At 53.6% G+C, this 50,495-nt stretch carries 49 protein-coding genes (1 of these 49 only partly in view); 20 read left to right on the forward strand and 29 right to left on the reverse strand.

The window, feature by feature from the left end; all coding sequences use genetic code 11:
• The 11 genes from PHE17_RS08355 to PHE17_RS08405 all read right to left on the reverse strand — a co-directional run.
• Nucleotides 1–876, reverse strand: the 5' end (the start) of a protein-coding gene (locus tag PHE17_RS08355) for a heavy metal translocating P-type ATPase (protein WP_301015369.1). The gene continues 1,539 nt to the left of window position 1, outside the view; 876 of the gene's 2,415 nt are visible here — the first part of the coding sequence; its start codon is at nt 874–876; its stop codon lies off the left edge, out of view.
• A complete protein-coding gene (locus PHE17_RS08360; protein ID WP_301015370.1) occupies nt 873–1,694 on the reverse strand; it encodes a FixH family protein in 822 nt (273 codons plus the stop codon). Before PHE17_RS08360 ends, PHE17_RS08355 begins: the two co-directional genes overlap by 4 nt.
• 7 nt (nt 1,695–1,701) lie before the next feature.
• Nucleotides 1,702–3,108 (reverse strand): cytochrome c oxidase accessory protein CcoG, encoded by a 1,407-nt coding sequence (gene ccoG / locus PHE17_RS08365; protein ID WP_301015371.1) that lies wholly within the window; start codon nt 3,106–3,108, stop codon nt 1,702–1,704.
• Nucleotides 3,109–3,236: 128 nt separating this feature from the next.
• Nucleotides 3,237–4,175: a cytochrome-c oxidase, cbb3-type subunit III gene (ccoP, locus tag PHE17_RS08370; RefSeq protein WP_301015372.1), complete on the reverse strand. Its 939-nt coding sequence runs from the start codon at nt 4,173–4,175 to the stop codon at nt 3,237–3,239.
• 2 nt (nt 4,176–4,177) lie between these two features.
• On the reverse strand, nt 4,178–4,402 hold the full coding sequence (locus tag PHE17_RS08375; protein ID WP_301015373.1) for a cbb3-type cytochrome c oxidase subunit 3: 225 nt from the start codon (nt 4,400–4,402) through the stop codon (nt 4,178–4,180).
• Between the two features lie 38 nt (nt 4,403–4,440).
• Complete coding sequence (ccoO, locus tag PHE17_RS08380) at nt 4,441–5,199, reverse strand: cytochrome-c oxidase, cbb3-type subunit II (protein WP_301015374.1); 759 nt, start codon at nt 5,197–5,199, stop codon at nt 4,441–4,443.
• A gap of 16 nt (nt 5,200–5,215) precedes the next feature.
• The gene (gene ccoN / locus PHE17_RS08385; protein WP_301015375.1) at nt 5,216–6,661 is read right to left on the reverse strand and encodes a cytochrome-c oxidase, cbb3-type subunit I; all 1,446 of its coding nucleotides are present in this window, start codon (nt 6,659–6,661) and stop codon (nt 5,216–5,218) included.
• 154 nt (nt 6,662–6,815) lie between these two features.
• The gene (locus PHE17_RS08390; RefSeq protein ID WP_301015376.1) at nt 6,816–7,175 is read right to left on the reverse strand and encodes a diacylglycerol kinase; all 360 of its coding nucleotides are present in this window, start codon (nt 7,173–7,175) and stop codon (nt 6,816–6,818) included.
• 39 nt (nt 7,176–7,214) lie between these two features.
• A complete protein-coding gene (locus tag PHE17_RS08395) occupies nt 7,215–7,967 on the reverse strand; it encodes an ATP-dependent Clp protease proteolytic subunit (RefSeq protein ID WP_301015377.1) in 753 nt (250 codons plus the stop codon).
• 36 nt (nt 7,968–8,003) lie between these two features.
• Nucleotides 8,004–8,705: a pyroglutamyl-peptidase I gene (locus PHE17_RS08400; protein WP_301015378.1), complete on the reverse strand. Its 702-nt coding sequence runs from the start codon at nt 8,703–8,705 to the stop codon at nt 8,004–8,006.
• 11 nt (nt 8,706–8,716) lie between these two features.
• Nucleotides 8,717–9,028: a hypothetical protein gene (locus PHE17_RS08405; RefSeq protein WP_301015379.1), complete on the reverse strand. Its 312-nt coding sequence runs from the start codon at nt 9,026–9,028 to the stop codon at nt 8,717–8,719.
• A gap of 210 nt (nt 9,029–9,238) precedes the next feature.
• On the opposite strand from PHE17_RS08405, the gene PHE17_RS08410 reads away from it, so the two are divergent.
• Nucleotides 9,239–11,917 carry a COR domain-containing protein gene (locus PHE17_RS08410; protein ID WP_301015380.1) on the forward strand — a complete coding sequence of 893 codons (2,679 nt, stop codon included), beginning with the start codon at nt 9,239–9,241 and terminating at the stop codon, nt 11,915–11,917.
• A 48-nt stretch (nt 11,918–11,965) separates the two neighbouring features.
• Here PHE17_RS08410 and hisD read toward each other — a convergent pair whose 3' ends face one another.
• The 4 genes from hisD to murA form a co-directional block, all read right to left on the reverse strand.
• Nucleotides 11,966–13,267 (reverse strand): histidinol dehydrogenase, encoded by a 1,302-nt coding sequence (gene hisD, locus PHE17_RS08415; RefSeq protein WP_301015381.1) that lies wholly within the window; start codon nt 13,265–13,267, stop codon nt 11,966–11,968.
• A gap of 126 nt (nt 13,268–13,393) precedes the next feature.
• A complete protein-coding gene (gene aroG / locus PHE17_RS08420) occupies nt 13,394–14,452 on the reverse strand; it encodes a 3-deoxy-7-phosphoheptulonate synthase AroG (RefSeq protein ID WP_301015382.1) in 1,059 nt (352 codons plus the stop codon).
• Nucleotides 14,449–15,093: an ATP phosphoribosyltransferase gene (gene hisG / locus PHE17_RS08425; RefSeq protein ID WP_301015383.1), complete on the reverse strand. Its 645-nt coding sequence runs from the start codon at nt 15,091–15,093 to the stop codon at nt 14,449–14,451. Before hisG ends, aroG begins: the two co-directional genes overlap by 4 nt.
• A 19-nt stretch (nt 15,094–15,112) precedes the next feature.
• Nucleotides 15,113–16,372 carry a UDP-N-acetylglucosamine 1-carboxyvinyltransferase gene (murA, locus tag PHE17_RS08430; RefSeq protein WP_301015384.1) on the reverse strand — a complete coding sequence of 420 codons (1,260 nt, stop codon included), beginning with the start codon at nt 16,370–16,372 and terminating at the stop codon, nt 15,113–15,115.
• Between the two features lie 327 nt (nt 16,373–16,699).
• On the opposite strand from murA, the gene PHE17_RS08435 reads away from it, so the two are divergent.
• From PHE17_RS08435 to PHE17_RS08480, 10 genes are all read left to right on the forward strand, one after another.
• Nucleotides 16,700–19,150 (forward strand): sugar-binding protein, encoded by a 2,451-nt coding sequence (locus PHE17_RS08435; RefSeq protein WP_301015385.1) that lies wholly within the window; start codon nt 16,700–16,702, stop codon nt 19,148–19,150.
• Between the two features lie 115 nt (nt 19,151–19,265).
• The gene (locus PHE17_RS08440) at nt 19,266–19,550 is read left to right on the forward strand and encodes a hypothetical protein (RefSeq protein ID WP_301015386.1); all 285 of its coding nucleotides are present in this window, start codon (nt 19,266–19,268) and stop codon (nt 19,548–19,550) included.
• Nucleotides 19,547–19,954, forward strand: coding sequence for a type II toxin-antitoxin system VapC family toxin (locus PHE17_RS08445; RefSeq protein WP_301015387.1), 408 nt, complete (start codon nt 19,547–19,549; stop codon nt 19,952–19,954). The genes PHE17_RS08440 and PHE17_RS08445 overlap by 4 nt, the downstream gene beginning before the upstream one ends.
• 145 nt (nt 19,955–20,099) lie before the next feature.
• Complete coding sequence (locus tag PHE17_RS08450; protein WP_301015388.1) at nt 20,100–20,402, forward strand: hypothetical protein; 303 nt, start codon at nt 20,100–20,102, stop codon at nt 20,400–20,402.
• A gap of 3 nt (nt 20,403–20,405) precedes the next feature.
• Nucleotides 20,406–22,127: a tetratricopeptide repeat protein gene (locus PHE17_RS08455; protein ID WP_301015389.1), complete on the forward strand. Its 1,722-nt coding sequence runs from the start codon at nt 20,406–20,408 to the stop codon at nt 22,125–22,127.
• A gap of 189 nt (nt 22,128–22,316) precedes the next feature.
• Entirely contained in the window at nt 22,317–23,990 is a 1,674-nt protein-coding gene (locus tag PHE17_RS08460; RefSeq protein ID WP_301015390.1) for a glutamine--tRNA ligase/YqeY domain fusion protein, read from the forward strand.
• 15 nt (nt 23,991–24,005) lie between these two features.
• A complete protein-coding gene (locus PHE17_RS08465) occupies nt 24,006–24,770 on the forward strand; it encodes a hypothetical protein (protein WP_301015391.1) in 765 nt (254 codons plus the stop codon).
• Nucleotides 24,771–25,095: 325 nt separating this feature from the next.
• Nucleotides 25,096–25,458 carry a cupin domain-containing protein gene (locus tag PHE17_RS08470; protein ID WP_301015392.1) on the forward strand — a complete coding sequence of 121 codons (363 nt, stop codon included), beginning with the start codon at nt 25,096–25,098 and terminating at the stop codon, nt 25,456–25,458.
• A complete protein-coding gene (locus PHE17_RS08475) occupies nt 25,455–25,835 on the forward strand; it encodes a VOC family protein (RefSeq protein WP_301015393.1) in 381 nt (126 codons plus the stop codon). The genes PHE17_RS08470 and PHE17_RS08475 overlap by 4 nt, the downstream gene beginning before the upstream one ends.
• Complete coding sequence (locus PHE17_RS08480) at nt 25,832–26,188, forward strand: MGMT family protein (protein WP_301015394.1); 357 nt, start codon at nt 25,832–25,834, stop codon at nt 26,186–26,188. The genes PHE17_RS08475 and PHE17_RS08480 overlap by 4 nt, the downstream gene beginning before the upstream one ends.
• Here PHE17_RS08480 and PHE17_RS08485 read toward each other — a convergent pair.
• From PHE17_RS08485 to PHE17_RS08495, 3 genes are read right to left on the reverse strand one after another with little or no spacing between them, the layout of a single operon-like run.
• A complete protein-coding gene (locus PHE17_RS08485; protein WP_301015395.1) occupies nt 26,151–26,639 on the reverse strand; it encodes an NYN domain-containing protein in 489 nt (162 codons plus the stop codon). The genes PHE17_RS08480 and PHE17_RS08485 overlap by 38 nt on opposite strands.
• Complete coding sequence (locus PHE17_RS08490) at nt 26,636–27,826, reverse strand: iron-containing alcohol dehydrogenase (RefSeq protein ID WP_301015396.1); 1,191 nt, start codon at nt 27,824–27,826, stop codon at nt 26,636–26,638. The genes PHE17_RS08485 and PHE17_RS08490 overlap by 4 nt, the downstream gene beginning before the upstream one ends.
• The gene (locus PHE17_RS08495; protein ID WP_301015397.1) at nt 27,823–28,731 is read right to left on the reverse strand and encodes a PfkB family carbohydrate kinase; all 909 of its coding nucleotides are present in this window, start codon (nt 28,729–28,731) and stop codon (nt 27,823–27,825) included. Before PHE17_RS08495 ends, PHE17_RS08490 begins: the two co-directional genes overlap by 4 nt.
• 86 nt (nt 28,732–28,817) lie before the next feature.
• On the opposite strand from PHE17_RS08495, the gene PHE17_RS08500 reads away from it, so the two are divergent.
• The gene (locus tag PHE17_RS08500) at nt 28,818–29,840 is read left to right on the forward strand and encodes a serine protease (RefSeq protein WP_301015398.1); all 1,023 of its coding nucleotides are present in this window, start codon (nt 28,818–28,820) and stop codon (nt 29,838–29,840) included.
• On the opposite strand, the gene PHE17_RS08505 is transcribed toward PHE17_RS08500, so the two are convergent.
• Nucleotides 29,746–31,161 carry a hypothetical protein gene (locus PHE17_RS08505; protein WP_301015399.1) on the reverse strand — a complete coding sequence of 472 codons (1,416 nt, stop codon included), beginning with the start codon at nt 31,159–31,161 and terminating at the stop codon, nt 29,746–29,748. The two genes, PHE17_RS08500 and PHE17_RS08505, sit on opposite strands and share 95 nt — an antisense overlap.
• A gap of 219 nt (nt 31,162–31,380) precedes the next feature.
• Between PHE17_RS08505 and PHE17_RS08510 the strand changes: the two genes are divergently transcribed.
• Nucleotides 31,381–32,400 carry a cytochrome-c peroxidase gene (locus PHE17_RS08510; RefSeq protein ID WP_301015400.1) on the forward strand — a complete coding sequence of 340 codons (1,020 nt, stop codon included), beginning with the start codon at nt 31,381–31,383 and terminating at the stop codon, nt 32,398–32,400.
• A 59-nt stretch (nt 32,401–32,459) separates the two neighbouring features.
• Here PHE17_RS08510 and PHE17_RS08515 read toward each other — a convergent pair whose 3' ends face one another.
• The 7 genes from PHE17_RS08515 to PHE17_RS08545 all read right to left on the reverse strand — a co-directional run bounded on the left by PHE17_RS08515 (nt 32,460) and on the right by PHE17_RS08545 (nt 39,559).
• Nucleotides 32,460–35,153, reverse strand: a complete 2,694-nt coding sequence (locus tag PHE17_RS08515; protein WP_301015401.1) for an ABC transporter substrate-binding protein — start codon at nt 35,151–35,153, stop codon at nt 32,460–32,462.
• A 64-nt stretch (nt 35,154–35,217) separates the two neighbouring features.
• Nucleotides 35,218–36,177, reverse strand: a complete 960-nt coding sequence (locus tag PHE17_RS08520) for an acetylxylan esterase (protein ID WP_301015402.1) — start codon at nt 36,175–36,177, stop codon at nt 35,218–35,220.
• A 15-nt stretch (nt 36,178–36,192) separates the two neighbouring features.
• On the reverse strand, nt 36,193–36,498 hold the full coding sequence (locus tag PHE17_RS08525; RefSeq protein ID WP_301015403.1) for an isoamylase early set domain-containing protein: 306 nt from the start codon (nt 36,496–36,498) through the stop codon (nt 36,193–36,195).
• Nucleotides 36,499–36,705: a hypothetical protein gene (locus PHE17_RS08530; RefSeq protein WP_301015404.1), complete on the reverse strand. Its 207-nt coding sequence runs from the start codon at nt 36,703–36,705 to the stop codon at nt 36,499–36,501.
• A 188-nt stretch (nt 36,706–36,893) separates the two neighbouring features.
• Complete coding sequence (locus tag PHE17_RS08535) at nt 36,894–37,694, reverse strand: UDP-2,3-diacylglucosamine diphosphatase (RefSeq protein WP_301015405.1); 801 nt, start codon at nt 37,692–37,694, stop codon at nt 36,894–36,896.
• On the reverse strand, nt 37,645–38,343 hold the full coding sequence (locus PHE17_RS08540) for a class I SAM-dependent methyltransferase (RefSeq protein WP_301015406.1): 699 nt from the start codon (nt 38,341–38,343) through the stop codon (nt 37,645–37,647). Before PHE17_RS08540 ends, PHE17_RS08535 begins: the two co-directional genes overlap by 50 nt.
• 1 nt (nt 38,344) lies before the next feature.
• Nucleotides 38,345–39,559, reverse strand: coding sequence for a DUF3419 family protein (locus tag PHE17_RS08545; RefSeq protein ID WP_301015407.1), 1,215 nt, complete (start codon nt 39,557–39,559; stop codon nt 38,345–38,347).
• A 185-nt stretch (nt 39,560–39,744) separates the two neighbouring features.
• Between PHE17_RS08545 and phoB the strand changes: the two genes are divergently transcribed.
• The 5 genes from phoB to ppk1 all read left to right on the forward strand — a co-directional run bounded on the left by phoB (nt 39,745) and on the right by ppk1 (nt 44,971).
• Nucleotides 39,745–40,431 carry a phosphate regulon transcriptional regulator PhoB gene (phoB, locus tag PHE17_RS08550; RefSeq protein ID WP_301015408.1) on the forward strand — a complete coding sequence of 229 codons (687 nt, stop codon included), beginning with the start codon at nt 39,745–39,747 and terminating at the stop codon, nt 40,429–40,431.
• Between the two features lie 85 nt (nt 40,432–40,516).
• On the forward strand, nt 40,517–41,713 hold the full coding sequence (locus tag PHE17_RS08555) for a glycosyltransferase family 1 protein (RefSeq protein WP_301015409.1): 1,197 nt from the start codon (nt 40,517–40,519) through the stop codon (nt 41,711–41,713).
• A complete protein-coding gene (locus PHE17_RS08560; protein ID WP_301015410.1) occupies nt 41,691–42,224 on the forward strand; it encodes a phosphatase PAP2 family protein in 534 nt (177 codons plus the stop codon). The genes PHE17_RS08555 and PHE17_RS08560 overlap by 23 nt, the downstream gene beginning before the upstream one ends.
• A gap of 13 nt (nt 42,225–42,237) precedes the next feature.
• Complete coding sequence (locus PHE17_RS08565) at nt 42,238–42,909, forward strand: GNAT family protein (protein ID WP_301015411.1); 672 nt, start codon at nt 42,238–42,240, stop codon at nt 42,907–42,909.
• Nucleotides 42,869–44,971, forward strand: coding sequence for a polyphosphate kinase 1 (gene ppk1, locus PHE17_RS08570; protein WP_301015412.1), 2,103 nt, complete (start codon nt 42,869–42,871; stop codon nt 44,969–44,971). Before PHE17_RS08565 ends, ppk1 begins: the two co-directional genes overlap by 41 nt.
• Nucleotides 44,972–44,983: 12 nt before the next feature.
• On the opposite strand, the gene PHE17_RS08575 is transcribed toward ppk1, so the two are convergent.
• Together PHE17_RS08575 and PHE17_RS08580 are read right to left on the reverse strand one after the other, a co-directional pair.
• Nucleotides 44,984–46,147: a glycosyltransferase gene (locus PHE17_RS08575; RefSeq protein WP_301015413.1), complete on the reverse strand. Its 1,164-nt coding sequence runs from the start codon at nt 46,145–46,147 to the stop codon at nt 44,984–44,986.
• On the reverse strand, nt 46,147–47,937 hold the full coding sequence (locus PHE17_RS08580) for an alkaline phosphatase PhoX (protein WP_301015414.1): 1,791 nt from the start codon (nt 47,935–47,937) through the stop codon (nt 46,147–46,149). The genes PHE17_RS08575 and PHE17_RS08580 overlap by 1 nt, the downstream gene beginning before the upstream one ends.
• A 140-nt stretch (nt 47,938–48,077) precedes the next feature.
• Here PHE17_RS08580 and PHE17_RS08585 point away from each other — a divergent pair, with 140 nt between their 5' ends.
• Nucleotides 48,078–48,890 carry an RMD1 family protein gene (locus PHE17_RS08585; RefSeq protein ID WP_301015415.1) on the forward strand — a complete coding sequence of 271 codons (813 nt, stop codon included), beginning with the start codon at nt 48,078–48,080 and terminating at the stop codon, nt 48,888–48,890.
• A gap of 9 nt (nt 48,891–48,899) precedes the next feature.
• Here the strand turns inward: PHE17_RS08585 and PHE17_RS08590 are convergent, their stop codons facing one another.
• Nucleotides 48,900–49,628, reverse strand: coding sequence for an alpha/beta hydrolase-fold protein (locus tag PHE17_RS08590; RefSeq protein WP_301015416.1), 729 nt, complete (start codon nt 49,626–49,628; stop codon nt 48,900–48,902).
• A gap of 158 nt (nt 49,629–49,786) precedes the next feature.
• Between PHE17_RS08590 and PHE17_RS08595 the strand changes: the two genes are divergently transcribed.
• Entirely contained in the window at nt 49,787–50,116 is a 330-nt protein-coding gene (locus tag PHE17_RS08595) for a multidrug efflux SMR transporter (protein ID WP_301015417.1), read from the forward strand.
• The last annotated feature ends 379 nt before the right edge of the window (nt 50,117–50,495 follow it).

The raw sequence follows: 50,495 nt of genomic DNA on the forward strand, positions 1-50,495 counted from the left end.
CCCACTCAACAGCAGGAAGGTAAACATGCTGACCGAATCAAAATAGACTTCCCCGCCGCCGGTCACGGTTGCCCAGACACTGGCGCTAAAGGCAATCCCAATCGCCAGCGATACCGGCACATCCATACCAAAACGCCTGCGCCGCAAATCACGCCAAGCGGAGGTAAAAAAGACTTGAGAGGAATAAAAGACCACCGGGGTAGTCATGATCAGGCTGATCCAACGCAGGAAATCCCGCATCCCGGTATCCATGTCGGAAACCGCGCCGATGTACATCGCCACCGCGATCATCATCACCTGCATCATGCCCAAGCCTGCGACCGCAATCCGGCGCAAAGCCACGGACTTTTCCTTTTTTTGCAGGGATTCTAAACGGCCCGGATCAAACGGGTGGGCATGGTAGCCGATCTCAGAAATAGCTTTCAGCACATCACTTAAGTGGATGATGCTGTTGTCCCATTTCAAGGTGGCTCGGTGGGTGGAATAGTTGATGCGGAATTCAAGGATACCCGCCAACTGCTTGACATGGTTTTCGTTCAACCACACACAAGCAGCGCACACAATCCCCTCCAGAATCAATGAGGCTTCGCGGATATTGCCCGTGCCATCGGTTGCACGCACAAACGAGCGCTGCAATTCCGGTGCATCGTAGACCTGCAATTGGCGCAAGGCTTCGGGAACCAAGTCTTCCGGCTTGCTGCTGATTTCGGTACGGAAACGGTAATAATCTGTCAGGTTATTTTCGACAATGGCCTGTGCGACGGCATTGCAGCCGGTGCAGCACATTTCCCGCTCGACACCATCAATGGCAACCGGGTAATGCGCACCCACCGGAATCGGTTGCCCGCAGTGAAAACAATCAGACGCGCCGCTCATTGCCCTGCCTCAATCCACGTTTCACCTTTGACTTCGTGGACTTCCTCACCCCGGTTGACCACGATAACCATTGCCCACGCGCCCGGCGCTGGCAGGCTAATCGGTAAACCGTAATAACCGGGGGCTATTTCCAGCAGGTCAAATTGCTGATCCAAACTCTTGTTGGAAGGGCGCAAGAACGATAGCCGCGCTGCCCCCCCCGTTACTGCTTGCCCATCCTTATCCAATACATGGATACGGAACAGTGCGGATTTACCCATACGCGGCTTTTCTTGCCAGCCTTCGCTGACCTTCCAACCGCGTTCGGTTTGCGTTTTTAGCTGCGAAAGGTAGTTGTTGTACTGGTCGTACTTCTTTTGGAAATCGTTGGAAACCGTGCCCGGAAACGCCGAAGTCACATTGGTAGCATCTGGACGCTTCGGTACTGGCAGGAATTGACGGATAAGGTCAGCACTCGCGCCGCTGTTAGCCAAGCTGATAATGGTCGAATCCACGACCACCAAGATCATGAAAAAGCCAATCAGCACACCATGAACCCAGTGAAACCCGCTTTTGCCGCCCGTTTCGCCATCACGACCACTCACAATGATACCCAGCACCACCGCCGTCATGGTAAAAAACGCGAAATGGATAGCAAATACATCCAACCCTGCCCAATGCGTTGCCGCCAGCGGGATATAGATAAGCTCCACGATCAGGATAGTCAGCAAAGCTGCCAGTTTGCCTGACTGGCGCAGTCCTTTGAAAAAAACGAAAAACAGGGTGAACGACGTAAGTACGCCCACCCCGAGTGTCAGCAATAAGCTCTGATTTTCCATTCATCCATCACGGTAAAATAAAGTGCGAAGGGATGATGACCGCTTCTTTGACCTTGCCCTCCAGTGGCGTTAACTTGAACTGGAATTCACGGTTTTTCTGCGTGTCACCGGGCTGCACAGTATAACGGACTTTTGCGAGAATGCGTATGCTCGAATCCGGCTTCAAACTGATGTCACTGAACTGCCCCAAATCCATTTCAGCACTTGGCAGATTTTCCAGCTCCAGCTTGTAACGGGCAGCTTCCATGGTCTTGTTATTGATCTTAACTTCGTAGCTGTTTTGGATACGCCCATCAGACATCTGTACAAACAGCGGGCTGCGGATTTGGATAGCATTCACTTCCAGCAACTTGCTGCTACCGATACTCCAGACCAGATACATACTGGCCAACAAGGTAGCAACACCATAGCCCACGGTACGCAATTTCAGCACTTTGGTTTTCTTACCTTGCAGCCCATGATCAGAGGTATAGCGGATAAGGCCACGTTCCCAGCCTTGCTTGTCCATAATGCCATCGCAAGCGTCAATGCACAGGGCGCAATGGATGCAACCAATTTGCAACCCTTTACGGATGTCGACACCTGTCGGGCAAACTTGCACACACAGGCCGCAATCAATGCAATCGCCATGCCCTGCTTGCTGGCGGGCTGCTTGGTCACGCATGTCTTTGATCGGTTTGGTACGCCCAGCCGTGCCTTCACCACGATTTTTGTCATAAGAAATGATGACGGTATCTTCGTCAAACATGACGCTTTGGAAGCGTGAGTAAGGGCACATGTGCAAGCACACGTATTCTTTCGCCCAACCTGCGGTCAGGTAGGTGGTCATCATCAAAATGAAGGATGCACCGTACATGGCAGTCGGCGCATTGCCAGTGAAAAACTGTTTGGTCAGTTCAAACGCATCGCCCCAGTAGAGGGAGAAACTGATACCTGTCCACAGTGCCAACGCCAACCACAGCAGGTGTGTTGAACCTTTCTTAAGAATTTTCTCGGCATTCCACGCTTGTTTATCCAAACGCAGACGCGCCACCCGGTCGCCTTGAACAAATTTTTCAAGCAAGCGGAAAGCATCTGTCCACAAGGTTTGGAAGCAGAAATAGCCGCAGAACACCCGTCCCAACAAGGTCGTGACAAAGAACAGTAAAACTGCTGCCAAGAACAGCAAGGCTGTCAGCCAGAAAATGTCCTGTGCGTGCATTACAATGTTAAAGATGTAATAACGCCGCCCCGGAATATCAAACAGGATTGCTTGGTCAGGCCCTACAACCCTTTCCCAACGCAGCCACGGCAGCAGGAAAAACACTGAATAGGCAAGTACCAGAATGCCCGTTTTGAGGTTACGGAAACGCCCCTCAACCGAACGCGGCTGTAGGCTGCTTTTAGGTTCAACAACTTCGTCAATGTTCATCATTTGCTATATCCAATCGTTCTACTGGGAATGCGCATCATACGTTAGTTATGCCCTATTGCCTTGCGTATGCTCAAAATAACGCAAAAAGGCCGGAACATGTCCGGCCTTTTGCTGTGCTTGCTAACTACTTATTGGGCAGTTGCGCCAGCAGACATTTGCTTCAGGTAAGCAACCAAAACCTTAACTTCGGTATCATCCAAACGTGCAGCCCAAGCAGGCATCTGACGTTGTACACCTTTCTGGACAACAGCTTTCACTGCTGCCAATTTAGCTTCAGGCGTTTCAGCCCCAGCCACGTTGGCGATAGTCCATACCTTGTCAGTCAGGTTAGCAGAACCTTGGGCGTGCATACCTTTACCTTCTTTGGTGTGGCAGTAGTAGCAACCAGCGCCTTCACCTTCAAAGATTTTTTGGCCTTCAGCCGCTGCGGCTTTATCCGCAGGTTCACCCGCCAAGCTCAGCACGTAGTTGGCAACTTGCGTTACCTGTGCATCGTCCAGCACGTTGCTGAAACCAGGCATGTAGCCTAAACGACCGTTACGGATAGTGGTTTCAATCGTCTTGGTATCACCACCCCACAACCAGTCATCATCGACCAAGTTCGGGTACTGACCAACCACGCCTTGCGCACCGGACTGATGGCAAGCTGCACAGTTGTCACCGAACATACCAACGCCGTAAGAACGGACAAAAGCAGACATATCAGGGTCTTGTGCGATTTGCTCATAAGAAGCAGCGCCAACCTTACCCAAGTATTCTTTCTGCTTAACCGCCTCTGCACCATTTTGCATGTCGTGAGCCAGCAGCGCACGCATGTTCCAGTGGGTAGATTTCTCTTCGCCCGCATCGGTCTTATAGGTAATGTTGTTACCAACACCTTTCAGGAAAGTATTCCCGACAGGCCAAGAAGGATACATTACCCAATAAACGATTGCGAAGATGATCGTGCCGTAGAATGTCCACAACCACCAGCGCGGCAACGGGTTGTTAAACTCTTGCAGCGTTTCATCCCATACGTGGCCGGTGGTTTCCGCGCCAGTTAAGGGGTCTTTTACAGGATTAGCCATAACTATTTTTCACCTTTAGCCTGGGAAGCTTCTGCGGCCTTGACCTTACGGTCGGCATCGTCTTCGTCCATCAGCGGCATGTAGCGGTAGGACTCAAGCCTCTCGCTACGTTTGCGGCTGGAATAGACGTAAAGCACGATACCGATGAAGGTCGTAAAGAAGATCAGCAATGCAACAGTTTTACTGTTACCCAGATCCATGATCCATGTCCAGAAATCTGTCAACACCTACTTAATCTCCTCGGCTGCAAAACTTCATCCAAAAATTAACGGAACTGGATGAAGTGGTCTTCATCGAACTTGCTGAAATCAACCATCGTGCCCAGCACTTGCAGGTAAGCAACCAGCGCATCCATCTCGCTTACGCCAGATGCATTGCCGTCATAGTTACCAGCCTGTGCTTGAGCCAACAGTGTGTTTTCCGCAGTGTTGATGTCGAGCGTCTTCGCGGTTTCTTCACCAAACCTTTTGACGTTGGCATCGTACTCAACCTTGGTCTGTGAGTAAGGGACACCCACACGCTTCAAGGCAATCATACGGTCTTGGACATCAGAGTAATCCAGCTTGGTTTCTTTCAACCACGGATAGTTTGGCATGATGGATTCCGGTACAACGGAACGCGGTGCGGTCAAATGCGCCACTTGCCATTCGTTGGAATACTTGCCGCCAACACGTGCGAGGTCAGGCCCAGTACGCTTGGAACCCCATTGGAATGGGTGGTCGTACTTGGATTCAGCCGCCAGTGAATAGTGACCATAACGCAGGTCTTCATCACGGAACGGACGGATCATCTGTGAATGGCAGGTATAGCAGCCTTCACGGATGTAAATGTCACGACCGCGCTGTTCCAACGGTGAATAGGGATGGATAACATCCAGACCTGTTGCCGGGTCTTTCACGTCTTCCACCGTTCCATTGAGGTAATGCAACGGGACGATTTCAACCAAACCACCGATACTGATCGCGACCATCGTCAAAACGATCAACATCGCGGAGTTGGTTTCAATACTTTCGTGTTTAAACATGTGTCACTCTCCCTACTTATGCTTTGGCAGCAGCAACAGCAGAAACACCTTCTTCCTGCTTCGCACGCGCGATAGTCATGTAAATGTTGTAGGCCATTACCAGCATACCGGACAAGAAGAACAAGCCAGCAACAACACGCGCAACCAATGGGCCATGCATGAAGGCAACGGTTTCAACGAAGGTGTACGCCAAGTTGCCGTACTCGTCGAAGGCACGCAGCATCAAACCTTGACCGATACCAGATACCCACAGTGCAGTGATGTACAGCACAGTACCGATAGTTGCCAAGAAGAAGTGAGTGTAAACCAGTTGCAGACTATACAGCGTGGTGTTCCACAGGCGTGGGATCATGTGATAGAAGGAAGCGATGGAAATCATAGCAACCCAGCCCAGTGCGCCGGAGTGAACGTGACCAACAGTCCAGTCAGTGTAGTGTGACAGGGCGTTGACGCTCTTCAGGGACATCATCGGGCCTTCAAAGGTAGACATACCGTAGAAAGACAGCGCAGTGATCATGAACATCATGATTGGGTCAGTACGCAGCTTATCCCATGCGCCGGAAAGCGTCATGATACCGTTGATCATACCACCCCAAGATGGCATCAACAGCAGGATAGAGAAGGTCGCAGCCAGTGTGGAAGTCCAGTCAGGGATCGCAGTCCAGTGCAGGTGGTGAGTACCTACCCACATGTACATGAAGCTCAGCGCCCAGAAGTGGATGATAGACAAACGGTAAGAGTAAACCGGACGGCCTGCTTGCTTAGGAACGAAGTAGTACATCATCCCCAAGAACGCTGCTGTCAGGAAGAAACCTACCGCGTTGTGACCGTACCACCACTGCGTCATCGCATCTTGCGCACCTGAGAACAGGCTGTAAGAAGTCGCAGAAGTCAGGCTAACCGGCACTGCCAAGTTGTTAAAGATGTGCAGCAACGCAGTCGCCAAGATGAACGACATGAAGAACCAGTTAGCAACATAGATGTGCGGCTGGTTACGCTTGACCAAGGTGACGGTGTAAATCAGGAAGTAAACAACCCAAACAACCGTAATTGCGATGTCGACGAACCATACTGGCTCTGCGTACTCACGCCCTTGCGTGTAGCCGAACAGGTACAGCAGGCCCGCGATCAAGACAGACAGGTTCCAACCCCAGAAGGTAAACGTCGGCCAGAAAGTGCCACCAGCCAAACGGGTCTGGCAAGTACGTTGCACAATGTAGTAGGAGGTTGCAAACAGTGCGTTACCGCCGAAACCGAAAATAACACCGCTGGTGTGCAACGGACGCAAACGTCCGAACGTAATCTGGGCAATATCAAGGTTCAGGAATGGCCAAGCCAATTCTGACGCGATATAGACCCCGGCGATCATGCCGAGGATACCCCAGAAGATTGAAGTTATCGCGAATTTCTTCACGATATCATAGTTGTATTGCTCTGAAGAGAGTGCAGCACTATGAGCCATCGTATGCCCTCTGGTTAACAAGATTGAAAAAATGGAGATAGTTTTATAGCCCGGCAAGCATACAGGAAAATGCAAGTTAAGAAAATGTTAATATTGCTGCGAAACCGCACTGCAACGCCATTTCCCTAAAACCGGATTGCCACAATGATATACATCAAAAAAGCATGAAGAACCAGACCAAAACAACGTTCAAGATGGCAACCGTGACGGCCGCCGAACCCATGTCTTTCGCCCTGCCAGACAACTTATGCGGCTCCATCCCGGTGCGGTCTACCACCGCCTCCACCGCCGAGTTCAACAGCTCCACGATTAACAACACTAATAGACTGCCGATCATCAGTGCCTTTTCAATACCATTTTCACCCAACCACAAGGCCAGCGGCACTGCGATTAACAGCACCCAAACCTCTTGGCGGAAGGCTTCCTCGTGCTTGTAAGCAGCCCGGAAGCCCTGCCATGAATATTGCCCCGCCTTGATGATCCGCGTCAGCCCGGTGTTACCGCTGTATGCCATGTATGTCCGCCTTCAACCCTATTTACTTAATGTTGTGCTTTATGCCACATCTGCGGGCGGCGGGGCAACGTCAGCCAGCGGCTCTTCCGTCGTTTCCGCCGCTTCTGTTTCCGCTGCTGCTTCTGGCGCAGGAACGACCACATCCCCGCGTTTGAAGGCCAGATAGGCTTCCGCCGTCATCTTTTCGCCCTCTTTAATGACGTGGGTGCAGATGCCGCGTTTGCACATTTCCAGCGTCCCGAACCAGAAATCTTGCCCGATCAGCATCCTAGCGAATTCATCTTGGCTCAAAAATTTCTGCACGACGAGGATCGACTCGAAAAATTCGCGCAAATGCTTGGAGTAATGCACAGCCCGCGTTTCAATTTCACCGCCCTTGCCATAGAAAACGGAGGAATAGTCATGGAACATCAGCTCGGAATATTCATACGCAATCCGTTCGCTGCACATGCAGAACGCCATCGCGCCAGCGGAGTAGCCGTGATTGTTCAGGATGGAGGTGCTGCGCCCTTTGAAACGGTTGGTCACGATGTTGTAGAGCGTCAACAATTCATCCACCAAGCCGCCATTGGAGGAAATTTCCAAGCAAATCTCATCATCGGCATCCGCTTTGGAAAGCTCATGGTAAATTTTGTGCAGCCCGTTTTTGTTTTCGGAAAAACTGTCGATGTACAAGCGGAACTGTCTGCGCTTGGGTTTGATGACCTTGGTTTCTTCGTCTAAGGTCGTGACAAAAAGGGTGTGGTAGTCATTATTGAGCGTGACCCCATCATTTTTTCCAGCTTGGCTCATGTCTCTCTCTCGGTAGTCCTGTTTTGTTATCTAACCTTAGCGCAGATTTTTTATCATGGAGACGCTATTTTCAACGATGGTGGCTGCTGTCTTTTCCAGCATTGCCTTGTCGAACAAAATAGCCCCTCCTGATGCGGATGCCACCTCGGCATTGAGTGGCGGCAGGTGAATGAAACCTCGCGGGATGTCCTTCCCATCAGGGCTGCGCATCAAGGTATAGAACACCGCATTGCAGAGGAAAGTTCCGGCATCATCGGAAGATTCGACGGGAATGCCCGCTTTACGTAACTGTTCTGCTATCCCGCTCAATGGCAAGCTTGAATCCAACGTCGCAGGGCCACGCACATCCATCACCGCACTTTCCGGTACTGCACCGGCATTGTCAGCTATTTTACCGCGCACATTGTGGGCAGTCGTTTCCAAGCGCACGGGTTCACGGCCTGCTTGACCGAAGCTGATCACCAGTTGCGGTTTGTAGGTTTGGATGAGCGTGTGCAATTTCGCTTCAGCCTTGCCCCACACCACTGGCAGTTGGGCAACGACCACGGTGGCATCGCCAAAATGCTTGCCATCCAAGGCTTGCACGGCCTCCCACGAGCTGTTGGTGACATCGCCACCAAAAGGCTCGAATCCTGTCACCAGTACCATACGCTGCCCTGCCTGTAGCGGCGTGATAAAGCTCATGAACAGCCACACCGCCACCGCAAAGAAACGGCGGCTCACATTCAAAATGATCATGACCGACGCGGCTAGTTAACGCTATTGCATTGGTCGAGCAAGGCTTTGTTTTCTTTTTCGCTCCACGTCATGCCTGCGTCATTATAATAATAATCAAGCCCGCCGACTTGCGCAGACAGCTCTTGGCAAACTGCCATGTTTAAGCCTTTGCCGTAAGGCCCTGTCAGGACACAAGTTCCGCCACTGCATTCCCAAACCAAACCGCTCGTTTCCACACTGCCGGTGTAGGTTGTCCCTGCGTACCATGTGTGTGTTTCCCCGGCAAACGCGGCAGCATTAAGGGAAAAGAAAAACAACAACCCCAACACACTACGATTTTTCATGATTGTTCCTTTGGCGAATGAGCAATAATTTGACTGTTTTATCTCCCCGTGACGGGAGCGTGAAGCCTTGTTTATAACGCATCTATAGGGAAGAAGATAGCCCGCCGCTGGATACCCAAGCGAGCACCCAACAATTTCCATTGCATCCCTCTGCCCAAATTCATACCATCGTCCTGAGCATCCACCACCCACACCCAACGGGAAAACCGCATGTCAGAGCTAGCCCTGCAACTCATCGAAAAAGAAAAACAAGAACGGACTGGAACACTTAATATCAGTCGATGTGGACTAACCGAAATACCGGAAGCTGTTGCTGAATTGTCATGGCTGAAAATATTAATAATCGAAAACTCCAGCCACATAAAAACAGAAGATGGCAAATGGGTAGAAAACCCAAACAAAGGTAAATTCAACCTCATTTCTGACATCACTCCGCTGGCTAGCCTTCTGAACCTGCAACTGCTTGACTGCTCTTCAACACAAGTCGCTGACCTCGCTCCGCTGGCTAACCTTCTGAACCTGAAAGAATTACGCTGCCATTCAACACAAGTCGCTGACCTCGCTCCGCTGGCTAACCTTCTGAACCTGAAAACGTTAAACTGCTCTTCAACACAAGTCGCTGACCTCGCTCCGCTGGCTAACCTTCTGAACATCCAACTGATTAACTGTTCCTCTACACAAATCGCTGACCTCGCCCCGCTAGTTAACCTTCTGAACCTGCAACAGCTTGGCTGCGGCTCAACACAAATAACTGACCTCGCTCCGCTGGCTAACCTTCTGAACCTGAAACTGCTTGTCTGCAATTCAACACAAGTAACTGACCTCAGACCTGTAAAACATATACTGGAAGCTGGTTACATCCTTTTTGATGAGTGCCCACTGGTTTCTCCACCGATGGAGTTTGCAGAAAAAGGAAAGGAGGCAATTCTCGAATATTTTGAACAGTTGGATGTTGATAGTAGAAATCTGAATGAGCTAAAAGTCATCTTCCTCGGCGAAGGTGCATCGGGGAAAACCTCGCTGATCCGACGTTTGCGTAAAGAGGACTTTAACCCAAAAGAAAATCAGACGCACGGCATCCGTATCCGTAAGACCCCATTCGACATTGATGGCGAGACGGTTGATGCCCATTTGTGGGATTTCGGTGGGCAGGAAGTGATGCACGCCACCCACCAGTTTTTCTTATCGCAGCGCTGCATCTACGTGTTGGTATTGAACAGCCGTACCGATGATAAGGCCGAATATTGGCTCAAACACGCCAACAGCTTCGGTGGCAAGTCGCCTGTCTTGGTGGTGTTGAACAAGATCGACGAAAACCCGTCCTTTGAGGTCAACCGCAAGGTACTCAGCGAAAAATATCCGCAGATCAAAGGCTATTACCGCCTTTCTTGCCAAACCGATGTAGGCATTGGGGAGTTTGAGCAAGCCTTACAGGAACAGATTCGCCAGTCTGATACCCGCCGCACGCCTTTCCCAACGGCATGGCTGGCGGTCAAAAATCATTTCGCAGACATGGATAAAGACTACATCGAGTCGGCAGAATACCGAGATGTTTGCATCCAAAATGGTGTAGATAAACCTTTCAGCCAAAACGTGCTGCTGCAATTCCTGCACGATCTCGGCGTCATCATCAATTTCCGTAACCTGAAAAATTTTGACACTCAAATTCTCAACCCGCTATGGCTGACCAATGGTGTTTACCGCATCATCAACTCACAGAAAATTGCCGATAATAAAGGTTTGCTGCATGAGAATGACTTTGATGCCGTTATCAATGATCCGCGCTATGTGAACGGCAATACCACGGACAAAGTTTTCTGTTACCCGCGCAACAAACTGCAATACATCGTGCGGGTCATGCAGGAGTTCGAGTTGTGTTTCCCACTGGATAATTGCCAATACGTCATTCCGCAGTTGCTGCCCGTCGCAGAACCAGAGTTCAACTTGAATGGCGCAGTCCTGCATTTCGTCGTGCGTTTCCCTGAATTTTTGCCTGACAGCATTTTCCCGCGCCTGATGGTGAAACTGCACGGTTTTATCAAAGATGATTTACGCTGGCGTTCCGGCATGGTGCTTTCCAAACCATCTGTATTCAAAGCAGAAGCCCGCATCCGTGCAGACCGGGAAGACCAGAAAATTACGATTGATGCTTGTGGTGAAGAGCCTCGCCGTTTATTGAGCTTCATCCGGGAAACACTGAAGGAAATTATCGAAGGATTTACTGATTTGCCGTTTGAGGAAATGGCACAGATTCTGGGAACTAAAGAATTCTGGGATTACCAATGGTTGGTCGAAATGGAAAAAGCGGGCGAAACTGAGTTTTTCGTGCCACAAATTCGCAAACGCATACGGGTTGCCGACATGCTGGACGGCGTGGAAGAGCCGTCGATGCGCGATGAAGTGGCACAACTGCCGGTCAAGGCATTCATCTCCTACTCCCGCAAAGACTACGAACACATGCGTGAGCTGCAAGCAGCCCTGTCCCCATTGGTGCGACTAAATAGCCTGAAACTTTGGCATGACCGTGATATTGATGCAGGCGAAGCATGGGAAAAAGAAATTATGCAACAACTGGAAGAGGCAGACATTGTACTGTGCTTGGTCAGTCATGATTTTACCAACTCAAATTTCTGCTACAAGCAAGAATTCCTAACTGCACTCGAAGCCCACCAGCGTGGAGAAAAGACTATTATTCCTATCCGGTTACGTTCCTGTAATTTGGCGAGCCTGCCATTAGCCGACATTCAAGGTCGGCCTGACAATTGGATCACATCGTCACCGAACGCGGATGAAGCTTGGACAGAGGTAGCAAAGGGTTTGGAACCCGTCATTGAAAAGACCCAACAACGTAAAAAGAGATTGCTGGAAGAACAAGGCGTTCTGAAATAGGAAGTTGGGGAAAGTGTGCAGGATGCCGCCACCCTGCACACAACCACATCAGTCTTTAATCCGATATTCCGCAGACCGCGCATGAGCCGTCAGCCCTTCGCCGTGCGCAAGGATCGAGGCAATCTTGCCCAGCTCCGAAGCGCCTTCCGCCGAGCAATCAATCAGCGATGAACGTTTCTGGAAGTCATAAACCCCCAACGGGCTGGAGAAACGCGCCGTGCGTGAAGTCGGCAGCACGTGGTTTGGCCCCGCGCAGTAATCGCCCAAGGCTTCCGCCGTGTAACGCCCCATGAAAATCGCGCCCGCATGACGGATTTGCTTGGCGAGTTCGCGCGGATTTTCCACGGAAAGCTCCAAGTGTTCCGGCGCGATGTAGTTGGCGACTTTCACCGCCTCATCCATGTCTTGCGCCACGATCAGCGCCCCACGGCCTTCCAGTGACTTGCGGATGATTTCCTTGCGCGGCATTTCCTCCACCAGCCGGTCGATGCTGGCTTTGACTTGTGCCACGAACTCCGCATCCGGGCACACCAGAATGGATTGCGCATCTTCGTCGTGTTCGGCTTGCGAGAACAAATCCATCGCAATCCAATCCGGGTTGGTTTTACCGTCACACACCACGAGGATTTCGGAAGGGCCTGCGATCATGTCGATGCCGACCGCGCCATACACCATGCGCTTTGCGGTAGCGACGTAGATATTGCCGGGGCCAACTACCTTATCCACTTGCGGTACGGTTTGTGTGCCGTAAGCCAGTGCCGCAACTGCTTGTGCGCCACCGATGGCAAACACGCGGTCAACGTTGGAAATCGCCGCTGCTGCCAGCACCAGTTCATTCACTTCGCCTGCCGGGGTTGGCACAACCATGATCAGCTCTGGCACGCCCGCGACTTTCGCAGGCACGGCATTCATCAGCACGGATGAAGGGTAAGCCGCCTTGCCGCCGGGAACATACAAGCCCACGCGGTCAAGTGCCGTGACTTGTTGCCCCAGCAATGTGCCGTCAGCTTCGGTGTAGCTCCACGAATCCATTTTCTGGCGTTCAGCATACGCTTTGATGCGGGCTGCGGCCTGTTCCAAGGCACTGCGCTGTTCCGGCGTGATATTTTCCAGCGCCTGTTGCAGACGTACCAGCGGGATTTCGAGTTCCGCCATACTGCCCACGTTCATGCGGTCGAAACGGTTGGTGTATTCCACCACTGCGTCATCGCCACGTTTACGCACGTCTTTCAGAATACCATTGACGGTATTGAATACCGCGTCATCGGAAACGCTATCCCACGCCAGCATCGCGTCCAGTTTCGTCCAGAAATCGCTGGCGGTGGTGTTCAATTCGGTAATGTTGAGCATAAAAGGGATACTCCTGTTACCCCTCACCCCAACCCCTCTCCCTCAGGGGGAGAGGGGCTAAGATAGGGAAAATTTCTCTTGTTCCCCCTCGCCCCTTGAGGGAGAGGGGGCTAGGGGGTGAGGGGTTTACCCTCGACGTTTTTCCACTGCTTCCGCCAACTGGTGCAACACGCTTTCGGTGGTATCCCAGTTGATGCAGGCATCAGTGATGCTTTGTCCGTAAACCAGTTCTTCGCGCTTTTTGCCGTCTGCTTTTTGGTTGCCTTCGACCAGATTGCTTTCGATCATCACGCCGGTAATGGCCTTGCTGCCGCCCGCGATTTGTGCCGCAACATTGGCAGCAACGTCCGGCTGGCGACGGTAATCTTTATGGCTATTGGCATGACTGAAATCAACCATCAGGTACGGTGGCAACTTGGCTTTCTGCAAGGCTTCCACTGCCGCCGCGACACTGGCTTCGTCATAGTTCGGCTCACGCCCGCCGCGCAAAATGACGTGGCAGTCATTGTTGCCCTTGGTGGCAAAAATCGCAGTACGCCCTTCCTTGGTGACAGACAGGAAATGGTGCGAACGGGTCGACGCGCCAATCGCATCAATCGCGATATTGAGGTTGCCATACGTGCCGTTCTTGAAACCAATCGGGCAGGAAACCCCGGAAGCCAGTTCACGGTGGCCTTGGCTTTCGGTGGTACGTGCGCCAATCGCTGCCCAACTGATCAGGTCAGCCACGTATTGCGGGCTGATCAGGTCGAGGTATTCGGTCGCGGCAGGCATCCCGATGCTGTTCAAATCCAGCAACAATTTACGCGCCATGCGCAGACCCTTGTTGATATGGAAACTGTTGTCCATGTCCGGGTCATTGATCAGCCCCTTCCAACCGACCGTGGTGCGCGGCTTCTCGAAATACACGCGCATAATGATGTGCAACTGGTCTTTGAGGCTGTTACGCAGGTGTTGCAAACGCGCCGCGTATTCCAGCGCCGCATCCACATCATGGATCGAGCAAGGCCCGGTCACAACCAACAGGCGGTCATCTTCGCCGTGCAGGATGTTGTGGGCTTCTTGGCGTGCGGTATAAACCGTTTCGGTCGCAGTTTCGGTTAACGGGTACTCGCGGTGTAACTCCACGGGTGGAGTCAGCTCGTGCATACCGATGATACGCAGGTCGTCGGTCTGGTATTTCATGAGGCATCCTTTTGTTCAACGGCCCGTTGGATGTGGGCAATCAGTTCACGGATAGGTGCGTGTTTCAATTTTAGCGAGGCTTTGTTAACCACGAGGCGGGAAGTGATGTCCGCCATGTGTTCCAGCGGGGCAAGCCCGTTGGCACGCAAGGTGTTGCCGGTGTCCACCACGTCCACGATGCAATCTGCCAAACCGACCAGCGGGGCAAGTTCCATCGAGCCATAAAGTTTAATCACATCCACTTGGCGGCCTTGCTGGGCAAAGTAATTGCGGGTGCAATTGACAAACTTGGTAGCGACTTTCAAGCCGGTTTCGGGTAACGGACGGTCAGGAAAACCCGCCACCATCAGCTTGCAACGGGCAATTTTCAGGTCGACTAGCTCGTACAGGTCTTGTCCGCCGTGTTCCATCAGCACATCTTTGCCAGCCACGCCCAAATCCGCCGCGCCGTATTGCACATACGTCGGCACGTCAGTAGCGCGGATAATCACCAGCTTCACGTCTTCGCGGTTGGTGTCGAGGATCAGTTTACGGCTGGTTTCCGGGTCATCCAGCGGCTCGATACCGGCGGCTTTCAGCAGCGGCACGGTATCTTTGAATATGCGCCCTTTGGAGAGCGCAATCGTCAGTGTATTTTTCACGGCCTTATCCATTCATTTTTCAGCCATTCACCCGTTGGATACGCGCACCCAAGCGGGACAGTTTCTCTTCAATCCGTTCGTAGCCACGGTCAGTGTGGTAAATCCGGTCAACCGTGGTTTTGCCCGATGCTGCCAAACCTGCCAGCACCAGTGAGGCGGAAGCGCGTAAGTCCGTTGCCATTACTTGCGCACCTTGCAGCCCCGGCATCCCGGCAACAATTGCGGTGTTACCTTCCAAGCGGATGTTTGCGCCCAAACGCATCAGTTCCGCGACGTGCATCATGCGGTTCTCGAAAATGGTTTCAACGATCACACCAATGCCTTTGGAGACTGCATTCATCGCCATGAATTGCGCTTGCATATCGGTCGGAAACGCAGGGTACGGGTCAGTGCGGATGTCCACTGCTTTCAGGGTACGCCCGCGCATATCCACTTCAATCCAGTCAGCCCCGGTTGTAACCAATGCACCTGCTTCGGTAAATTTGTGCAGTACAGCATCGAGTGTATCAGGTGCTGCTTTTAATGTCCTCACCCGACCGCCAGTGATGGCAGCCGCCGCCAAGAACGTGCCAGTTTCAATCCGGTCAGGCAACACGCTGTAGTCGATACCTTGGAGGCTTTCAACGCCTTCAACCGTGATCCGGTCAGTGCCCGCGCCTTGGATTTTTGCACCCATCGCAATCAGGCAGTTGGCAAGGTCAACCACTTCCGGTTCACGCGCTGCATTTTCCAATACGGTTGTGCCTTCCGCCAATACCGCTGCCATCAGCAGGTTTTCTGTGCCAGTGACGGTCACGATGTCCATGACGATTTTCGCGCCTTTCAAACGGCTGGCTTTAGCTCGGATGTAACCTTCTTCGACCACGATGGTTGCGCCCATCGCTTCCAAACCGGAAAGGTGGATATTGACCGGACGTGTACCGATGGCACAACCACCGGGCAGGGAAACTTCCGCTTCACCGTAACGTGCGACCATCGGCCCCAACACGAGGATCGAAGCCCGCATGGTGCGCACCAAATCATACGGCGCACAGAAATGCTGGATGGTGGAAGTATCGGTATGGACGTTATTTTGTTCGTCTACTTCGACCGTCACACCCATGCCTGCAATCACCGCCGCCAACGTCGATACGTCTTTGAGGCGCGGCACATTGCGGATAGTCATGGGAGTTTCTGCCAGTAAAGTGGCAGCCAGCAGCGGCAGGACGGCATTCTTAGCACCGGAGATTTCCACATCCCCGTCCAGTGCCACCCCACCTTCGATAATCAGCTTTTGCATTGTATTAATATCCGGGTCAGTCGCTTGTCAGCAAAAGGTGGGATGATAGCGAAAATTGTTGGTGGATTCACCGCATCGTGCAAACTTTCGTGTCGTGCTTGGGATCATCCTGAAAATCCCCGTTCGGACAGCCGCCATTAAGACCCGGTTCAGTCGCTTGTCAGCAAACCCATGAAACAATAGCCAGAGTCACGTAATCAAATAAAATGATGGGGAACTAAAACAACCGCCACCATTTCTAAACGTGAACATTATTGGGGAACACGCCGTTGTTGCTAGGGCTAGTACACAACGGCTGGGCGAAAGACAAACTGGGGGCTACACAAAATGGCAATGCTACGCCACTTACGAGGGAGTCGCGTTATTGCGTCCTTCTTGCTGCTCATGGGCTTGACAGCAACGCACGGCGCGAATGCGTTTTACAACAGCTTTTCGGCAATGGGGACGAATACTAACGAAATCATGGAAGACGATTCCAGCGCACCCTTCATTGACCTGATGAAAATGTCGCTGCCCTTCCGCGAAGCACGCCCCTTAACCAAAGGCGATGTGCAATACGACGGTTATGGCTGGCCGAGGTCGATTTCCCCCGGCGGGCAAGCGGGTACGCGCATCCTCAACAAATTACCTGCCGGAACCATCCCGCGCGGCTTCTACAGCGTGTTGTATGACGGCGAAGGCAAACTGGAATACGGCAATGACGCCTCCTTGGTGGAACATGCCAACGGGCGCGACGTGATCCTGATTGAGCCGGGTAAGGACAACGAACTCAGCGCCACGCTCTACATCAAAGCCACCAATCCCGCGAACCATTTGCGCAATATCCGTATTTTGCCGCAGGGTGGGATTTGCGCCGCCAACCCCTTCCAGCGCGTTGCCGGTGCGGGGCAATGCCAAGGCGATTACCTGTCCTTCGAGCAGCACTCCAGCAAGATCATTTTCAACCCGGACTACCTGAAATACATGCGTGATTTCCGCGTGATCCGTTTCATGAACATGAGCGGCATTACCCGCAACCCCGTGTATGCGTGGGAAGACCGCGCCAGTATCGACCAATCCACGTGGGGCGGTGCGGAAGGCATACGCGGCGCACCGATGGAAGTGATGGTGGAACTCGCCAACCGCTTGCACGCCGACCCGTGGTTTTCCCTGCCCCACGCTGCCAGCGACGATTTCATCCGACGCTTTGCCGATTACGTGCGCGTCCACGTTGACCCCAGCCTGAAAATCTACGTGGAATACACCAACGAAGCGTGGAATGGCATTTTCAACCAACATTCCTATATGAAGCAGCAAGGCACGCGGCTGGGGCTTGACCCCGACCCGGAACAAGCTGCACACAAATACTATTCCAAACGTTCGGTGGAAGTGTTCCGCATTTGGGAACAAGCCTTTGGCGGCAAGGAACGGCTGGTACGGGTGCTTTCCGGCTTGACGGGCAGCACCGCGATGAGCAAAACCATCCTCGCGCATGACGGTGCGTTCCGTTCGGCTGATGCTTACGCAATTGCCCCGTATGTATACGGCGACTACAACGCCTTGCGCAGCGCCCGCAGCGTGGCAGACGTGTTCCGCATCATGACCGACGCCCGTTACGCGCATTCGCTGCCAAACGAAATTACTGCCATCCAGAAACAGGCGGAAATCGCCCGTGGCTTCGGCGTTGACCTGATTGCCTACGAAGGCGGGCAACACTTGGTCGACTGGAACACCAAATCCAACGACCAACCGCCCAACAACTTGTTCTACGCCGCCAACCGCAGCCCACAAATGGGCGTGATTTACCGGCAATTGCTGGAGGGCTGGAAACGCGCAGGTGGAAAACTGTTCGTGCATTACACCACCCCGCGCATCTACCAAAAATACGGCAGCTTCGGCGCGAAAGAGTACATTACCCAACCGGACGGGCAAGCGCCCAAACATCAGGCGATCCTAGGTTTTTCCCGTGCTAACCAATGCTGGTGGAGTGGCTGTTCTGGCAATACTTTGGTGCGCCACACCAAACCCGCGATCACGTTGGAAGCGATGAAAACCCAGTCCGAACCGCTGGACGCCACCGCACCGCAACACGAGCCAGTGGACGGCGCACCACCACCGTTCCCGATGGGCAATATGGCTCCGGCTGACGAATTCCAATCTTACCAACGCATTCTGGTTTCCATGCACGGCTCGCCCAACGAGCAGTACGTAATGGGCAACAGCGCCATCGTCCGCCAAGCGCGTGATGCCCGCAATATCTGGCAAGGCGCATCCACTTACCAGTTACGCACGGTCGTCAATGGGCAAGTCAACGGCCCCAAAGACCTCGCCGCCCACTGGCAAGCAAGCTGGGATCAGCGCAACCTTTACCTGCGCGTCGGCGTGGAAGATGACAGCAGCAACACCGATTCCAACGTCCCGTGGGAAGATGACGCCATCGAAATCTACTTGGATGCCGACGGCTCGCACAACAGCCAATACGACGGGCGCAATGACTTCCACTTCATCTTTGACGGTGGCAGCAACAAAGTCGCTATGGGCAAAAACTCCCCACAGACCAATAGCATCCCGATGAACCACAACATCACCCGCGCCAACGGCGGCTACATCCTCGAAATCACCCTGCCGTGGGACGCCTTACGCATCCAACCACGCCCCGGTATGCGCATGGGGCTGGACGTGCATGTGGATGACGACGACAACGGCGGTGCGCGTGACGGCAAACTGACATGGCGGGCGCGGGCGGATGAATCGTGGCGTGATCCGTCGTTGTTTGGGCAGGTGGTGTTGGGGGAATAAGCGCCAGCAAGCTGTTGAAAAAACTGTAAGCCACTCATGCCTGCTGCAAGTAAAATTGCAGGGGCTGAGTGGCTATGCCAGAATCAATGGTATCTTCAGATTGGAAAATCACACCATGTACATGCAGTTAAACGAGCAATTCATTGTTGATGAGCGCGGCAGCAAACAGGCGGTGATCATCCCATTTGCCAAATACCTAAAAATCATGGAAATCATCAGGCGGCATGATGAACCAACCGAGACTGATAACTGCGCTGCCATTTGGCAAACCAACAAAGGCAGTGCGCAAGCAGTCAAGGCGTGGTTGGCTTCTGATACCTACAAACAGTACCCGATGGGAAATCCCGAGCAAATTGACCGGACTGTGCAAGAAATCCGTGATGCTTGGGGTGATGAGTGAAGCACATTTACCTTGATGCTTGCATCCTGATTTACCTGATTGAGAAGCATCCCGACCACTACCCAAAAATCAAGGCAACACTGGATAGCCTGCCGGAATACCAACTGGCAGTATCCCCGCTGCTGCGCATGGAAGTATTAGTTAAACCGTTGCAGGATGGAAATACATTGCTCCAGCGGCGATACGAGGATTTTCTGGCGCAACAAATCTGGCTGTCTATCCCTGAAACTGTTTATGAACAAGCGTTGCAGTTACGGGCAACCCACCGCTTGAAAACACCTGATGCCTTGCACTTGGCAATTGCCCGTTATCACGGTTGCACAGATTTCTGGACAAACGATGATCGGCTAAACACGGCAGCGGGTGACTTGGCTGTGAATGTGTTGGCGGACGCGGGCGGATGAATCGTGCCGTGATCCGTCGCTGTTTGGGCAGGTGGTGTTGGGGGATTAAGCACCAGCAAGCCATTGAAAAAACTGTAAGCTCCCAGTGGGTGTTGCTACAATCGCAGGCAACCCCACTTCTACCATGAGGCTTACGATGGACATAATGGCATTAACCAGTTTTGCGTGGAGTGCTATTGCTGGCGGAGTGGTCGGCAATGCGGCCTACGATAGCATCAAAACACTGACGGGCGCGGGGTTTGCGCGGCTTGCAGGCTACACGGTCAATAACCAACAGACTGAATTCGAGATTGCATTTCTGGCAATGCTGGAAACCAACCAAGTCTTACGTGATAGTCTCATTCAATTGGCGATGGGTGGTACAGGCAATATTAGCAGCATTACCACGGGCAACATCTCGACCACCGGCGGTTCAGTAATTGTTGGCAATCGCAACAGTATTGGCTGAGGCATGACTTCATCCGACATCCACACGGGTAACATCTCGACCACTGGCGGTTCGGTAATTGTTGGCAACGATAGCCAAATTACCCAAAATTTCTACCATTCTGCATCCTATCAAGCGATGGAAAGCCAGCGGGAGAAACTGCTGGAGCGTATAAGAAAATACCCCGATGACACTGACTTCTGGCAAGAATTGGCGAGATTGCTGCAACAGATGGAAGGGTTCAAACGCGATGTCCTGAAACTGGCTGAAGATTTCAACCGCATTCCCCTCGACACTGAACGTCTGAAATTAGCCAAGCAGCATTTTGATGCGGGTGAATATGTACAAGCTCGGGCGGTATTGGATGCAGAAAGTATTACCCAAGAGCAGGATGCCCTACTTGCAAAACAGCAGTGGTTACAGGAAGAACAAGCGACTATCTCCGCACAACTTGACGACAAAGCCAACGAATGGTTGCTAAAAGCACACCTGACTGCAATTGATTACAGCTTAGGCGACCAGCGCATTGTCCAAACCTGCGGGTATTTTGAAAAAGCACTCAAATCAGGCAAAACTTCCGAGCGCATGTTTATCTATGCCCTATTTTTGCAGGACAACAATCAATACAGGGAAGCAGAGAAAGTCTATACCGAGGTGCTAAACATCCGCCGCATTCTCGCCAAAAATAACCCAACGGTATACTTACCTGACGTAGCGATGACGTTGAACAATCTAGGCATAGTGATGCAGGCTGACAATCAGCGCCGCAGTGAAGCCGAAAAATTCTTTACCGAGGCACTCACACTTTACCGCACATTTGCCGAAGACAACCCAACCATGTTTCTGCCCAACATAGCGGCGACACTGCACAACCTTGGCAATTTGGTTGCGGCTGACAATCAGCAACATATCAAGGCAGAGAGGCTCTACACAGAGGCACTGGACATCCGTCGTCATCTTGCTAAAGACAATCCAGCGAGATTCCTACCTAATGTAGCGGCAACACTGAATAACCTTGGCCTTTTGGTAGCGACAGAAATTCAGCGAAGCAGTGAGGCGGAGAAACTCTTCGCCGAGGCATTGAACATATATCGTTCATTTGCCAAGAGCAACCCTATGATGTTCTTATCCGGCATAGCAATGACGCTGAACAATCTTGGCCTTTTGGTGGCGTCCAACAACCAACGACGCAGTGAAGCTGAAATGCTTTATAGCGAAGCACTAGAGAACTACTGCACACTCGCCCAAAACAACCCAGAACTATTCATTCCAGACGTGGCAATGACGCTGAATAACCTTGGTATTTTGGTGCAGACTGACATCCAGAGACATAGCGAGGCCGAACAGCTCTTTACTGAGGCACTGGGGCATTACCGTACACTCACCAAGAACAATCCAGCGGTTTTCTTACCATACGTAGCGCAGACACTTAACAACCTTGGCCTCTTAGTGGCGGCTGATAGCCAGAGGAACTCAGAGGCAGAGATGCTCTTCTCTGAGGCACTACACATCCTACGCATACTCGCAAAGAACAACCCAGTAGTGTACATACCCTACGTAGCAACAACACTTGCCGCATTTGGGGAGACTTATTTGATTTGGAGGGAACTTGCAAAAGCCTTTCTGCTGCTGCAAGAATCAGCCCAACTGTTCGCCCTCCTTGCTTGGCAAACCCCAAGTGTATTCGGGAAAAAGTACGACTATGTGTTACAACTGCTAGAGAAAGCTAAAGCCGCCAAGCCATGAAAAGGGCGTATGCAATACGCCCCTACAGGGGACAATCTTCGGAGGGGCAGTTGCATACGCCCTCTTCGCCCACAAGTAAAAGCCCCGACATCCATCGCCACAATCACACCCCTCAAGGCACAACACTGGACATCTGTTGTGCTTAATAGTCTAATGCCCGCATTGTATGTACCAACAAGAAGCAAGGATATGAGCGAGACTGGCAGACCCCTCAACTTCATCGAACGTATCATCGAAGAAGACCTCAACAGCGGCAAGGTTACGGAAATCAAAACCCGCTTCCCCCCCGAACCCAACGGCTATTTGCACCTTGGACACGCCAAATCCATTTGGCTGAACTTTGGGCTGGCGCAGCGTTACGGTGGCAAGTGCAACCTGCGTATGGACGACACCAACCCAGCGAAGGAAGACGAAGAATACGTCGATTCCATCCAAGCCGATGTGCAGTGGCTGGGCTACCAGTGGGACGGCGAAGTGCATTACGCCTCCGACTATTTCGACCAGTTGTATGAGTGGGCTATCTACCTGATCAAGGAAGGCAAGGCTTTCGTTTGTGACCTGAATGCCGAACAGATGCGCTCTTACCGTGGCTCGCTGACCGAAGCAGGCAAGGAAAGCCCGTTCCGCACCCGTTCCATTGAAGAAAACTTGGCGCTGTTTGAGAAAATGCGTGCCGGGGAATTCGAGGAAGGTGCTTGTTCCCTGCGTGCCAAAATCGACATGACGGCTTCCAACATCAACCTGCGCGACCCGGTGTTGTACCGCATCAAGAAAGCCAGCCACCACCAAACGGGCGACAAATGGTGCATTTACCCGTCTTACGACTATACCCACGGGCAAAGTGACGCCATCGAAGGCATCACCCACTCGATTTGCACGCTGGAATTTGAAGACCACCGCCCGTTGTACGACTGGTTCATCCAAAACCTGCCTGTGCCTGCCGAACCGCACCAGTACGAATTTTCGCGCCTCAACGTCAATTACACCGTCACCAGCAAGCGCAAGCTCAAGCAATTGGTGGACGAAAAGCACGTTGACGGCTGGGACGACCCACGTATGCCGACCATCGCCGGGATGCGCCGCCGGGGTTTCACCCCCAAAGCCCTGCGTGATTTCTGCGAAATGGCAGGTGTGACCAAGGTCGAAGGTGTGGTTGACATCAGCATGTTGGAATACGCGATCCGCGAAGACCTCAACGCTAACAGCCCCCGCGCCATGTGCGTGTTACACCCGCTGAAAGTGGTGCTCACCAACTACCCCGAAGGCAGGGTAGAAACGATGACCGCCCCGCAGCACCCGCAGAATGAAGCGATGGGAACCCGTGAACTGCCGTTTGGACGTGAAATTTTCATCGACCAAGACGACTTCCGCGAAGAAGCCAACAAGCATTACAAACGTTTGGTGAAAGGCAAACGGGTGCGCTTGCGCAATGCCTACGTGATCGAAGCGCAAGAAGCCATCAAAGACGCGGATGGCAATATCATCGAAGTCCACGCCCGCGTGCTGGAAGAAACCCTTGGCAAAGACCCGGCTGACGGCGTAAAAGCCAAAGGCGTGATCCACTGGGTAGCAGCGCATGACAATGTGGACTGCGAAGTGCGCCTGTACGACCGCCTGTTCACCGACGTTGCCCCGGATGCTGGCGGCAAGAACTATCTCGACTACCTCAACCCCAACAGCCTCGTGATTCTCAACGGTTGCAAAGCGGAAAGCAGCTTGGCGCAAGCCACTGCGAATGACCGCTACCAGTTCGAGCGCGAAGGCTATTTCATCCCCGATGCCAAACGTTCCACGCCAGAGCATCCGGTATTCAACCGGGTAATTAGCCTCAAAGATACGTGGGAAAAGGCTGAACAAAAGTAGGTAAGGAAGCTGACTATGCGTAAGACATCCCTATCTGTGGCACTCATTGCAACCTTAGCGCTCAGTAACGCAGGCTGCAACGACGCCGTAAAGCCAGACGACACTGCCCAACCAACAGGCAAACCCAGCTTTATCCATCACCCTGAACCACCGGCAAAAGACTTGGCGGCTCCGTTCAAGGCGTTGGGTTGCCCCAAAGAAAGCTACAGCAGCGGCATCAAGCCGTGTGGCGCACTGGAAAAATTCGGCTGCACCTCCATCAATCTGCTGGAAGGGGAATACGCGGGCGTTTTCACCGCATTCCAACCGTCCTACCCGATTGCGATGTGCCAGATTGTTGCTAATGGCAGACCACCATTGGCGGAAGGTGAATACGTCAGCAGTGGCGGCGGGTTATTGCAGCAGTACACCCGCTACATCATTGCCAAAGATGGGAAGTTTGCGCTGTTGAAAAACAAGGCCGATTTCCAGCACCTGTTCCTGCCGATTGACGATGGTTTCGAGGCATTAGCTTATGCCCGCATTATGACGCCGTACATGGCTGCCTATGGCTTCCAATACAACAGTAATGAAACCTATTTCGTCAAAAGCATTGAAGATAGTCACGCCAAACCCGCTGGGGACGGCTACGACGTGCTGATGTACGAACACAGCATCTTTGGCTGCGGCAAGCACCCAACTTACGCGGTCAAACTGCACGTCAGCAAAGACGGAAAAATTACTGAACTTGGCAGTAAAACCAAAATATCTGAAGGAAAAATGGAAATGTGCGTGGACTAACCCACGCACCAACCAAGGTAAGCACCTAACCCGTGCTGCGGAACATAGCCCCGCACGAATGGCAGCGGAACAATCCGCTGTTGCGGGGGGCTAGCAACCGTTGGAACCACGATTGTTGGGCGACCCGCGCCATACCACCACATTGTGGGCAGGTAGCCACGTTTGGCGTACCATTTCCTGCATGTGCAGCGACGTTGAAGTTGCTGCTTCTAAACATCCTTGTCATCATTTCGCGCCTATATCTGTTATTTGTCACTATGCGATAGATTTATAGCACATCTGGCAAGGATGAGTTCTAGCATTTACGAGCAATCGCGGAATCCACATGCCTACAATCATTCATACACCGTTAAGTGCTGAATACTTCTTCAAAGAAGGTTGCCATATCCTCGAACTCAGCAATAGCGCGGCGGATGAAGCGGTTTCTATTGCCCGCGCCCGTGTCGAACTAGGGCAAACCACCCGCTGGCATCGCCTGCACGGCACGACCGAACGTTACGTCATCCTGCAAGGCACTGGCAGTGTCGACATTGGGGAGTTACCACCACAGCGGGTTGTCGCTGGTGATGTGGTGGTCATTCCGCCATTGTGCCGCCAACGGATCACCAATAGTGGCGATACGCAACTAATTTTCCTTGCCATCTGTTCGCCGCGTTTTAAGCCGGAAAATTATGAGGAAATTGCATGAGCCTGTTCGCCCTGCACCACGTCAGCATCATTGTCAGTGACACCGGACGGGCACTGGGGTTTTACTGCGATTTACTCGGTTTGGCAGTTGACCCCAAACGCCCGGATTTGGGCTATCCCGGCGCATGGCTGGACATCAATGCCAGTCAGCAAATCCACTTGCTGGAAGTCCCCAATCCCGAACACGGTCTGACCCGCCCTGCCCACGGTGGGCGTGACCGGCATCTGGCCTTGTGGTGCAATGATTTGGATGAACTGGCAACACGGCTGGAAGCCGCAGGCATTGCCATCAGCCGCAGTAAATCTGGGCGTCAGGCGCTATTTTGTCGCGATCCCGACGACAATGCAGTGGAAATCATGCAGCATTCCCTGACATGAACACCTTAAGCAAACACCAGCGTATTTACGCCACCGTCCGCCAAATTCCGCCCGGCTGTGTTGCCACTTACGGTGATATTGCTGCACTCGCAGGTTTGCCGGGACACGCGCGGCTGGTCGGTTATGCGCTGCACGCTTTACCGGAATTCACCGACGTACCGTGGCAGCGCGTCATCAATGCCAAAGGCACGATCAGCTTAGGACGGGCATATCCGGGTGGGGAGTTGCACCAGCGGCATTTGCTGGAAGCGGAAGGTGTGGAATTCGACGCCAACGGCAAGGTGGATTTGAAACGTTTCCGTTGGCAGGCTGTTTTTAACCCGACTTGGGCTTCAGCAACAGCCCGTCCTTAATTGGCACGTAGCACGTTGCGGCCTGCACCAAGGAATTGGCGGTCAAACTGGGCACACCATAGACTTCCGTTTCCACCCCATAACGTTCGCGTGCCTTGCGTAACAGCAGGTCGAAATCGCCATCACCGGAAGCCAGCACGATAATGTCGGTGCTAGCGGCGGCTTCAATCACATCCAAGGTAATGCCCACGTCCCAATCGCCCTTGGCGGAACCGTCGCTGCGCTGGATGAAAGGCTTGAGCTTCACCTCGAAACCGATGCCGCGCAGGATGTTTTGGAACTGCATCTGCTTTTCGTCACCTCGGGCAATAGCATAGGCGTAGGCATGTACCACTTGCCGCCCAGCGGTGGCTTGCGCCCAGAAACGGTTGTAATCGAAACTGCAACCGTAGGCGTGGCGCGTGGTGTAGTAGATGTTTTGCACATCCACGAACAAACTGACTTTTTTCATAAACACGCTCGGATGATGGCGGCGATTTCTGCATCGTGCAGTTCAACCGGGTTGGTTTTCATGCTGGAACCGCGTGAATTAGCCACGATTTTAGGAATATCCGCTTCCGTAACACCGAAGGCGGACAGGCGCGGCAGTTTGAGTTGCTGCGTCCATGTAGTCAGCGTGTGCACGAGGAATACCCGCGCCCCAACTGCATCAATATGCTTGCGCCCCCGGAACAGCTTACCGATTTCTGCATATTTACCCAACGCCGAATGATCGGGATTGCGGGCTTCCAATAAATCAATGTTCATGCGCGTCGCTTCCGCCACCAACATGCCGCAACCAACACCGTGCGCAACCGGATGGAAAGCGCCCAACGGGGCAACAATGCCATGCACCGAACCCAAGCCAGTTTGCGCCAAACAGATGCCGGAAAGCAGCGCAGCGTAAGCCATTTTCCCGCAGGCATCCGCATCTGCCGGGTTTTCGTACCACGCCAACAAGCTGTCGCGCACCGCTTCCATGCCCGACAAGGCCAGCGCATCGGTCAGCGGATTGGCGCGAGTGGAAACGTAGGCTTCCATCAACTGGGTAAAAGCATCCATGCCATTGGCGGCGATTTGCGCAGGCGGACAAGTGGCGAGCAACTCCGGGTCAATGATCGCGTATTCCGCCATCAGCTTGTCATCGCGGAAAGATTTCTTGAAACCGTGCTCGCCCTGCACCGACAGCACCGCGTTTTTGGTGGCTTCCGAACCTGTCCCTGCGGTGGTCGGTACGGCAATGAAGGGAGTGGAAGAGCCTTGGTAGGGCAATTCAGGGCCGACACCTTCCAAATGATCCATCACCGAATTGCCGGGTTTGAGCAGTCCGGCAACCGCTTTCCCTGCATCCAAAGGGCTACCGCCGCCGATACCGATGACCGCATCGAAAGGGATTCCGCGCCACGCCGCCACGGTGTCATCCACCCATTGCGGGGAAGGTTCGCTGCTAACACGGCAGATTTCCCAATAGAAACCCGCAGCTTGTAAGTCACGGAACAGCGCTTCGCCAGCGGCGGATTCGGTGAAAGAGCCAGCCCCCGTGACGATCAGCAAACGTTTGCCGTACTGCGCGGCGATGGCGGGCAGCTTGCGGATTGCGCCTGCGCCGAATTCAATACGCGGCAGGCGAGCGATGGAAAAAGGGACGAAAGCCATCATGGGTTTTGTATTTCCTTGGTAACTGCGGTGGATGCCATTTTATCATAAGCGCCATCAAAGCCCTGCTGCTGCACTTTTTGCCCCGCCAATTTCACCGCGTACTGCAACGCCTCTTCCAATAACTGCCCGGTCGCCAGCGCGTGGATCAGCCCCGCGTTGAAGGTATCCCCCGCCCCCACGGTATCCACTACCTTTTCCACGGCTAAAGCGGGAGCATGGAACACCACGCCAAGTTGGTCGATTGCCCACGCCCCTTGATCACCCCACGTACAAGTCATCCACACGCAGCCGTGCTTTGCTTGGCGGTCAAGCAGGAAACTTTGCGCATCGGTAAACCCTTGGGCTTGTGCGTAAGCGCGTGAAAACATCACCACATCCACCAGCGGAACCAGTGTCTCCAGCCCTTCGCGGTCTTTTTCGATCTCCAACGATAGCGGCTGATCGAAAATGGCATCGCGGGCAAACGCCAGCATTTTGCTCAGCTCCGCCACATTGCGGCCTTCAAAATGCAGCCAGTCGTAACGTTCCACCGGAATGCGGGCGAAATCTTCCGCCGACAATTCAGGCAAATCGCGGTGATGGACTATCGTGCGGCTGCCGTTTTGTTGGTTCAGGGTGATGTAGGAAACCGGGGAATTGCCCGGCTGGTGACTGGCGTATTCTGTACCTACCGGACAATCCGCCAACTTTTTCAGGATCGCTTTCCCGTCAGCATCGCTGGCAATCACGCCCGCCCAATCGCAGCGGTGACGGTGTGCTGCCAATACCCGTGCGACATTGGCAGCATTCCCGCCGACATCCGACCACTGGCGTAAGGCACGCATTTCCTCGTCTTCGTGTGGGTAATGGTCAACCACATTCACGATGTCCAGCGTGGCATTTCCGGTAATCAGGATAAAACTCATAAAAAAATTTCCATTAGATGCAGTAATCCGCACGTTTCTGTGGTCGTACCTAGTGGGCTAAATGATAACGTGACAGGGGACGTATAATGTACAAAGTATTGGGGATAATTTTTCTCCTGCTGTTGCCGTGGCAGCTAGCGGGCGCAAATCCTAACATGATGATGCGAATTGTAGGGGGGAATCCGGCAGGACAAAATGCATGGCCTTCAGTCGTTGCCATCAAGACGACTGCCACGGGGGATATTCTGTGCGGGGGCAACCTGATCCATCCTTTGTGGGTACTGACAGCAGGCCACTGCGTCCGGGGGGAAGCAGAAGGCTTAAGCTATGAATACGGTGCGGGCGATATGGTCATCTACTCCGGGGCTGCCGGGTTAGATTCACCGAAAGGGCGCTATTCCGGTGTCCAGCGTATCGTCGTCCATCCTAACTACAACCCACGTACCGGGGCAAATGACCTTGCGCTGATCATGCTGACCACTCCCTTGGAAGGGGCAACCATGCCAATTTACGCCGACAATCCGCCAGCGGGTACGGCAGCGACCGTGGTCGGTTGGGGCGCACGCCGTGCCAATGCCGCTGGTGGCATTCCGGGGGATTACCCACGCCAGTTGCAGCAAGTGACGGTTCCCATCATTTCCAACGCCGTTTGCAACCGCCGCTCCTCTTATAACGGCAAAGTGCAATCCAATATGCTGTGTGCCGGACTGCCGCAAGGTGGGAAAGATGCCTGCGTGGGTGATAGCGGCGGGCCATTGCTGGTACGCCTGAACGGGGTTTACCGCCAAGTCGGGATTGTCAGCCAAGGGGATGGTTGCGCTGTTGCGGGGAAATACGGCATCTACACCCGTGTTGCCAATTACGCCCCGTGGATACAGCAATACGCCCCACCGCCGTATGCGGGAACACCCGTCACACAACCGGATAACCCGCGCATGTTGTACCCCGGTGGCGGTGGCGTGGTGGATTTCTGGTGGCTCGCGGGCTTACTGGCGTTGCTGTCCGTGGTGGTGGTCAGGAAGATTGTAATAGGTTCAAGGTATTATCCAGTTCAACCTGCTTACGCAACAGTTTCTTCACCCCAAAAGGGACGAACTGGAACAGGGTAATACCCGCCGCGCCCAGCAACAGCATACTGCCCAAAATGCGGTTGATGACGGCATCGGAACCCAGCAGCGCACCCAAGCCAAACATGCCGGAGGTGAGCCGCAACAGGTAGAACATCAGCGATGCCAGCAATAGCACGGCGGATGTGTGGATCAGTACCCCACCAACCTGATTCACCCATCCCCAGCGTGAGCGTTGCTGCTCAGCGACCCGCTCGTAATGGCGCGAACGTTGTTTAACCTCGCGCATGATGCGCTGTTGCGAAGCATTCAGGATCAAATCCCCAATCTGCTTTTCGCGCTGGTCTAAGGTGACGTAGGGCAAATGCGACAGCACCCGCACATGCTGGTGTACCACTTGCTTGAACAAATCCCCAGAATCAATCCGGTCAGGCAGTGGCAAACACGCCATCGGGTTTTGTTTCCAGTGGGTTTGGACATAGTGCTGGATGCGTTTGACCTTAACGGCCCGCAAATCCCGCAACATCCCTCCAATTTCACCATTTCCCGCGAAATCAGGCTCGACTTGCGCCTGCAAATAGTAAACTGGCGAACGTGCCACCACGGCGGACAAACGTTTGGCAGCTTCCCGGCTTTCGCCTTCGGCACTCAGGTAACGCGAACATTCGTACAGGCTTTCCAGATCGTCCTGCCGGGACTGGTTCACCACCCCGAGGGAAATCTCGATTGCCGCGCTGTAATCCCCTGCCCCATAGCAAGCATCCGCCAAATGGCGCTGGGCAAATAACGCGAACGCCGGGTCGTGGGCTTGCGCATACACCGCTGCTTGCCCGAAATGGGAAATCGCTTCCGGCAACTTGCCGAACAGGAATAAATAAATCCAGCCCAACTCAAAATGGGCGCGGTAATTGCGTCCATTAACGGAAAGCGCATCTTTGAGCATGTGTTCCGCCAGCAATACCCGCTGTAGCGCCCCGTTACCCTGCACCAACAAGGATTCGGAGAGCTTTTGGTTAGCGAAATCCACCTCAATCCCCGCGCGGTACTGCGAAAAACTGCCTTGGCTGCTGGCTAATAACTGTTTACGTAAATCTTCCCTGCCACTCGACAGCCGCAATCCTTGCATCGAAATGTGCAAAGCTTGGGTTTCCAGTTGCGGGCGCAAGCTGTACAAGGCATCTTCTGCCCCCCGGACTTTACTCAAATTGCTGCGAAAACCGGCGTCCAGCAGGCTGTAAACGTGCTGACGCCCCAACGCTTGCAGAGGAACCAAGTATTCAAGGTTGATGCGGTGGAAGGTATGGCTCTTATAGGCAGGAAAAAAGATATTCTGCAACTGGGAGGCAGCAAGTGCTTTGGACATTTCTCAGAATCCGTTCTGACACGTTGGAACTTAACAGCACATGAATATAGCGGAGATTTGGGATTTGTCCACCCCCTACCCCTTCCAAAAAACCGATTATAACAAGCGAAAAACCCTATCAAGCCATCTTAAAATCCTTGACCTGTATCAAGTTCCAGCACCAAACAAGGACTAACATGAGCGCTGAAATAATTTACCCAAAAAAAGTAGGAGTTAGTTATGAAAGCACAAATATTAATGGTTTCGCTGTTCGCACTCGGCCTAGCAACTGCCGTAGCGGCAGAAACGACGCCGAAAGATGAGCCGATCAAGCCAATTGAAGCTGCTGTAGTCAAAGACGCTGGCATGGTGGAATTGGGCAAGAAACTGTATTTCGACCCGCGCCTGTCCAAATCCGGTGCCATTTCCTGCAACTCATGCCACAACTTGAGCATGGGCGGCACAGATAACCTGCAAACCTCCATCGGCGACCATTGGCAGCAAGGCCCCATCAATGCGCCAACCGTACTGAATTCCAGCATGAACGTTGCGCAATTCTGGGATGGTCGCGCCAAAGACCTGAAAGCCCAAGCAGGCGGCCCTATCGCCAACCCCGGCGAAATGGCATTCACCCACGAATTGGCGATTAAAGTACTGGACTCTATTCCTGCCTACAAAGAAGAGTTCAAGACCGTCTTTAAAAAGGATGCCATCGACATCGGCATGGTGACAGATGCGATTGCTGCGTTTGAAGAAACCTTGGTCACACCGGATTCCAAGTTTGACCAATGGCTCAAAGGCGATGACAAAGCCCTGAGCGAAAAGGAACTGGCTGGTTATAAGCTGTTCAAGGACAGCGGCTGTACCGCTTGCCATAACGGCGCGGCAGTCGGCGGCAACAGCTTCCAGAAAATGGGCGTGGTTGAACCGTACAAAACCGACAGCAAAGCCGAAGGTTTAGTCGCCGTCAGCAAGCAAGACGCTGACCGCTTCAAGTTTAAAGTCCCTACCCTGCGTAACGTGGAAATGACTTACCCGTACTTCCACGACGGTGCAGCTAAAACCTTGGAAGATGCTGTGCATACAATGGGTCAAATCCAGTTGGGCAAAAAGTTCAGCGACGAGGAAACTGGCAATATCGTGGCCTTCCTGAAAACCCTGACAGGCAAACAGCCTGATTTCAAACTGCCCGTCATGGCTCCATCCACCAATGACACCCCGCGTCCAGACCCGTTCCCGAAAGACGCTGCTGCCAAATAACCTTGGGTTTTCCTAAAGCGTTAATGGAAAAGCCCCTGAACGGGGCTTTTCTTATGCTATTAGGCGGGCGTTTGGCTTAACCAGCGCAACAGCGTCGCTTTAAGCTTTTGTATATCAATCGGTTTGGTCAGGTAGTCATTCATGCCACTTGTCAAACATTGTTCACGCACTTGGGTAAATGCATGGGCAGTCAGGGCGACAATCGGCAGGTTTGCCCAACGGGGATCACTGCGGATACGTTGCGTTACCTCGTAACCGTTCATGTTTGGCATTTCCACATCCATCAGTACCAACCGGAATGGTTCGCGCTCCAGAGCTTCCAAGGCGAGCGCACCGCTTTCGACTGCCACCGGGTGACAGCCGATGGCCCGTAGCAATTCCGTGCCCAACATGCAGTTCAAAACATCATCATCCACCAACAATATTTGTGCGCCTGCCAATACATCGGTGGGGGGGGCCGGCACAAGAGTGGGTTCCGGTATGGCTGTTTGCTGCGCATCAACCCCGAAATTGGCACAGAAGCAAAACTCGCTGCCGATACCGGGAATGCTTTCCACGGTAATGACGCCGCCCATCAACTCCACCAAGCGGCGGCTGATGGATAGCCCCAAACCAGCACCTTTGACTAGGGCGTGCCCGTCCGCCTCAATCCGTACAAATGGCTCGAACAGTTTCTCGCGCTGGTCAGCGGGGATGCCAATGCCAGTATCGCGCACGCAAAAGCGGATGCTGACCGTTTCGCCACTGCGTGACTGGAGGCTGACATGCAGGAAAATCTTGCCTTTTTTCGTAAACTTGAGCGCATTCACCAGCAAGTTGTTCAGCACTTGGCTCAAGCGTAAGGGATCACCCAACAAACTCTGGGGAACATCGTCCTGTAGCTCGACCTGAAACACCAAACCTTTGGCATCCGCATCCTTTTGCACCACGTGGCAAATACTTTGCAGGATACCCGGCAAATGGAACAGCGCCGGACGCAACACCACTTCGCCCGCTTCGATGCAGGAAAAATCCATCACGTCTTCCACAATCCCCAACAACAAGCGCGAAGAACTCTGGAGTTGCTCGGCATAATCACGCTGCTTACCGTCCAGCGTGGTCTGCTGCAACAGTTGGGCAAGCCCCGTCACTACCGACAGCGGCGTGCGGATTTCATGGCTGATATTGGCAAGGAAAATGGATTTGGCACGGGTCGCAGCATCGGCCTGTTCCTTAGCACGCTGCAATTCCTGCTGGGTATCGACCTGTGAGGTAATGTCTACGATCAAACCTTCCAGCATCAGGGGCGAACCATCGGCTGCCCACTCCACGCAGTGCCCCTGTTCCCACACCCAACGCCAACCCTCTGTGCGGTGTTTTATCCGGTAATTCAACTGGAACGGCTGACGCTTTTGGAGGGCAGCAGAAGTCTCCACCCACACCCGTTTCTGATCATCGGGGTGGATCAGGCTGTTGAGGCTTATCCCTTTCTTACCCTGCAAATGGCTTACCGGACAGCCAGTCAGCGCTTCGCACCCCTCACTGACAAATTCCATCGTCCAAGCGGGGTCATAATGGCAACGGTAAGCCATCCCCGGTAGGTTGCCGATCAGGCTTTGCAGTGAACGCTGGCTTTCATGCAACAAACGGTCAGTGGCAGCACGCGCTTGGATTTCTTGCTCAAGCTGGGCATTTTTTGCCTGTAAGCGTGCGTTAAACCAGCCCAACACCGCACTGGCAGCAAACCCCAAGGCAATGACCGCCAAGAGGATAGCAAGCATCCACCCTATCCAACGGTAATCAGATTTCTGCTCCGGGTCATACAGGAAACCCTCCAACTTGTTGGTGTCATTGACCATGCCGAGTTTGACGAAGGTATCCGCCATGCGTTGCCAACGTTCGCCATTCATGTGCCCAATTTTCACAATGTCGGGCTTCATCAACTCGCGGATTTGCTGCGCTTCAAACTGGAGGTGTTCGCGGTTCAGATTTGGGTAGTGTTGCAATAGGAAGGTGATGATTTCGTCGGGGTTTTCCAGCGCATATTGCCAGCCTTTCACCACTGCACGGCGGAATGCTGCAACCTGTTCCGGGTGTTCACGCACTTGCCGTTCGCAGGTAAACAGGGTGTCGCCGTAAAAATCCACCCCGTAATTGATCGGGCGGATGTAATGCACATCCCGCCCTGCCTGCTGGTTGAGGAATGGCTCGCTGGTCAGGTAGCCATAATCTGCATCCAACTTGCCCGCCACCAACGCATCCATACCCACGCTGTTCGGTTGCAGGGATAGCGCATCCAGCTTAAGCCCTTCATTGACGAAAATGGCAGCGACTTCCACGATGGGTTGCCCGCCCACCAAAATGCCCACCCGTTTATGGGCAAGGTCGTGCGGCGTCAACAAACCGGAATCGCTTAAAGTCATCAAGATAGCGGGGGAATGCTGAAAAATGCTGGCGAGTGCCACTACCGGCTTGCCCTGCAAACGGTAGTACACCAATTCGCCCGCTTCGACCGCGTATTGCGCACGGCCTTCCAACACTTCGGTCAGGGGGGAAATGTCTGGCCCACCTGCTTGCAAGGTGACATCCAAGCCCTCATCACGGAAGAAACCTTTTTCCACCGCCGCGTAGTAGCCCGCGAATTGGAACTGGTGTTGCCATTTCAATTGCAGGGTAACGCTTTCTAAAGGTGGTGGGGCTGCTATCGCTTGACCAAAAAACAGCAAGCACAGCCATAGAGTCCACACAAAATTTTGGCCGACAAATACTCGCAACGGGGTTTCCTCTCGCAAACAGGTCTACTTCACACGTCAGCCCGCTATGTTACACGGAAACCATTCACAGTTGAGCGAAAAAACCTTCCAGTTCTTTGTAGAGTGCCTGTTCTTGCGCGGCTTGGTTTGGGTAGGCGAAATGTCCAGCTTCCAGCACAAACAGCGACTTTTCCCCCGCCAGCGCATTGTAAATGGCGAACTGTCCCGGTGGGGCAACTGCCGGGTCAAAGCGGGCGGCGGCAACGTGCACGGGCTGTTGGGTGAAAGTTGCGGCACAGCCTGCATCGTAATACTGCAAGGTATCCATGACATTGCCATAACTTTGCTGGTAACGCTGCACTGCCGCCCCGCTGCCGATGGTGGGCAATTGCAAGCGCAAGGGCTGGTTGCCAAAGGTCGGTACATGGAAATGCGCCCGCTGGATACGCGCATCCCACGGCAAGGCCAACGCCCCGATCCCACCGCCGAAGCTTGTGCCCACATAACCCACATGCCCCCGCGCTGCTGGGAAGAGCGCCAGTAATGCCGACACCGCCAGCCATACATCATCCACACAACCGCCGATCACGTATTCATCAGGTTTGCCGATGCCGTACAACACATGCTCAGAAGGCGTGCTCGAAATGCCCTGTTGCTGGCTCAATGACAAACCGCGCAAACAGGGGAACAACAACGCCGCCCCGGCAGGTTGCAAGCGCAAATCCGCGCCACTGCACCCACCGTAACCGTGCCCAAACACCAACCCGCGCGTCACCGGCTGATCTTGCGGAATCAGCAACCAACCCCGAATAACCACACCGTCGGTCGAGCCATAGCGCACGTCATAGACTTCATACCCACCCTGTTGCTTCCCCGTATGCTCAATGCACGGACGCGGGTGTACCTGCATCGCACGGGCGTAACGTGCCTGCCAGAACGCGGCGAAATCCGCTGGCGGCTGGGGTACGCCGACCGCTTGCAAAGCTTCCAATGAATAACCGTAACTGGGGTCAAACGCAAAACCGTGGGCAAACTTGGGCAGCATGAAATCTCCTTGGCCTTACACGCGCACGAGGGAATTTTCCCCGTCCACGCCGTTATCCACGTAACCGTCCGCTTCCCAGTCATTTTCCCAATGGCTACCGTCGTATTGGTAGCGGAATTGGTATTCTGGCGTCGCGGTATCCAATTCCAACACCACGGTGAATTCGCCGCTTTTTAGTGCGCTCATGGGCGTTGCTTGTGCATCCCAAGCGTTGAAATCGCCCACCAGATAAATGCTCTGGGCGGAACGGGCAGCTTCCTTACTGATGCGGAAGGTCACTTTGCAGGCTGGGCGCGTTTTCAGGTATTGTTTTTTTAACATCTAGCAATCTCTCTGTTCAAAAAAGCGCGAACATAACAGTTCTTGTTGGTTTCCTGTATCCAAAATAACGGTGCGTTCGCTAAAAATCACTCTGGCTTGTTCAATTCCGGCCTCAGTAGCGGCGTGCAGGCGTTGTAACACCCGCTCGACGTGCTTACAAATACAGCCATTTGTTTTGATATGCTTCATGGCAACATCTACTTTCATAAAATTTCCCCCGACACGTTATAGCTATCCATTATTTTCACACACGAATGTTAAGCAAATACTATGCCACGGAGTATGTTGTTATTCAGTCCGTGGCAAGCTTGTTGTGTGCAGTTATATAGCAATACCATTACGTTTCGTAAGTTTTTCTGGATAGATGGTAGTTTTAGGAAGTGAGCAAGAATAGATCAGATTGTACCCGCTGCACACGCAACCGGCAAAGCGCCAGCAGTTTCGTATGCCTTCATCCAATGCACGACCTGCAAGCTGCCGTCCCACTCTTCCACCAGCGCGGAGCAGCTTTCCACCCAGTCGCCGTCGTTGCAATACAGCACCCCGTCAATCTCGCGGATTTCGGCGTGATGGATATGCCCGCAAATGATGCCATCCAGTTGCCGCCGTTTGGCCTCTTTCGCCAGCGTTTCTTCAAAGGCGGAAATAAAATTCACCGCCGATTTGGTCTTGTGTTTCAGCCACGCGGAAACTGACCAATACGGATACCCCAGCCATGTGCGCCAGCGGTTGTAAATGGTGTTGAACACCAGCAAGCGTTCATAGAACCAATCGCCCAGCTTTGCCAGCCAACGGGCAAATTGCATCACCCCGTCAAATTGGTCGCCGTGCAGCACCAGAAACTTGCGCCCATCCGCCGTGGTATGCACCACTTCATCTTCAAGGTGGATCGCGGTGATTTGGTGATGGATGAAAGGCCGCAGGAACTCGTCATGGTTGCCGCTGACGTAGGTCACTTTCGTGCCGCGTTGCGCCCGCTCAAACAGCAAGTGCAGGATTTGGTCGTGGAAGGTGTCCCAATACCAGCGCTTGCGCAACGCCCAGCCGTCGATGATGTCGCCGACCAGATAAAGCTGTTCGGCGTGGTTGTGTTGCAGGAAATCCAGCAGGAATTCGGCCTTGCAACCGCGTGAACCAAGATGGGTATCAGAAATCCAGATACTGCGGTATTTGCGGAAGTTCTGGTTGATGGTCATCGGAAATTCCCCCTTTCTGGTAATGCGCCAGCAGCGCGTAACGCCCAGCAAGCTGGCGCATCCGCAGTTGGTCACGTTCACGGTCCGCCAGTTGCTCTAGGTAGCACGGCACGTCTGGATCAGGGTGGACATGGAACCAATCCAACCATTGCAGCAACACCCGGCGGAACCACGGCGGCATGGTTTGCTGATCGGAAAAGTCCACCACATGCAAGCAGCCACCCGGTTTGAGGATATGCAGCGCGTGTTCCAGCGCCCCCTGCCAACCGGGGATCATCGACAGCACATAGGAAAACACAATGTGGTCGAAGGGCTTTTCCAGCCCGAAATCGTGGTGGCTGACCTGCCCTGCCAACCCTTGGCGCAGCGTGATATTGCGTTCATACAACGTGCCGCGCAGCTTGTCGCGGGCGGTGTCCAACATCATGCGCGAAGCATCAATGCCATACAGTTTGACGCTGGGGTAACGATAAGCCAGCTTGGTCAGGTTACGCGCCGTACCGCAGCCGATTTCCAGCACGGTTTCGCCCGGTTGCACGTCCATTTCGTTCAGCAGCGCATCGCGCCCCAGCAGGTAATACTTGCGTGACAGGTCGTAAACATAGCGCTGGTAGCGGTATTGCCTGTCCATTTGTTGTGCGGCATCCATCTCAATCGGCCTTACGGTAGAGGTGGAAACCGCCGTAGATCGCCGAACGGTCTTGCTGGAAGCCTTGTGCCGAGCGCTCACCCTCATACACAAACTGGGCAAGCAATTCGGCAGGCAAGGCCGCTTCCAATGGCGATTCGGCGGCAGCGGTACGGAAGATGATGCGTGTTCCCGGCTTGCCGACGCGGGCGATTTCTGTCCATAACTGGCACAGCACGTCGTCGCTCATCCAATCCTGCGCGTCGAGGAACACAAAGCGGTCGTAACTGTGCGGTGCTTGCGCTTGCAGGAAATCAATCATCGAGCCGAGGTGTGTATCCACCTTACCCAATTGGCTGCGGATCAGCTCGTAATTATCGGCCTGCAAATACGGCGGGATAGCTTCGCGCTTTTCATGGTCGTAGCTGTGGCTAAAGCCCTGCCAAGCGAAGTAGTTGTCTTGGATCGGGAACTGGCACGCCAGCCGCTCCACCCGCTCGCGGTATTGCCCAATCAGGTTGCCCTGCTCTTTCATGGCTTTGTATTGCTGCGGCGGAATGCCAAGGCTGAATACCGACACCGGCAGCTTACCCAAAAACTTCACCAGCTTATTGTCGAAAAACGGCGCGATGTGCTGGTCGAAAATCGCTTTCTGCTCATACAAGCTGCTGGCGCTGAGAATTTTTTCCGGCTGGTAATTGGTCTGGCGGGCAATCCAATGCAAGAAGCGCATGAAATAGCCAAAGCGCGTGTTGCGGTACAGCCCGTCGCGGAACATGTGGATGCGTCTTTGCCCCAGAATGCTGCGCCCCTGCCAAAAAGCATCGACTTCATCATCCAAATGCGGGCGGATGTGGCTCTCGTACTGGCTTTCGTTCTGTTCCCGGTCGGCATAGCCAAAAAAGTCGTAAAACGCCGCGTGGTCAGGCAAATGTTTCATCGCCGCCAGTTTCAGGCGCGTCAAGGACATGTGGTACGGGTTCAGGTCAATCGCGGTGATGTGCGCCGGTGTTGCCGTCAGGTAATTCAGCACATTGCAGCCACCGGAGGCGATGGTCAGCACCCGGCTTTCTTGGTTCAGTTCCAACGCTTGCAAGTCGACCGCTGGGTCTTCCCATATCTGGTTGTAAATAAAACTGTTGAACCAGAAGCTGAACAAACGTTGCTGCATCCCCATCAGGGATGTCGGGGCGTGCTGGTGAACAGCGTCACGCAATGCTGCGGAAATACCTGCCATGTACAAATCTCGTTAGTTTATTCGGTGATGCTGCGCAGGTTAAGGTGCGGAAGTGACTGAAAAGTGACGCTTATATGACGGTTTTGTTATGCGCAAAGCCATTACCAAACCTGCGCGGCTGTCACGGAACTGACACACTCTTGGGGTTTAATGCGGGGGTAAAATGGAATTCATACAGGTTTAACATGCGTACAATCCTGATTGTCGAAGATGAACAGCCGATCCGTAAGATGGTCGGCCTTGCTTTGGGGCGTGCCGGTCTTGAATTGAGCGAGGCCGCCAATGCCGAACAAGCTTATGCCGAAATCAACCGCAAACGCCCGGAACTGATCCTGATGGATTGGATGCTTCCCGGTATCAGCGGGCTGGAATTGGTGCGGCGTTTGCAGCGCGATGCCATCACCCAAGACATCCCCGTGATCATGCTGACTGCCCGCAACGAAGAAAGTGACCGGATTTCCGGTTTCCAAGCAGGCATTGACGATTACATCAGCAAGCCGTTTTCCCCCGCTGAATTGGTGGCACGGATTCAGGCCGTCTTGCGCCGCACCCAACAACCCCCGCCGGTAAAAACCCTCGAATTCGGGGCGCTGGCACTGGATACCGTCAGCCACCGCGTAACCGCCAGCGGTGAGGAATTGGAATTTGGCCCGACTGAATTCCGTTTGCTGAAATTTTTCATGCAGCACCCCGACCGGGTTTACAGCCGCGCCCAATTGCTCGACAACGCTTGGGGGCGCACGGTATATGTGGAAGAGCGTACCGTGGATGTGCATATCCTGCGTTTGCGCAAAACGCTAGCGCCGCACGGTTTCGAGCATTACATCCAGACAGTGCGCGGCGCGGGTTACCGTTTTTCACCCGACAGCTAAACACAACCGTCACAAAAGCGTCACCGTCTTGCAGTATTCGCGTAGCACAATTGGTGCAGTCTCCACTACAAGATGAATGTTTTTTGTGTCAGCCAATCACCTCAAGCTCGTCCAATCCCATACCCACTTGACGGTCGTCACGGAAACGTGGCCGCCGGAAATCAATGGCGTGGCACATACCGCCAGCCGTTTCGTGGATGGATTACGCAGCCGGGGTGGCTATCACATCCAGTTAGTACGCCCCCGCCAACAAGCCCGCGAGAAGGCTTGCCGCGAGGACGGTTTTCAGGAGTATCTGGTCAATGGATTGACACTCCCCTTTTACAAGGAAGTCCGTTTGGGCTTCCCGCAATACCACGCGCTCAAACGCCTGTGGCAAAAGCAGCGCCCCGACATCGTGCAAATTGTTACCGAAGGCCCTTTGGGTTATTCCGCAATGAAGGCGGCGAAAAAGCTCGGCATTCCGGTAATCAGCGACTTCCACACCAATTTCGACCAGTACAGCCGCTATTACCGCCTGAGCGGGTTTTTCAATCTGGCGAAACGCTATTTGCGCCATGTGCATAACCAAACGCTGGTCACACTGGTTCCAACCCGCGAATTGCAGCAACAGCTCAGTGATAAGGGTTACACCCGCATCGACATTCTGGATCGCGGCATTGATACCGCCCAATTCAACCCGCAACGCCGCAGCCACACTTTACGCGCCCAGTTAGGCATCCGCCCCGAACAATTGCTGGTCACGCTGGTATCACGCATGGCGCAAGAGAAAAACCTTGATTTGGCGTTTGAGGCTTTCCGCGCTATCCAACAGCACGTGCCGGATGCGCGATTCCTGCTGGTCGGCGATGGCCCAGAACGCAAACGTTTGCAGGAAGCCCACCCCGACTGCCTGTTCGTGGGGATGCAAACCGGCACGGCACTGGCGGAACATTACGCCAGCGGCGACCTGTTCCTTTACCCCAGCACCAGCGAAACCTTCGGCAATGTCATTTTGGAAGCGATGGCAAGCGGCTTGCCGGTCGTGACCTTCGACTATGCTGCCGCACGGGAATACATCCGTTGGGAAGAAAACGGCATGGCAGTCCCGCTGGATGATAACCCTGCATTCATTCAAGCCAGCATCAGCTTGGCAAGTAACCCTGCCCTGCGCCAACGCGCGGGGCTTGCCGCCCACCAGACCGCCCAAGGCTTGGGCTGGGACAAAGTAGTGGAACGCTTACACCAAACCCTTCAAACCGTCTTGCGCGAGGTGCGCCATGAAACTGCTGCATCAACTTAACGACCACGAAATCCCTTTGTGCTTGCTGTTCAACCGGGTTAACCACCTAAAACCCATCAGCCTATTCTTTGCCGCCGTCAGCCGTTTGGGGAACGGGGTGTTCTGGTACGTGCTGATGCTGATGTTGCCGCTGCTGTACGGCTGGGACGCACTGCCCGTTTCCCTGCACATGGGGCTGGTGGGGCTGGCAGGTGTGTTGGTTTACAAATGGCTGAAAACCTCCACTGAACGGGTACGCCCTTACAGCCACAACGATGACATTTTCCAGAACGTGGCGGCACTCGACCAGTTCAGTTTCCCGTCTGGGCATACCTTACACGCAGTCAGTTTTAGCTGGGTGTTGCTGCACTATTACCCGGAATGGGGCGTGCTGGTCGTGCCGTTTGCTGCACTGGTGGCGTTGTCGCGGGTGATTTTGGGCTTGCATTACCCCAGCGATGTGCTGATTGGCGCGTTCTTGGGGGCGGGGTTGGCACAAGGAAGTATTTGTCTGTTGTCTTGCCTGTTTTAAGGAGAAAACCATCATGACCCTGCAACCTGTTACCTTGGAAGGCCGCTTAGTGCGGCTTGAGCCACTGATTGAATGGCATTTGTCCGACCTGTTCCAAGCCGCGCGTGATGAAAGTATCTGGAAGTACATGTTTTATGGGAAAATGACCGAGCGGGCGAACATGGAAGCCTTCATCGTCAATGCCATCCGTTTACGTGAAGCCGGGACAGACCTGCCTTTCGCGGTCATCGACAAAGCATCAGGGCAAGCAATTGGCAGCACCCGCTACCGTGACATTTGCATGAAACACATGCGACTGGAAATCGGCGGCACGTGGTACGCCCCCAAATACCAACGTTCCGGGGTCAACTTGGAATGCAAATACTTGCTGTTACGCCATGCCTTCGAGACCTTCGGCATTTTGCGGGCGCAGTTCAAAACTGACCTGCGTAACGAACGTTCGCGCCAGTCACTGGAAAAAATGGGCGCGATACAGGAAGGTATTTTACGCCGTAGCGCCATCATGCCGGATGGAGTCATCCGCGATACAGCCATTTATAGTATCCTTGACACGGAGTGGGGTACGGTCAAACAAAACATCGAAACGCGCCTGGAACGGCACGCATCAAATAACAACATGAACTTGGTCGGAGTAGGACATTACCTTGGATACGGAACGCACACACCTAGCAAAAACAAGCACTGACATCACGTTGGATAACCCGGCTTACCACATCAACCGCGAACTGAGCCTGCTGGCGTTCAATTGCCGGGTGCTGGAAATGGCGAGTGACCCCAGCACCCCGCTGCTGGAGCGCCTGAAATTCCTGTGCATTTCCAGCTCCAACCTCGACGAATTTTTTGAGGTGCGGGTCGGGCGCTTAAAGCAACAATTGAGCTTGGACATTGCCACCATCGGGGCCGATAACTTGCCCCCCAGCACCGTATTGCGCACCATCAACCAAAACGCGCATGACTTGGTGGAACGCCAATACAAGCTGTTGAATGAAACCCTGATCCCTGCCCTGCGTAAAGAAGGCATCTACTTTGTACGCCGCACCCATTGGGACGAGCGCCAACGCGCGTGGCTGTCGGACTATTTCGAGCGCGAATTGTTGCCACTGCTCAGCCCACTGGGGCTAGACCCTGCGCACCCGTTCCCCAATATCCTCAACAAAAGCCTGAATTTCATTGTCAGCCTGCAAGGCACAGACGCTTTTGGGCGTGAAATCGACACTGCCATTGTGCAAGCACCGCGCACCTTACCGCGCATCATCCGCTTACCCGTGGACATGGCTGCCAGCGAAAACAGCTTCGTGTTCCTCTCCTCAATCCTGCACGCCTTCATCGGGCGGTTATTCCCCGGCATGGAAGTGCTGGGCAGTTACCAATTCCGCCTGACCCGCAACAGCAATATGTTCGTCGATGAGGAAGATACCGACGATTTGCTGGAAGCGATGCAAGGCGAATTGCCGCAGCGCAATTACGGCGCGGTGGTGCGGTTGGAAGTGTCCGACCATTGCCCGCAAGACAATATCGACTACCTGACCGAACAGTTCGACTTGGAAGCCAGCGATGTTTACAACGTCAACGGCCCGGTCAACCTCAACCGCCTGATGGCGATCAGCGATTTGGTGGAACGCCCTGACTTGCGCTTCCCATCCTTCCGCCCTGCCCCACCGATTACCGAACGTTACCCTGATATTTTTGAGCGCGTGCGCCAACGGGATGTGTTGCTGCACCACCCTTACCAAAGCTTCCAATCAGTGGTTGATTTCATTGGGCAAGCCGCCAGCGACCCGAACGTATTGGCGCTGAAAATGACCCTGTACCGCACTGGCAGCAAGTCGGTAATCGTCGAGCATTTGGCACGCGCCGCCCGTGCTGGTAAGGAAGTGACCGTAGTGGTCGAACTCCGCGCCCGTTTCGACGAAGAAGCCAACATCAGCCTCACCACCCAGTTGCAACGTGCCGGGGCGCACGTGGTTTACGGCGTGGTCGGTTACAAGACCCACGCAAAACTATGCATGGTAGTGCGCCGCGAAGGCCAACAATTACGCCGTTACGCCCATCTGGGGACAGGCAATTACCACCCCGGCACGGCACGGCTTTACACCGATTTCGGGCTGCTGACCTGCAACCCGGAAATGACCGAAGACGTACACAAAGTTTTCCTCATGCTCACTGGCTTAGGCAGCATCCAAGGCATGAAAGACCTGCTGGTTGCGCCTTTCACCTTATACAACACCATCCTGCAAAAGATTTCCGGGGAAATAAACCATGCCCGCGCAGGCAAACCCGCACTGATCCGCGCCCGCATGAATTCGCTGATCGAGCCGCAAACTATCCACGCGCTGTACCAAGCCTCACAAGCAGGCGTCAGGGTGGAATTGGTGGTGCGCGGGATTTGCTGCTTGCGCCCCGGCATTCCGGGGGTATCGGAAAATATCCACCTGCGTTCGGTGATGGGGCGTTTCCTCGAACACCCGCGCGTGTTCTATTTCCAGAATGACGGGGAAGAAGAACTCTACTGCTCCAGCGCTGACTGGATGCCGCGTAATTTCTTCCGGCGGGTGGAAGTGGCGTTCCCGATCCTTGACCCCAAGCTGCGCAAGCGGGTGATCCACGAGGCGTTTGAGCTGCACTTGCAGGACAATACCCAAGCGTGGGAACTGCACGCCGATGGCACGTACCTGCGCCTTGAACCACCTGCGGATGAAGCCCCCGTTACGGCACAAAGCATACTGTTGGCGGAACTATCGCGCTGATTGCAGAAAAACTTAAGGCGTGTGCTTTTTCGCCAGTACCGCTTGGTAAAAAGCCACCAATTTTTCTGCCTGCGCGGTGTGTGACCACGTAGCCGCATAAGCTAACGCTTCATCAACCTTGTGGGCATGAAGCGTTTTGTCACTGAGCAACCGGGCAACTTGCGCCGCAAAAGCATCGGTATTTTCCGCCGCGACCAACCCACCCTGCTCCGTACCGATGATGTCTTTTGTGCCCAACACTGCGGTAGACACCACGGGCGTGCCGCAGGCCATCGCCTCAATCAGCACCAGCCCTTGGGTTTCGGTACGCGAAGCAAACACGAACACATCCGCCGCTTTGTAGCAGGCTTGCAAACCACCATCGCGGCGCAGGTAGCCAACGAACCGGACGTTATTTTCCAAACCACTGCGCTTTACTTGCGCGTGCAGGCTTTTTTCTGCCGGGCCTTCACCCGCGATCACGAACAGGATGTCGGGAATGCGTTCCCGCAAGATTGCCGTTACTTCCAGCAGGAAACCGATGTTTTTCTCAAACGCCACCCTACCTACGAACAGGATAACCGGGCGTTCGGCGGGAATGTTGTGTTGCGCCCGGAATGCTGCGCCATCGCCCGACTTGAACACATTCGTGTCCAAACCTGTCGGCAAAATACTCATCGGCGTTTCCACCCCGTAATCCACCAGCACTTGCTGCATAGCGGTGGAAGGCACGACCAGCGCATCCAAATCAGCGCATTGGGTGCGGGAAAAGTGCCGCGCCGCGTAACGCAACCAGCTTTTCGGCAACCACTTGATGTAGTTGTAGAGGTATTCCTCGAAAAAAGTATGGTAGGTCGCCACCACCGGCAGTTTCAGTTTGCGTGCCAGTTTCAACCCAGCGTAGTGCGCCACGAACGGGGTGTGGATATGGATAATGTCGTAATCGTCCGCCCGTAATTCCTCCGTCAAGCGGTGAATATGGCGGATGCGCATCATGCGGTCTTCCGGGTCAACGATCACATTGCGCGAGCTGATGCGGATGATGTCGGTTTCATCTTCCGTCACCTGAGCGTAAGCGGGGGCAATCAACGTGACGCGATGCCCTGCTGCCTGCAATGCCTGCCGGAATGCCTGAATAGAGGTGGAAACCCCATTAACGCGCGGAAAATACACGTCGGAAACCATCAAGATATGCATTACAACCCCTTCAATGGGCCGATATAGCCGATCATGCTTTCCTTATCCCGTGCGTCCACCGCCTGTTTACCATTGGGGTGCTGCACAACCGTGGTCAAGTAACTCCAACCGTTGATGCCGGTAAACCAATACGGTGCGGTGGTTTCAGCACCCAACGGCGCGGAGAAAATGCGGGTAGCTTTGCCTTTGCCCAGATCGTATGCCCAGACGATATTATTTTCGTGTTCGCCGTCTTCGCCAATGATGAGCGTGTTGGAATCCGCCAAAAAGGTGACATTATCCGGCTGCGCAAGGTTGTCGATGGTGCAACCTTGCGGCTCTTTCTCCCCGCCGGGGCCACCTGTGAGCAAGGCTTTCATGCTGCCTGCCACTAAGTTGCTGGTAATCGCATTGCCATCCGTATCCCTACCACCGCCCTGCATGGACAAGGTATAAACGCCCCCGCAGTAATTCGCAGCATCCAAGCGGATATGGTTGCCGGTGGCGGCATCGTAATTTTTACCCTCTTCAGGGTCATCCACGTTATCCAGCATCCCGCGCCCGATTTCGCTGAGCGCAAGGAAACCCCGATTGTTTTGCGTATCGTAGGTGAAACCTTCCATCTTGCGGAATTCGTGGGTTGCGCCTTTGAGTGCGGCGTAACGGCGGCTTTCCAGACGTGAAGCCAGCAATTCCTTGCCGGGTTTGACTTTCAGGCATTGCTTGGCGAAACCAGCCGGAGACACCAGCTTGAAACCGTTGGCGGTGTCACAGTGATCTGCGTCACCCGTTTCAAACAAATCGCTGAATGCCGTCAGCTTCTGGATTGCAGGCTTGATCTCGGCATCACTGGCATGACCCAAACTGACCCATGCCAAACTCGCCGCACCGCCATTTTGGGCGTTAGTCTGGTTCCAGACAGCGGCATAAAGTGTACCCGCTGACAAATCACCCACCTTATCAGCGACGAACATAAACAACGTGCCATTATCGCCATCGTCAGTCAGGTAAACCGTTTGCTGGTCAGGCAGCACGTAGGCGAGTTCGTGTGAAAACCTCCCCAGCGCGTAATGTTTGGTGTAACTGCCCTTACCGCCGTTAACGTGGGCTTCGGTAATCCAACCAACCATATAGGGGCTGGATTTAGCCGGTTTTTTCAGGTCATCCTGCCAGTAATATTGGGGGTAAGTGACATATTTCTTATCGGTAATGCCATCGGGATTGCTGACTTGTTTTTCGATATTGGCGGCATCCGGCTCGTATTCTTCACTGCCCAATAGGCTGTTCCATGGCGTGACTGAGCCTGCGCAATGCACGTAACCACCGAAATCTTTCGATTGGTCAATGAATTGCAGGGTATTTTTGACCGGGCTGAGTTGACCGTCCTTATCCTGTTGCAGTTGCGTCATGTACATGCCACCGACATTGCATTCAAACTGCGACATCAGGTACAGCTTGCCGCCATCATGCAGGATCGCGTTGAAATCCAAACCACTACCAACAGTGCCATTTGTGCCGTTACAGATGTAGGGCTTGCCATCCACGTCAATTGGCTGGCCTTGCACATTCTTCATCAAGCCGAAGGTTTCACCGTTATCCTGATCCCCGCTGCGCAACAGTTCGTGATAAGCCAGCACTTGTTTTTCGCCGTTGAGCGTCACTTCGCTGGTAGCACGCGGGATAAGCTTATCCGCCGCGCTAGTGGGCAATACCAAGGGTTTGAATTCGAGGGTGTATTTCGGGCTACCTGCCTGCACCACTGCAACCGCAAGCAACACCAGCAAGGAAGAAAGCAGGATCGGAAAACGCATACTTAACCTATTGTCTCAAAGGGCATTGGGCGCGACTTTACTCCTGTAATTTGACAAAATGATGACGCGAAACATAAACCACTATACTTGCCGCTATACTTGCACCACCTTCCAGACTCGACGGCAACACGGAGAATCACGTGAACCACCCGAACCTCAACCCGCGCAACGATGCCAGTATCCGGGTACGCGCCTCGCTGATCGGCGGGCGCATCGACACCAAACCGTTCCGCGCTGATGAAACGCTCGCCATCAACCCATTGACGGTGGCGATCCCCGGTGGCGGCTGCGCGGTTTTGTTCCGCTACGGCGTCGCGGTGTTTTTCGGCATGGCAACCGAGCAAGAAAGCCAGTTTTTGGAACGCCTGTTGCCTCTGACCCACGAGCCGCGTACTTGGCCTGAAGATGAGTTGCTCAACCTGCGCACGGATGCAGACCAACTCGAAGGCGTGGATGCACAAGGTTGCCTGTGGTTGCATGACACCTCTGTCCAACGCCTGCAACTGGTGGCGGAAATGCTGGCACGCAGTTCCGTTTTGTCAGACGACGAAGCGCGGGTCACAAAGACATTCGAGCAAATCGAACCACTGGCACAAAACTTGAGCAAACGCGGGCGCGGCGGGCTAAAAATGCAGGAACTGCTCACCTACATCGGTGATTCCCTGCTCAGCCAACAACGGATGGTAGGCCGTGCGGAAGTGGCGGATAAACCCGACCTATTGTGGGAACGCCCGGAACTCGAAGGGCTTTACCTGCGCTTGGAAGACGAGTTCGAGTTACGCGAACGCCATCTGGCATTAGAACGTAAGCTGGATGTCATTTCTAATACCGCCGAAACCCTGCTGGACTTGCTGCAAGCCCAACGCAGCCACCGGGTGGAATGGTACATCGTAATACTGATCGTGGTTGAAATCGGTTTAACGCTCTATGAGCTATTTTTTAAAGGGCATTAATCCCATTTCCTAAAGGTAGAGCGGAGCCATCCGCCGCCAATAATACCCCCGGTGCGCCCGCTCATCCCACTCATGCAATTGGTGGTGAACGCCCTTACTGCGCAGGATGTGGCTAAGATGGTGGTTATTGCCCAGAAAGGGGTCTTCCTTGCCGATCACCAGCACGATGTCCATCTGCCGCAAATGCTGCAAGCGCCAATCGCAGGGCAGGTTCGGCAGAAAATGCACCGGGGTATGAAAATAGATATTGTCGTCATAATACCCGCTGAACAAGTCAGAGAAACTTTCCGCCTGCATCGTCAAATCATAACGCCCTGAAAACGCGCTCAATTTCTGGAATAAATGCGGGTGGCGGAAAGCAATATTGGCGGCATGGAACGCCCCCAAACTGCACCCGTGCGCAATCGTACAAGGATGTTGATTTTTATGCTGCATGAACGGTATGACTTCATGCAGGATATATTCTTCAAAACGAATATGGTGCTGTATACGGTCTGCCGGATGTTTCCAGAAACAGTACAGCGAATCGTGGTCAACACTGTCCACACAAAACAATTGCAACTGCCCCGCATTAATCTTGGGCGCAAGCTGATGAACGATACGCAGCTTTTCGTATTCGTAAAAACGCCCGTCGCGGGTGGGAAACACCAGCACTTTTGCCCCAGCGTGCCCGAAAACCAGCAATTCCATCATGCGCCCCAGCCGGGGACTGTGCCAGCGGTGATATTCGCGTTGCATTGCCTGACCTGCTTACAAAACCTTTCAGATGCCGCATGATAACGGGGCAATATTGCAGGCACATGACGTAGCATCAGCAAAAGCCGCCATGTAGTTCCTCTCAGCAGGTTATGCGCTTATGATACGCACTCCTTCCCGTATTGGACTGAACCCAACTTATGTCTTATTTATACCTTGCCTTCGCTATCATTGCCGAAGTCATTGCCACTAGCTCCCTGCGGGCGACTGAAGAATTTACCAAACCCATCCCCACCCTCATCATGGTGGCGGGTTACGGGCTAGCATTTTATTTTATGACACTGGCGTTGCGCACCCTGCCACTGGGATTTACCTATGCGGTATGGTCTGGACTTGGCATCATCCTGATCAGCATTATTGGAATCATTTTCTATGATGAACGCTTAGATTTGGCAGCAACCCTTGGCATGACCATGATTATCATTGGTGTGCTAATCATCCACCTATTCTCGAAAACGGTAAAACATTGAGCCGTAACCATCTAAGCATCGCCGACCAAATATGAACTTTTTATTAAACCCCAATGGATACCGAAAGCCCGTGCTTATTCCACCACTGCCTATACTATAAAGAATGTGTTGCTGGTGCGTAGCCACCACAACACCACCTTAGGCAAATGGATGTGCCTGAACAAGTTTGCACCTGACCGTTATCTCGCGCAGAGAGAGGGGGCGGCTTGTCCACCAACACCTACTTGCCTGACATTTTCCTTGTAATTTACCCCTCTGTACACGACAATTTTCCTAATCAGCGGTTTTCAGCAGCAAGGTGACATTGCCATTTGCCTTAGCGATTAAGTTTGGAGGCCATAAAAACAGCATCCACAAGCGGAGGTTTTCTGCCACTGCA

It is taken from the genome of Thiothrix sp. (assembly GCF_028714775.1).
Lineage (GTDB): Bacteria > Pseudomonadota > Gammaproteobacteria > Thiotrichales > Thiotrichaceae > Thiothrix.

Coding starts and splice junctions, on each gene's coding strand:
- PHE17_RS08510 (WP_301015400.1), top strand. CDS start 31,381: ATGAAAGCACAAATATTAATGGTTTCGCTGTTCGCACTCGGCCTAGCA.
- PHE17_RS08390 (WP_301015376.1), bottom strand. CDS start 7,175: ATGGCATACAGCGGTAACACCGGGCTGACGCGGATCATCAAGGCGGGG.
- PHE17_RS08560 (WP_301015410.1), top strand. CDS start 41,691: ATGAAACTGCTGCATCAACTTAACGACCACGAAATCCCTTTGTGCTTG.
- PHE17_RS08565 (WP_301015411.1), top strand. CDS start 42,238: ATGACCCTGCAACCTGTTACCTTGGAAGGCCGCTTAGTGCGGCTTGAG.
- PHE17_RS08410 (WP_301015380.1), top strand. CDS start 9,239: ATGTCAGAGCTAGCCCTGCAACTCATCGAAAAAGAAAAACAAGAACGG.
- PHE17_RS08395 (WP_301015377.1), bottom strand. CDS start 7,967: ATGAGCCAAGCTGGAAAAAATGATGGGGTCACGCTCAATAATGACTAC.
- murA (WP_301015384.1), bottom strand. CDS start 16,372: ATGCAAAAGCTGATTATCGAAGGTGGGGTGGCACTGGACGGGGATGTG.
- PHE17_RS08540 (WP_301015406.1), bottom strand. CDS start 38,343: ATGGATGCCGCACAACAAATGGACAGGCAATACCGCTACCAGCGCTAT.
- PHE17_RS08360 (WP_301015370.1), bottom strand. CDS start 1,694: ATGGAAAATCAGAGCTTATTGCTGACACTCGGGGTGGGCGTACTTACG.
- PHE17_RS08535 (WP_301015405.1), bottom strand. CDS start 37,694: ATGACCATCAACCAGAACTTCCGCAAATACCGCAGTATCTGGATTTCT.
- ccoO (WP_301015374.1), bottom strand. CDS start 5,199: ATGTTTAAACACGAAAGTATTGAAACCAACTCCGCGATGTTGATCGTT.
- phoB (WP_301015408.1), top strand. CDS start 39,745: ATGCGTACAATCCTGATTGTCGAAGATGAACAGCCGATCCGTAAGATG.
- PHE17_RS08455 (WP_301015389.1), top strand. CDS start 20,406: ATGACTTCATCCGACATCCACACGGGTAACATCTCGACCACTGGCGGT.
- PHE17_RS08595 (WP_301015417.1), top strand. CDS start 49,787: ATGTCTTATTTATACCTTGCCTTCGCTATCATTGCCGAAGTCATTGCC.
- aroG (WP_301015382.1), bottom strand. CDS start 14,452: ATGAAATACCAGACCGACGACCTGCGTATCATCGGTATGCACGAGCTG.
- PHE17_RS08480 (WP_301015394.1), top strand. CDS start 25,832: ATGAACACCTTAAGCAAACACCAGCGTATTTACGCCACCGTCCGCCAA.
- ccoG (WP_301015371.1), bottom strand. CDS start 3,108: ATGATGAACATTGACGAAGTTGTTGAACCTAAAAGCAGCCTACAGCCG.
- PHE17_RS08575 (WP_301015413.1), bottom strand. CDS start 46,147: ATGCATATCTTGATGGTTTCCGACGTGTATTTTCCGCGCGTTAATGGG.
- PHE17_RS08530 (WP_301015404.1), bottom strand. CDS start 36,705: ATGAAAGTAGATGTTGCCATGAAGCATATCAAAACAAATGGCTGTATT.
- PHE17_RS08520 (WP_301015402.1), bottom strand. CDS start 36,177: ATGCTGCCCAAGTTTGCCCACGGTTTTGCGTTTGACCCCAGTTACGGT.
- PHE17_RS08435 (WP_301015385.1), top strand. CDS start 16,700: ATGGCAATGCTACGCCACTTACGAGGGAGTCGCGTTATTGCGTCCTTC.
- PHE17_RS08505 (WP_301015399.1), bottom strand. CDS start 31,161: ATGTCCAAAGCACTTGCTGCCTCCCAGTTGCAGAATATCTTTTTTCCT.
- ccoP (WP_301015372.1), bottom strand. CDS start 4,175: ATGGCTAATCCTGTAAAAGACCCCTTAACTGGCGCGGAAACCACCGGC.
- PHE17_RS08405 (WP_301015379.1), bottom strand. CDS start 9,028: ATGAAAAATCGTAGTGTGTTGGGGTTGTTGTTTTTCTTTTCCCTTAAT.
- PHE17_RS08495 (WP_301015397.1), bottom strand. CDS start 28,731: ATGAGTTTTATCCTGATTACCGGAAATGCCACGCTGGACATCGTGAAT.
- PHE17_RS08470 (WP_301015392.1), top strand. CDS start 25,096: ATGCCTACAATCATTCATACACCGTTAAGTGCTGAATACTTCTTCAAA.
- hisD (WP_301015381.1), bottom strand. CDS start 13,267: ATGCTCAACATTACCGAATTGAACACCACCGCCAGCGATTTCTGGACG.
- PHE17_RS08525 (WP_301015403.1), bottom strand. CDS start 36,498: ATGTTAAAAAAACAATACCTGAAAACGCGCCCAGCCTGCAAAGTGACC.
- PHE17_RS08400 (WP_301015378.1), bottom strand. CDS start 8,705: ATGATCATTTTGAATGTGAGCCGCCGTTTCTTTGCGGTGGCGGTGTGG.
- PHE17_RS08440 (WP_301015386.1), top strand. CDS start 19,266: ATGTACATGCAGTTAAACGAGCAATTCATTGTTGATGAGCGCGGCAGC.
- PHE17_RS08490 (WP_301015396.1), bottom strand. CDS start 27,826: ATGATGGCTTTCGTCCCTTTTTCCATCGCTCGCCTGCCGCGTATTGAA.
- PHE17_RS08475 (WP_301015393.1), top strand. CDS start 25,455: ATGAGCCTGTTCGCCCTGCACCACGTCAGCATCATTGTCAGTGACACC.
- PHE17_RS08465 (WP_301015391.1), top strand. CDS start 24,006: ATGCGTAAGACATCCCTATCTGTGGCACTCATTGCAACCTTAGCGCTC.
- PHE17_RS08485 (WP_301015395.1), bottom strand. CDS start 26,639: ATGAAAAAAGTCAGTTTGTTCGTGGATGTGCAAAACATCTACTACACC.
- PHE17_RS08580 (WP_301015414.1), bottom strand. CDS start 47,937: ATGCGTTTTCCGATCCTGCTTTCTTCCTTGCTGGTGTTGCTTGCGGTT.
- ccoN (WP_301015375.1), bottom strand. CDS start 6,661: ATGGCTCATAGTGCTGCACTCTCTTCAGAGCAATACAACTATGATATC.
- PHE17_RS08460 (WP_301015390.1), top strand. CDS start 22,317: ATGAGCGAGACTGGCAGACCCCTCAACTTCATCGAACGTATCATCGAA.
- PHE17_RS08545 (WP_301015407.1), bottom strand. CDS start 39,559: ATGGCAGGTATTTCCGCAGCATTGCGTGACGCTGTTCACCAGCACGCC.
- PHE17_RS08590 (WP_301015416.1), bottom strand. CDS start 49,628: ATGCAACGCGAATATCACCGCTGGCACAGTCCCCGGCTGGGGCGCATG.
- PHE17_RS08450 (WP_301015388.1), top strand. CDS start 20,100: ATGGCATTAACCAGTTTTGCGTGGAGTGCTATTGCTGGCGGAGTGGTC.
- PHE17_RS08500 (WP_301015398.1), top strand. CDS start 28,818: ATGTACAAAGTATTGGGGATAATTTTTCTCCTGCTGTTGCCGTGGCAG.